The organism is Halorubrum sp. Eb13 (assembly GCF_002252895.1).
In the GTDB taxonomy this organism is placed as follows: domain Archaea; phylum Halobacteriota; class Halobacteria; order Halobacteriales; family Haloferacaceae; genus Halorubrum.
The window spans coordinates 1-55,689 of sequence record NZ_NHPE01000030.1 but is presented as its reverse complement, the minus strand read 5'-3'; the positions used below and the strand labels follow the sequence as shown (position 1 = coordinate 55,689).

Here is a 55,689-nt window from a genome sequence, read left to right as displayed (position 1 = left end):
ACCTCTTCTCGACGGCCGGCTTCATCCGGGACCGGGAGGCGCTCGCGCAGGCCGCCCAACACCTGCTGAACTTGGAGGGGATCACGACGACCGCCGTCCTCGGGATCGCCGACGACACGATTTACCTCGCCGCGCGCTCGAAGGACATCCGCCTGAACATCGGGAACGTCCTCGACGAGGCGTTCTCGGAGATGGGCGACGCCGCCGGTCACTCCACGCAGGGGTCGCTGGAGATCCCGCTCGGCATCTTCACCGGTATCGAGGCGAGCGGCGAGAACCGCGACACCCTCCTCCACCTCACCGAGGAGGCGGTCCGCCGGAAGCTGTTCGACGCGCTCGGCGTCGAAGGCGGGAGCGGGAGCGACGGCGGGAACGGGTCGTAAGCGGGAGTAAACCAGCTACCGGTTCGGCCTCCACCGCCGGATCCGTTTTACTCGTCTGACCCGTACCCGGAGCTACGCGGCTGCGCGATCACCATGCACGTTCCCGAGGACACGCCGGACGCCTGCCCCGCCTGCGGCGATCCCTACGAGTCGGTGTCTCGCCACGCCGACGGGTTCGTCGTCAACCTGCTCGACAACGAGCGGTATCAGCGTGTGTGCTTCGATCCCGCGAGCGACGGCGACGGCCCCGCGCTCGACTGTTATCACCACACCCACCGACAGGCCGGCGGCTCGGCGGGCGAGCGGTCGGAAGGCAGGTAACGTCGCACCCGACGAGCGGTTCGGTCGCCGTCGGTCAGAAGCCGTCGCCGTCGGTCAGAAGTCGTCGCCGTCGGTGATCGAGGTGTACGAGCCGATCAGCGCGCCGGAGAGGTCGACGCCCTCCAGCGTGACGCCCTCGTCGATGACGGAGTTACGGATATCGGAGTCGGTGATCGTCCCGTTCGGGAAGACGACCGAGCGGTCGAGCGTCGAGTCGGTGACGGTCGCGCCCGACATGACGTGGACCACGTCGCCGAGGTCGGACCCCTCGACGGTCGCGTCGTCGGCGACGAGCGTGCCGCCCTCGAGCGCGTACTCGACCGCGTCGAGGTAGCTGTCGGCGGTGCCGATGTCGAACCACGCGCCGTCGAAGGTGAACGCGTGAACCGGGCCGCGCCCCTGGAGCCACTGGAGGAACCAGCCCGGTTCGTCGGGGTTGTTCCCGTCCGAGAGGTACGTCGAGAGGTCGGGGAGCGTCTCCGCCGGGAACGCGTAACACGCGATGGAGACGAGCGTGCTCTTCGGGTCGTCGGGCTTCTCCTGGAAGTTCACGACCTCGTCGCCGTCGAGTTCGACGAGCCCGTACGACTTGGCGCGTTCGCGGTCCTCGACGTCGTAGGCGGCCAGCGTCGGCGCCCCCTTCGACTCGAAGAAGTCGGCGAACTCGGCGAGATCGAAGCTGATCATGTTGTCGCCGGCGACGACGACGAGGTCGTCGTCGACTCCCTCGCGGTCGACGAGCTGTTCGAGCGCCCCCACGACGCCGAACTTCTCGTCCTCCTCGACGGTCTCCTCGACCGAGAGCGTCGGCTTCTCGAACGGGCTGTCGCTGAGGTACTCGTCGAACGTGTCCGCGAACCGCTCGTTCGTGGAGACGAACACCTCGTCGACGCGGTCGTCCGCCTCGAAGTCCTCGAATATCTCGTCGATGACGGTGTTTTCCCCGACCGGGAGGAACATCTTCGGTCGGTGCTCGGTGATCGGCCAGAGTCGGGTGGCGTAACCCCCCGCGAGTACGACGGCTTTCATATCACCCCCGTCTCACCCCGGTGACATACTTCTTTTGCTCGTGTCAACCACCAAAAACGCAGGCGGCGGCTTCGTCTTAGTCGCTCAGGCGTTCGGTGTCGATGCTCACGCCCGGCGGAGTGACCACGAGGAACCCGCGGAAGTGCATCAGCTCGCCGCCCATGTCCTTCACCTCGCGGGCGAAGCCGGCGGCGAGCTCGTTGAGGTCGCCGTCGATCGACAACACCAGCGTGTTCCCGTAGTCGACGCTGCGGACCCACTCCTCGGGATCGGTGGTGCCGTCGAGGACGCCGAGGACGACGTCGCCGGCGGCCGCGAACGCCTCGTCCATCTGCTCTTCGGCGTCGCGTAAGTCGAGGTCCCAGTCGCTCATACCTCAGGGTCGCGAGGCGGCGGCAAAAACGTTCGGACCCGCCGAGTGCGTCGCACGCCGGGCGCCACCGCCCGGTCGCGGAGTCGTTAAGTGCGCTCCGGCCCCAGCGGGCAACATGGAACGCACGCGGCGGTCCCTGCTCGCGGGCGCGGCGTCGGTCGGCGTCGTCGGCGCGGCGGGATGTCTCGGCGGCGGAGGCGGCGGCACTACCCTCGACCTCAGCGGCGTCGACCTCGACACCGGCGAGTACGACTGCGACCTGGCGGAGCCGTCGGACCCGAACCTCGACCACCGGCCGACCCTCGGCGACCCCGAGTCAGACGTGGTCGTTCGGGCGTTCGAGGACTTCACCTGCGGTCACTGTGCGAGCTACACGCTCGATCACTTCCCGGCGATCCGCGAGGAGTACGTCGAGTCCGGCGAGATCCGGTACGAACACTGGGACTTCCCGATCCCCGTCAACGAGACGTGGGCGGTCCCCGTCGCCAGCGCGGCCCGCGGCGTCGGCGCCCGGAACGGCTCCGAGGCGTTCTTCGAGTTCGCCTCGGCGGCCTACGAGTCGCAGGGGAGCTACAGCGGCGAGGCGATCGGCGCCGCCGCCGAGGCCGCGGGCGCTGACCCCTGTGCGGCGATGTCGGACGCGCGGTTCGCGGCGTACGGGGAGGCGTCGGCGGACGACAGGTCGGAGGGAACGTCGATGGGCGTCGAGGGGACGCCGACGATATTCGTGAACGGCGAGCCGGTCGACACCTACGAGGCCGCGACCGTCGGGGCGGCGATCGACGAGGCGCTGTAGTCGCGACGACGACGCCCCCTCCCGTATCTCGCGCCGATGACCCTGTAGCGTCGGTCTTTTGCCCGTTCGACTCGTTTTATAAGGCAATGAGCGACGACGACCGCGGGGAGCGACGGCTGCTCGGCGCCGTCGTGCTCGCGGTGCTGATATCGCAGGTACTCCTCTACCCCGGCGTGCCGGACCTCGTGGTCGCCCTCGGCGCGCCGGCCGGCATCGACGCCGGGATGTGGTTCCTCGTCGCGGAGTTCGGCGCCTTCGTCTCCTTCGCGGTCGTCTGGGGGGCCGCCAGCGACGCGCTCGGGAAGCGGGTCCCGCTGATCGTCGCCGGCGCGCTCGGCGGGGCGACCTCCTACCTCGCGCTGGCGGCGGTTCCGGGGCTCGGACTCGGATTCCGAGCCGCCCTCGTCGTCCGCGTCGTCGGCGGTGCGCTCACGATCGGCGCGTTCTCGCTCGCGATCACGTCGCTGATGGATCTGCGCGGCGGCAACGGGCGGAACATGGGCGCCGCCGGCACGGCGATCGGACTGGGCGCGGCGGTCGGCTCCGTCGTCGGCGGCGCGCTCGCCGACCTCGACCCCTTCTACCCGGTGTACGCCGGGGCGGCCGTGCTGGCGGTCGCGGGGCTGCTCGCGTCGACCGTCGACGACTCGACGGCGACGCCCGGGCGGTCGGTCGAGGACAGCCGTGAGGACGCCGGCTTCCGTCACGTGCTCTCGCGGGCCCGGACGACGCGCGGGCTCCTGGTTCCGCTGGCGTTCGGGTTCGTCGACCGGCTCACGGCCGGCTTCTTCGCGCTGGTCGGCGTCTACTACTTCCAGGACCCGGGGACGTTCGGCCTCTCGGCGGCCGGTGCGGGGGCGACGCTCGCGCTCTTTTTCGTCCCGTTCGCGCTGCTCCAGTCCCCGTTCGGATCGCTCTCCGACAGGGTGGGGCGGTTCCTGCCAGTCGTGGTCGGCTCCGTCGCCTACGGGGTCGCCACCGTCGGCGTCGGCGTCGCGCCGGTCTACCCGCTCGCGGCCGGGCTGATGGTCCTCGTCGGCGTCTGCGGCGCGCTGATGGCGCCGGCGACGATGGCGCTCGTCACCGACCTCGTCGAGCCCGAGGCCCGCGGCGCGGCGATGGGGCTGTTCAACGTGTTCGGCTCGCTCGGGTTCCTCGCGGGCTTCCTCGTCGGTGGGAGCGCCACGGAGGCGTTCGGCTACACGCCGGCGTTCCTCGCGGTCGGCGGACTGGAGCTCGCCATCGCGCTGGCGCTGTTCCCGGCCGTGCGGGCGCTCGCGCCGGGCGAGGGCCTGCTCGGGCTCCGCGGCGACGCCGAGCGTTCGACCTCGGAGTAGGTCGCCGAGTCGAGCCTTTTTAAGCCTCGCGCGCCCTCCGTTCGGGCAACCGATGGACATACTCGTCGCGGGCGCGGGCGAGATCGGCCGGTGGATCGCCGACACGGTGTCGGCCGACGAGTCGCCGGTAGAGGCGACGCTCGCGTTCGCCGACCGCGACCCGGACGTCGCCCGCGACGCCGCCGCCTCGCGGGACGCGACGACGGTCCCGGTCGACGGCGACACGACCCACGACGCGGTGTGTCTCGCGGTGCCGATGTCGGCGGTCCCGGCCGCGGTCGAGGCGTACGCGCCCCGCGCGGATCAGGCGATCCTCGACGTCTCCGGCGAGATGACCGACGCGGTCGCGGCGATGCGCGAGCACGCGCCGGGGCTCGAACGCGCGAGCTTCCACCCCCTGTTCGCGCCGCCGCGGGTCCCGGGCAACGTCGCCTGCGTGGTCGACGAGGGCGGCCCGGTCGTCGAGGGGATCGCGGCCGCGATCGAGGCCGGCGGCAACGAGGTGTTCGAGACGACCGCCGCGGAACACGACCGGGCGATGGAGACGGTGCAGGCCGGCGCGCACGCGGCCGTCCTCGCGTGGCGGCTCGCGGGCGACGACGTGCGCGAGGAGTTCCACACGCCCGTCTCGGCCGCGCTCGACGATGTCGCCGACACCGTCACCGAGGGCGCGCCCGGCGTGTACGCCGAGATCCAGCGCGCCTTCGACGGCGCCGACGACGTGGCCGCCGCGGCCCGCGAGATCGCCGACGCCGACTCGGACGAGTTCGCCGACCTGTACGAGGCGGCGCGCGGCGACCGCGAGGGACGGGAGCGACACGAGTGACCGACCGACGACCACGAGTGAGCAGACCGACCACAACAGTGATTCCATGATAGACAGAGACGCGGTCCGGAACAACGCCAACTACCTGCGCAACGTCAGGCCGATCGACCCCGAGGAGATCGCGGAGTACGTCGAGGGGACGCCGCACCCGGCGGTCGTCCGCGAGACGCTCCGCGAGGAGGCGTTCGACCTCCGGCTCCGCGAGCGGGACGACGGGAGCTTCGAGCCGGTCCCCGAGGGGCCGATCCCCGACTCCGAGTGGTCGCCGACGGCGTTCCCCGAAAATTACGCGTTCGCCCTCGAAGACCTCCTCGTCGCCGAGTTCGGCGCGAACTGGCACCGCGGCGAGTCGGGCGCGGAGCTCCGCGAGGCGGTCCGGCGGCTGAAGACCGACTACCTCTACGAGAACGACGTCGAGTACGGTCGGATGGCGGCGCTCGGCTACGCGATATACCACCTCCCCGCCTACTACGCGACGATCGGGTACGTCCTCGACGACCTCGCGGAGAACGGGCTGCTCGACCGGACGCTCCGCGTCCTCGACGTGGGCGCCGGCGTGGGCGGGCCCGCGCTCGGCCTCCACGACTACCTCCCAGACGACGCCGTCGTCGACTACCACGCGGTCGAGCCGAGCGCCGCGGCCGACGTCCTCGACCGGCTGCTCGACGAGACCGGCCGCAACTTCCGCGCGACGATCCACGAGACGACGGCGGAGTCGTTCCTCGGAACCGGCGGGAGAGACGCGGAGTTCACGTCCGACGACCCCTTCGATCTGGTCGTCTTCGGGAACGTGCTCTCGGAGCTCGCGGACCCGGTGGCGGTGGTCGACGCCGCGCTCGACCGACTCGCCGACGACGGGAGCGTCGCCGCCTTCGCGCCCGCCGACCGCAACACCGCGATGGGGCTCCGGGAGATCGAGCGAGCGGTCGTCACGCCGACGAGCGACGTCGACACGTACTCGCCGACCGTCCGGCTGTGGCCGGATGCGATGCCCTCGGACGGCGGCTGGTCGTTCGACGTCGCCGACGACCTCGACGCGCCCCCGTTCCAGCGGCGGCTCGACGAGGGCGCCGACCGCGGCGCGACCGACGAGCCGGGCGAGTTCGTCAACGTCGACGTGCAGTTCGCGTACGCGATCCTCCGACCGGACGGGAAACGCCGGGTCGACGTCCGGGCGAACGACGGCCGCTGCGCGCGGATGGCGGACTCCGAGGAGCACGTCACCGACCGCGTGAACCTTCTCGCGGTGAAGCTCAGCCACGACCTCAGCGCGGGCGACAACGCCCTTTACCGCGTCGGCGACGGCTCGCAGACCGTGGATCACTACCTCGTCTGCACGCGCGAGACCGTGCTCAACGAGGACCTCCGGCGGGCCGACTACGGCGCGGTCGTCTTCGTCGAGAACGGCCTCGTGCTCTGGAACGACGACGAGGACGCGTACAACGTGGTCGTCGACGACGAGACGGTCGTCGACATGGTCGCGCCCTGAGGACCGGTCGGCCTCCGTCGCGACGCGACGGCGACCGAACGCCGATCGCCCTCCCCCGGGATCACGGAAAACCGTTCGCGGTCGACCCGTTCGGACCGCCGTTCACGGCCGACCCGCTCGGACCGACCTCGTCGCGGACGGCGAAGTAGAGGACCCAGACGACGACGCCGCCGAACAGCGCGGCGAGCGTCCACGCGATCGCGTGGCGGCTGTTCCGGTCCGTCGCGTCCAGATAGACGAGCAGGGACACGAGCAGCGCCGGAACGACCAGTATCCCGAGGAGGAGGGCGGCAACGAGCAGTTCCGGACCGCCGGCGACACCGATCTGCAGGGTGGAGGGCATGCTGTCCTTTCATTTGGAAAATAGGTAAAAAAGGATTACTTCCCGCCGACCGGCTCGATCAGCTCCGGCGCGTCGACTCCGGGCGAGTTCACCCGGCTCGACACCGGGTACGCCGTCAGCTCGTCGGCCGGGTACGGGTCCAGCAGCGCGGCGGCCTCGTCGGGGTCCCCGCGGAGCCACGTCTCCTCTTCGTCCGGCGCCAAGAGTACCGCCATCCGGTGGTGGAGGCCGGTGACGAGGTCGTTCGGCTCGGTCGTAACGATCGTGAACGTCTCCACGGGGCCGTCGGTCTCGCCGTCGTCGCTCTCCGCCGACCCGCCGCCGAACGCCCCGAGCCCAGTCTGCGTCGTCTCGGGCTCGGGCGGCTCCCACCGCTCGTAGAGTCCCGCCATCGCGAACGGCCGGTCGTCCTCGAACGCGACCCGGTAGGGCGTCTTTCCGGAGCCGCCCCGTCCGCCGGATCCGCTCCGCTCACTGGCTCCGTTCGGTCCGCCGCCGTCGACCCACTCGTAGAAGCCGTCCGCGGGCACGAGACACCGCCGTCGCTCGAAGGCGTCGGCGAAGCTCCGCTTCTCGCGGACCGTCTCGGCGCGGGCGTTGATGAGGCCGAACGACTCGTCCGCCCACGAGGGGGTGAGTCCCCACTCCATCCGCGTCGCGGCGGTCGGGTCCTCGTCCGTGATCACCGGGAGCTCCTGGCCCGGCGCGCAGTTGTAGCTGGGTTCGACGCCGCCGAAGTCGGCGCCGAACCGGGCCTCCAAGTCGGCGGCGGCGGTGAAAAGCGTATAGCGGCCGCACATTGATAGCGGATGTTGGCGCCGCCGATACTTAAGTAACGGTCGGCCTCGGCGTCGGTCCCCACCCGCGCCGCCTCCCGTCGGGTTTTTGCCCGCGCGCCGCCGCGGTCGGGTATGCGCATCGAGAACAGCTTCATCCCGGTCGAGGGAGTCGGCGAGACGACGGAGCGCAGGCTCTGGCGCGAGGGCGTCACCACCTGGGAGGCGTTCGACCCCGCGGTCGACGTCGCGGGCGTCGGCTCGACCACCGCCGACCGGATCGAGTCGTTCATCGCCGAGGCGCTGACGCGCCTCGACGACGGCGACGCGGCCTACTTCGACCGGACGTTCCCGAGCGGGGAGCGCTGGCGGCTCTACGAGAACTTCCGCGAGGAGACCTGCTTCTTCGACATCGAGACGACGGGGCTCGACGAGCACCGCGACCGCGTGACGACCGTGAGCTTCCACCGCGACGGGGAGACGACGACGCTCGTCGCAGGCGACGACCTCACCGCCGACAGCCTGCGCGAGCAGTTCGCCGACGCCAGCCTGCTCGCGACGTTCAACGGCGCGCGGTTCGACGTGCCCTTCTTGGAGGCCTCCTTCGGGATCGACGTCGACACGCCGCATCTCGACCTCATGTACCCCTGCAAGCGGATCGGGCTCTCCGGCGGGCTGAAACCCATCGAGAAGGAGATCGGGATCGACCGCGACCGCCCGGACCTGTCGGGCCGGGACGCGGTCCGGCTCTGGCGCGAGTACGAGCGCGGGGACGCGGACGCGCTCGACACCCTCGTCTCGTACAACCGCGAGGACACCGAGAACCTCCGAACGCTCGCCGACGTCGTCAGCGAGCGGCTCCACGAGGACGTGTTCGTCGGCGCCGCCGCGGAGCGCTAACGAGCGAGGCCCGACGGCTCGACGGCGGCTACGTCGGCTCCGCGTCGGGGTCGACCGGCGCCTCGGCCGTCTCTGAGCCCGTACCGTCCTCCTCACCGTTCCCGTCAGGAGTCGCGTCGGTCTCCTCGGAGACCGACTCGCCGTCGCTCTCCGGTTCCTCCCCCGCGGCCGCCTCCGCGCTGACGATCGGCGGGTCTTCGCGATCCGACTCCTCGTCTGGCACCGACTCCCCGTCGGGGTCCGACGCTTCGTCGGACTCGGCCGCGTCGTCGTCTCCGGCGCTCTCCTCGTCGACGGTGCTTTCTCCGTCTTCAGCACTTTCCTCGCCTCCGGCGCTCTCTTCCTCCCCGGCGCCTTCCTCGTCGCTCTCGGCGGCGTCCTCGCCGTCGTCGGCCGCTTCGACGCCCTCGTCCGACTCCTCTCCCGCCTCCTGGACCAGCTTCATTTCGCCGCGCGCCCGGAGAGAGCCGTCGATCTCGGCGCCGTCGTGGACGACGAGGTCGCCCGCCGAGACGTCGCCGAGCACCCGCGCGCCGGCCTCGATGGTGACCGTCCCGCCGCGAGTCGTGACGTCGCCGTGGATGACCGTGTCGGCGCCGACGGTCACGCCCTCGCGGGCGCGGAGGGAGCCGAACACCTCGTTGCGCTCGCCGACGTGTACCGATTCGGCCCGGAGGTTGCCGTGGAGCCGGCAGTCGTCCCCGACCGTCGCGGGCGTCGAGACGCGCCACGCGTCGTCGGAGATCTCGGCGCCGCGCGGCACCAACAGGGGGTCGCGCACGTCGTCGCCGTCGGCGAGCGCCTCCGCGAGCTCGTCGGCCGCGTCGGTCTCGCCGACCCGCAGGAGCTGGGAGAGGACGATGAAGTAGAAGACGATCGTTGGGACGGGGTTCCGGATGACGATCCAGCCGTTCGCCTCGAACCCCTCCTCGATCGACACGTCGTCGCCGATGTCGAGGTCCCCGGAGACCATCAGCCGGCCGGTGACGGTGACCCGCTCGCCGAGGTACGCGTCCTCGCCGACGAGCACGTTGCCGTCGACGGTACACCACGTGTCGAGCCGGCAGTCGCCCTCGGCCTCGATGTCGTTCCCGACGCGCACGCGCTCGCCGATGGCGACGTTGCGCCCGCGCAGGCCGAACTCCACCGTCGACTGGCCGCCGACGAGCACGTCGCCGTCGACGACGAGGTCGTGCTCCTCGACGGTCGTCCCGGACGGGACCGCGAGCTCCTCTATCGGACCGTCCCCTCGCAGCGACACACCGGGAGAACTCCCTCCGCGCGTATAAACCGTGTGGGGACGTCCGACGCGCGTCGGACGCCGGCGCGGAAGGGTCGACGCCCCGGCGGGCGCGAGCGGTCGGTCTCGCCCGAGCGGTCGGTCCCGCCCGAGCGGTCGACCCCCAGCGCCGCGCGTGCGACTCCCCCTCGGATCGTCGGCAGGTCACTACCCTTTTGAGTCCGGCGCGGATGGGTCAGGTATGGGATTCGGATCGTACGACGAGAGCGAGCAGAAGAACCAGGACGTTGACACCGACGACGACGCCGCGGTGAACGTCCACGAGCACGACCACGACGGCGAGGTGTCCATCGAGGGCGGCGCGTCCACCGACGACTTGGTCGGGCGGCTCTCGGAGATGAAAGACGACGGCGACGAGGAGTAATCGCCACCGCCCCCTCGCCGAATCGAGACCGGCGACCGGGGACCCGCGAGCGCCGGACCGAGGCCGTGTCACGCTCCTTTTATCCGGTCGACGCCTACGACGGCCCATGAGCACAGACCTGACCTTCACGGACGACGGCGTCGACGTCGTCTACGAGGGGACCGAGTTCGAGCTGGAGAAGGACCTGATCGAGGAGGCGACCGGCAAGGGGTTCCGCGACGTCACCGACCACGAGGTGTTACAGATCGTGGCCGAGGAGCCCGACTTGGACGGCGAGCCCGTCCGGATCGGCGACGTCTTGTAAGGCGGCTCCGCGAAGCGGTACGATTTTACGCGACGGTCGGTTCCGCCGCGGTATGAGTATCGGCACCGTTCTCTCCGCGCTCACGAGTTCGAAACTACGGACCGCTCTCGTCGGGCTGTTGGTCCTCGTGGGCGCCGTCGGCGGCGCGTTCGCCGTCGGGATGCTCGGCGTCCCGAGCGTCGCGACAGTCGACAACACCTTCGGCGACGTGACGAACGAGACCACCGAGGTCGAGACGGACCTGGTCGTCTCGAATCCGAACCCGATCGGCGTCGGGCTCGACGGCGTCTCGGTGAACTACACGGTGTCGATGAACGACATCGAGATGGCGCAGGGCGGTCGCGAGGGCGTCTCCGTCGACGCCGGCAACTCCACCGTCCCCCTCGAAACGGAACTGCGGAACGACGCGATCCCGCCGTGGTGGGTCAGTCACGTCCGCAACGGCGAGCGGACCGAGGTCGGCATCGACGCCAGCGTCACCTCGGACCTGCTCGGGCGGACCGTGGAGTTCAGTCGCGACCGCGAGATAACGACCGACCTGCTCGGCGCCTTCGACTCGAACGAGACCAGACCGGTGAACGCCGACAGCGCGCTGACGGACGATCCCGTCCTCTACGTCAACGAGACGCGGGGCGAGTGGGGGAGCGTCAGCGAGGCCGAGACGCCCATCGACATGGCGTTCACGGTGTACAACCCGAACCTCGAACCGTACGTCGTCACTGAGATCGGCTACGACGTCACGATGAACGGGGTCGAGATGGCCACGGGACGGACCGAGGAGGGGTACGTGATCCCCTCGCGGAGCTCCGAGACGATCGAGTTCACGACCGCGCTCCAGAACCGCCGGCTCGACGAGTGGTGGGTCACGCACCTCGACGAGGAGGTCCGCGGCCACCAGGTGAGCGGTCTCCGGATCGAATTCTACGCCGTCATCGAGTTCCCGGGCGGAGAGGAGGTCACCGTTCCGCTCGACGAGCTGACCTACGAAGAGACTATCGAGACCGACATCTTCGACGAGGGCGAGGACGTTCGGGGCTCGGGCGACACCGACGGGAGCGGGACCGAGGGCGACGGGTCCGGCACGGACGACACCGACGGCGGAAACGATACCGACGACGGAAGCGCCACCGACGACACCTCGGGAGACGGGGATTCCACCGGCGGCAACACCACTGACGACGGGAACGCAACCGACGACGACACCACCGACGACGGGTCGGACGACGGCGACGACGGCGTCCTCCCGCTGTAGGACCGCCGCCGATATCTCTGACTGATAGTCGGGAGCGACCGACGTGACGCCCGCTCGTACGCGGCGTCGAGCCATACGACGCGACCGCGGTCGACGCGATCGACCCCCTCCGAATGAAACGCTGTTTTCATCGATCGGCGAGCAGGCTCGTCTGCCGCAAACGGGCCGCCAGATATACAACACTACTTTATTTGCGGCCGCCGAACAGCCGATAATGGCCGACGCCGATGGCGGAGGATCGCCGGACGTCCTCGAGAACAAGCGGAGCGCGACGCGGTATCAGGTGCTCGTGGAGATCGCGGCCCGCCAGCCCGCCGTGAGTCAGGGCGAGATAGCCGAGACGATCGGGGTGACCTCGCAGGCGGTCAGCGATTACGTTCGCGACCTCGTCGAGGCCGGATACGTCGAGAAGGGGGGTCGCGGCCGGTACGAGGTGACCAAGGAGGGCGTCGACTGGCTCATCTCCCGGACCGACGACCTGGAGACGTACCTCGAGCGAGTGAACTCCGACGTCCTCGGGAGCGTCGAGGTCGACGCCGCCATCGCGCTCGGGAACGTGGCGGAGGGGAGCGAGGTCGGACTGGTGATGCGGGACGGCGTCCTCCACGCCGACCCCTCGGGCGGGACCGCGACCGCGGTCACTGTCACGAGCGCTAAAAAGGGCGAGGCCGTCGGCGTCGCCGACTTCGAGGGCGTCGTCGACTACGACACCGGGACCGTCTCCGTGCTTCCCGTGCCCACCGTCACCGACGAGGCCCCGCCCGATCCGGACGTGATATCGGATCACGTCCCGGAAGGCGGGCTTCTCGCGGTCGCCGGGACGGAGGCGTACGCGCTCGTTTCCCGGAGCGACGCGACCCCGGACGTCCGGTTCGGAACCGCCGATGGCGTCGCCGAGGCCGGCATGCTCGGCCTCGACGTCCTGTTGGTGGCGGTTACAGACGAGATCCCGCGTCACACGTCCAAACTCCGCGACAGGAACATCCCGCACCGGGTACTCGATTCGGACGACCGCTGATCGGGCGGTCGGCCCGCGGTCGCCGCCGAACAAGACGGCGACGGTGCGGTCTCGATGCGCCCTCTCAATCCGCCGCGTCGGTGACGCCCCGACTCTCGCCTTCCAACCTCGTCGGTAGCTTACCGTCGTACCCCTCCGGCACGTACGGACAGAGCGGGTCGCTTCCGGTCGGGTCCCCGGTCGCCGCGAACGCCCGGGAGCGGCTCCCGCCGCAGACCCGTCGGAACTCGCAGGCGCCGCACTTGCCCGCGAACTGATCCGGTTCCCGGAGCGACTCGAACAGGCCCGACTTCCGATAGATGTCCACCACGGACCGGTCCCGGACGTTGCCCGCGGACTTCGGGAGGAACCCCGACGGGTACGTCTCTCCGGTATGGCTGACGAAGGCGAACCCCCGGCCGGCCGTGATGCCGCCGCGTCGACGGACCCCGGCGTCGTCGCCGTCGCGCTGAAGACCGACCCGGCGGTAAAACGGCGCCTCCGTGGTCTTGACGCCGAACCGTTCCGCCTCGGCGACGTCGTGGAGCCACTCCATGACCGCCTCCGCGCGCTCCGGGGAGATCGGGTCGAGGATCCGCCCGCGGCCCACGGGCACGAGGAAGAAGACGCTCCAGAGCACCGCGCCGAGGTCGCGGACCCGATCGCGAATCGCCGGGAGCTCCTCGACGGTCTCGGCGCAGACGGTGGTGTTGATCTGCAGCGGGAGCCCGTCCTCCCGGGCCGCTCGGACCGCAGTCACCGTATCGCCGAAGCTCCGCTCGCCGCGGAACCGGTCGTGGCTTTCTCGGGTCGCGCCGTCGAGGCTGACCGCCATCCGCTGAACGCTGGCCTCCGCGAGCGCCTCGACGCGGTCGGGGGTCAGCGATGCCGTCCCGCTCGGCGTAAGCGTCATGCGGTGGCCGAGGTCGTCGCCGTGCGAGATCAATTCCGTGAGGTCCTCCCGGGCGAGCGGGTCGCCCCCCGACAGGACGACCAGTTGGCCGTCGCCGAACTCGGCGGCGTCGTCGAGGAGCCGCTTCCCCTCGGCGGTCGTCAGCTCGTCGGGGTGACGCTCCGGCTTCGCGTCCGCCCGACAGTGACGACAGGCGAGGCCGCACGCCTGCGTCACCTCCCAGATCAGGACGAAGGGACGCCGGTCAACGTCGAAGTCGTCGAACATGTGCTCGTCCCGCGCTACGACCTTTGCCCCCTTGGGGAATACCCCGAACGTGTTCAGGTAACGTCCCGCTTCCCCGACCGCGGCTCAGCCCTCGCTCCGCCTGCGATCGGTCATCGAGAAACGCGTACCGACGATGTGCGATCGGCGTTCCGGGGAGCGCCGCTCTTCCCGTTCTCTCTGAGGGATTCGGGGGGACAGCGTGAATTCAGACGTGGGCGAGTCTAGTTGCGAATGACACAAAACGTGCAAGGGTTGTATTCATACATTCAGTAGACGAAACTCACTCTACAGTTCCCGTCAAGTATTCGCGACAAGAAGAGGAACAACCGGAAGTTGTGTTGTTCCAATACTTGCTGAGGTTTGGCTGTTCCTCACAAGCCAAACTATGGTGCATCTGTTGTTGGAATGGCTCAAATCTACCGTTCATTCTCCTAATCCTTCTTCACGTGATTGACTAGGTTGTAGCGGTTCAAGTCCGTCTTTTCCTGAATAAATCTTACTGTGGCACTGGCGACATACAAGTATCGTGCGCTCAGGTTCGTAGCTAATGTGGTGTTCCTCTGCGCGTAAATTCAGCAACCGCGGTGTTGGGATCTCTATTGATTGACGCTCTTTCTCAGTTGCCCCTGCTAACGGCGGAACAAGCGGCCCTTGGCAGTTTGGTGAGTAGCAATACTGATCATAGATTGTCCGGATTCGAGCTGTGTTCAGACCCTCTGAGATCGTGCCGCAGATTTGTATTATTTGCAAAGAAAACGAATCACACTTCGGGCAGTCAGTTTCATATACGATTGCTTCTAGCTCGTGTTTTAGGTCATAATTGGAGTAGCAAATACGGCCACACAGACAACATTGGTCCGGGTTTACACCAGCAAGCGCCCCTCGTATTCGCTCGACATCGTTGATTACTGCATTAATAGCCGGTTCATCTAAGTGCTCAATCATTTCCTAACAGTGGGGAAGACAAGTTTGTATCACTTACTTCTCAGACGACAGTTACGCTACTCAAGTCTAAGGGCTATCATACGTCCCATCTGAATTCTCACCCACACATTCCACAGGCGCACATTCCTACACGTGTGTTTGACACATGTGTTCTATATTGCGGAAATTCCGGAAACCTGGTCCATCCTCTTAAGACGATCATCGCACACGCCACACACATGATCACCGACGCGCGGGTTCTCGACCCCGAATTCCTGCCGAGCGACGTCGTGCAACGGAACGCCGAGATCGGGCTGCTCACCAGTTCTCTCCGCCCGGCAGTCGATGGCGATCCTGCTGATGATGTGTTCCTGCATGGGCCTTCAGGCACCGGAAAGACCTGCATCGCACAGTACGCACTCAAGAAACTCCGCAAGTCCACGCTCGAACTGAACACACAGTACGTGAACTGCTGGGAAGATCACTCGCACTTCTCCGTCCTGTACCGCATCCTCGACGGCATCGACAACACGCTCGACATTCACCGTCAATCAACACCACAGGACGTGCTTCTTGACCGGCTTCACGACTACGATGGCCCGCCGTATATCGTGATTCTCGACGAAGCTGATCAGCTCGACACCACCGATGTGCTGTACGAGCTCGTGCGCACGCGCCGACTCTCCATGATTCTTATTGGGAACGACATCGATAGCATGTTCTCACGCTTCGATGAACGCCTCTCTAGTCGCCTCCGTACGACCACACGCATCAACTTCGACCTGTACTCCATCGACGCGCTCACGTCCATTCTCGAAGACCGTGTCCGATGGGGACTGCATCCGGACGCGGTAACGGACGAGCAGCTGGAGTGGATTGCGGATGCGGCGGTCGGTGACGCGCGCGTGGCGATCGGAGTGCTTCGGCAAGCCGCTCACATCGCAGACACCGAACAACGCAACACACTGACTGACGACGACCTCGAGGCAGCACTCCCGAAAGCGAAGACGGAAATCAAGCAGACGAACATCAGTCGCCTCACCCGCGACCAACGCATCCTCTACAACATCATTGCAGACACCGACTCAATCTCAATGGGTGATCTGTACGAACAATACACTGCCGAGGTTGCAAACCCGAAGACGAAGCGCATGGTGCGAAATTACCTGCAGAAACTCACTCACTACAACCTCATCGAATCTATCGGGGAAGACAGAGGACGACGCTATCAGCCACTATAGCATTTCAGAGGGTCCATAGAACTATTCTCAAGGGTTTGATTTCACCCATAATTCGATGAGCCAACCGTCAGAACTGACCTGCGCATTAATCCTTCAACCTCGGCTGAGGCGCGTGTCTACACAGAACGGCGTTCATTCTCGATGTGATCAACGTAGGTATCAACCACGTTCTGAATGATGGTTTCGCCGGCTTCAGCGGTTGCTTTAGCCGGATCGCCAAGCACACCGTTTTGGGTGATGGTTTTGAACCCTTCGCTCAGAAGGCGAGCGGTAGAGATCTCCCCTTCAGGGCCGGACTCGATGTTCTCAACCCTTACGAGATCCTCATTCACCGCCAACACCACTGCCGTCTCGGCTGCACCGGCATGAATCACGTCTTGATCGTATTCGATCCCGGCCTTGCTGAGGCCATCATTCAGTAACTGCATATGCTCATCGAGGTCAGCCAAGGGAATCACAGTGGCTTCGATTTCCCGAGCGACATCAGGTGCAACAGTCTTGACCGGCCCGAAATTCCCGCCATGCGTCGGCACTAACACGATATGTTCGAAGCCGTGGTCATCGAGCGACCGGCAGTATGCCCGGATTACATCCATCAGTGTCTCGGGCGGGATAGTGATCGTGCCTGGGAACTCCATGTGATGTCCCGAGCAGCCAGGCCGGATCGTCGGTGCAGCAAGAGCATCCCCCAATTTCTCCGCGATCCGCTGCGAGAGTTCGTCACCGTCCAGTGTGTCCATATTCAACGGGAGGTGGGGACCGTGCTGTTCGATCGAGCCGACAGAAACGATCGCCGTCCGTATCTCGTTTTCGAGCGCAGATTCGACTTCTGGCCATACCATCTCCTCAAGGAGTATTGACCTGCGAGAAGGCATGCAGTTGGTGTTCCTCCCGCATAGCTTAAAAGTCCTGTCACACAGAATGAGAGTGGCTCGGTTCGCTCCGGGGGTAGTCGATATCTGTGTCCCCTGTACTGAGCGATTAGCGGGTCGATCAATAAAGTATGTGAACCGTTCTATGACACCCTCTAGTGGTTTCCGGAAGGTTCGCCCGTATTGATTCATTAGTATCGGGCCACGCGTTCTGTGTGATTGACCGTAAGAGCGATCGTGAGCATGTTGCGTGGGACATCGAAACAACCGGCTTCGGAGTGACTGACTCACTGACTGTTGTCGGGTTCTGGTTTCCGGACGGGCACGCTGTGTTGTTGTTGAATGTGTACTCTGAGGAGTGGGCCGACGCCGAGGAACTTGAATCGCAGATTGACGACGCGACAGAAGGGGTTGATGTCACGGTTCGAGTCTGTGAAGGAGGGACGGCGATGTTACAGGGTATTCGAGAGGTGATGTACGAGCGGTTCGAGAACAACCACAATCGCCTCGTCGCGTATAATGCAGAGTCCTGGAATGGCGGTTTCGACCTTCCGTTCCTCCGCACCCACTGTATTGCATGTAGCGTGCCATGGGTGTTTGATGGTCTACAGTTCGCTGATCTGTATGACCCGTTGAAGAAACGCCTCAATACGACAGTCACCGACTACAGTACGTCAGCCGACGCCAACACCCTGACCGGCAGTCACGAACTCCTCACACCCACAAAAGCGCTCTCTGAACCACTCGCAGACACAATCCCTGAGGATCACTCCTGGTATGTGCACCAGCATTACGACCCGTTCGAGAGTTCCGCTAGCGCTGCGTACGCCTACCGGAAACAACTCTATCTCGACGTGCTCCTGCACAACCTCGCAGACATCCACCGCACATGGGAGCTCGGAGAACTCCTCCGCGAATACGTCCCCGGAAAAGACATCTCCACCAAGAAACTCTAGTCAGGCTCGTCACTCGTGGTCAGAGTAAAACAGTTCCAGTGGGTCGATTGAGAGGTCTAATCCGTTGTTGTCGATTGATGATCTGGCAGATTTGAACTGTTGTTCGAGGGGGTTGAGTCTGTGGTGAACTTCGACGAGTCCTCTCTTAGCGAGTTCTTTCCGGTAATGACCTCCAACTTGAGTGAGAGTATAGTATATGTGCGTTCCATAGCCCCTCTCGCTCATTCGAACGTCTACTTCTATGAGACCTAACTCTAGAGCCTCGTGCTTCCGTTCTGCTATTGTTGAACTGCTTCCCGAAAATGTCTCTTCGAGGTGTTTGAATCGGCTCCCGGTTATTGGGTGGATTTCGCACAACAATCGCATTCCATACATTTCTTCGAGATAATCCTCGATGGCATCTCTCCACTCGGCGATTGTAGTGATTGACGGATCACTAACAGGGAGATCATGATACTCCCGGGTCATTGCTTGTTGTTGTGAATCCAACTTCCAAATAACTCTGGGAATGCTTCGATTCGAACCGAATTTTGAATCGAACCAAGATGCCTGATTGAATCGTCCCTCCTCTGGATTTTCTACCGGAATTTCCGGCAATGTCACGACAGCCTATTCGTTCGATTTGGACGGCTATTCGCGCATGGATACGGGTCCGGGTGCGTGGTGCGAGCGAGACAGCGCGAGGGTGGATGAGCAGCGATGAGTGACGATCTCCCCGAAGTGCAGAGTGCATTGGCAGAGCAAGCCGGGGAGATCATCGACAAGGACACGGACTGGGTTGAACTCGCGAAGAACTTGGATGTTGACCGGTACCGAGGGCGCGATAATCACCCAGAATGGTGTTCGGGAGCGCCATTCCGCCCGATGTTCCTCGCATACCTCTGGGCAACTGTTGAGGATGAGTCGCTCACAGGGATTCCAGAGCGACTCGAAGGGAACCCAGAGCTCGCACGTGCGTTCGGGTTCGATCTGGAAGAGTTGCCGTCATCGAGCACCTGCAGACCAGTCCGGCTAGAAGACCGGTTCAAGGACCTCCAGGCAACCATCAATCGCGCCGCAGATGAGATTCAACAAGTCAGCGCAGAACGAGGCTCGCCAATCGGCTACCAGCTCGGGAAGCAAAACACGGATGCAGGCGACCCCGGACCACCCTCCAAACGAACCATCCAACGGTTGGTACGGAAACGAGGCAACCAGGTGTTAGGAGAGACCGAATCCATTGCAACCTCGTCTCTAACCTTACCGCGTCCAGATGGCGCGATCTACGACGAGGACGAGCTACTCCTAATGGAGGCGATTGCCGCTCTCAAGCAGGAAGCCGCAAACTGCGGTGGCCAATCATTTGGTGACTCCAAGAATCCAGACCCGGATATTGCGGCCCCGTATTCGCATGAAGGCTCCGAGGATGGCGATCCATTCTACGCGGATGGTCCCTCCGGTGAGACACTACTAGAGGCGATCCATGAGTTATCTGTCGATGAGATTGCCGATATGATGAATTACGCACTCAGGAAAACATACACCCGCGCGAAGCCGAAGCTCCGGGAACTCGAACCCGATAATGGATTCCGGTTCGGGACACGTGCGAAAGTCGCGCTCGACATCACGTACGTAGCCTACTACGGCGACCGTGAGAAGATGAAATGGGTTCAGGGCGCACCCGACGACAAGGGATACGACTGGTGCCACAAGTTCGCCACCGCGGTTATCGTCGGTGAAAACACACACTACATCGTCGGTGTGTGCCCGCTTGGCAGTACCGAGTACGCTGATACCGAGGAGTACGCTGGGCAAGACCGGTCGTACTACGTCGGTGATGTTGCACGCCGCCTCCTCTCAATTGCTGACGACTACGTGAACATTCGGATGGTGTACGGTGATCGGGAGTTCTGTGCCACCGACGTGATCCATACATTGAACGAGAAGGGTCTAGACTACATTATTCCCGCAGTACAAGACCAGCATCGGATTGGGCCGATGTGCGACAACTTCGACCAGCTGAAGCGTGGGTACGACGAGGAGAATGACACGCCGCTGTACGTGAAGAACGATCACCCGATGCATGGGCGGGTGAAACACGGTTCGTTGAACGAGAAGGTCTATACGAACGTTGTGATTCTACCACCGGATGAAGATGATGACACGCACGAGGAGGGGTCACCGCAGCCATTTCTGACGAGCTTGTCGGTCAGTGACGAGATCGCGTTAGATCGTAAGTGGGCTACCGAACAGGTTGAGGAGTACAGCGATAGAGGAGCGATTGAGAATTCGTACTCGTCAGTCAAGAAGACGTGTGCGTGGACGACATCGAGAGAGATTGAGGTTCGGTGGTTCCACTTCGCGTTCGGCTGTATTGTCTACAACATGTGGTTGCTTGTGGATTTCCTCACTCAGGAACGTATTGGCGTGATTGAGACGCGGAAGAAACCACGCATACAGTTATCTCGTTTCTTGGACTGGCTTGATGATTTGTTGGACACGTGGATCCAGGAGGGCTTGGAGGTGGTTACACTCCGCTAATTCCCGGCCTGGGTTCGCTTGCGGTGAGCGACAGCTGTAGCGTTGTTGCCTGTTTTTCACTGGATTTGCAGTGATGCTGTGTTGATGTCCGTTTTCTGAGTGGTTTACTGGGAGTGTTTCGGTAGCGATCGGAGTCTCACGCGGTCAAAACTGGGTTTACCGTGAACGTTTCCAGGGTCATTCGCAACATCACGGGCGAAAATTCGTATAGCGGCATATGATTTATACGTCCGACTCGCGACGCGATCCACGTTGCTTTCAAGCCAACAAAATACGATTCGGTCCCCGAAACTATCCCAACAGTCGGTAGACGTTCGCCTCGTACGTCTCCCGGACCTGATCGCCCCAGTTGTGCGTGTAAGTGTCGATCACGTCGTCGGCGACGTCGCCCCGCAGGTATTTGACCACGCCGCGGTCACCGGTCCTGTCGCGCAGGTGCGTCGTGAAGAAGTGCCGGAAGTAGTGGGGCGTGACGTTCTCGGCGGCGCCGCCGCCCGTCCGGTACCAGCCCGCATCGCGGGCGTACCGCTCGACGACGTGTCGCACCGCCTGCGGATCGAGCCGCTCGCCCCATCCCTCCGCCGTACCGACGAACAGGGGCTCCGCCGGCGAGGGGCTGTCGGGGCGGATCGCCAGCCAGCGCTTCAGGGTTCGGGCGAGTTCCTCGTCGACGGGGATCACCGTCCCGCGCTTCCGCTTGTTAGACGCCGTCCGCACCTCGCCGTTCAGCTCTTCGCCGACGGTCGCGTCCGGCGTCACGTACAGCGAATTCGGGCGGTCCGCGAGGACGTGACGCGTTCCGAGGTCGTACTCGCCTCGGATCTCGGCGTCGTCGACGGCGAGATCGCGGAGATCGAGGTTACAGCACTCTCCGACCCGCATCCCGGTCTTGAGAAGCGTCACGACGAGGGCCCGATGGAGCGGATGGCGGATCTCGGCGACGAACTCCCGCATCACCGGCACGGGAATGTCTCGGCGAGCGGGGTCCTTATCGACCGTCTCGTCCATTTCCTCCATCACGAGCGTCATCGGGTTCCCCTCGAAGACGCCGACCTCGGTCATGTATCCGTAAAACCGGTGCAGGTAGGCGGCGTACGTCGCCACCGTGCTGTCCGCCACGTCGCCGCGCAGCGAATGGACGAACGACATGCAGTCGCGGTGCGTCGCCGCCGCGGGCGTCGTCTCCGGGCCGAGGAACGACTCGAATCGACGGAGGACGCGCTCGTAAGACTCGCGGGTGCGCTCCGTCTTCCCGTGATACGTGAGGTCCTCGATGAAGTACCCTACCGGGTCCGAGACCTCGTCCGGCGCGCGGGCACTACTCATCGGTGAGAGTGTACCCGCCCTTCCGGCCGTTGTACCGAACGCGGTTGCGATCCTGTAACTCGTCGAGCGCGCCCTCCAACCGGTCCTCGAAATCGCCGACCACCGCCTCGGTGAGTTCCTCCCACGAGAGCGGCCCGTCGGCGAGGGCCGCTTCCACCCGTGTTTCGAGGCCGTCACCCCTGGGGTCAGACCCGGAAGGATCGGGTTCGGCCGGCTTCCCGGAATCGTCCGTCGAGAACCCGCGGCGTCCGGCCTGTACCATCGTCCTGACGAACTCGCTCTGTGACATCCTGAGCTCGTCCGCGTGGTCTCGCCACCGATCCTTTTGCTCGGCGGGAACGTACGTCTTCACCGAGCGGCGATCGTCGCTCATCGTTCGGATTCGGCTTCTCCGGCCGCCGACTTCAATCTATCCCACAATTCCGGATAAGGTCACTTATACTGAGTTATAGGTCTCTCGATGCGGCGCCAAGATGTGTCTATCTTGGTTTCTAGGACTTACTGATCGTATATTAGTCCTAGAATATGGGATATATTATAGGGGCCGTTCTCAAAACCGCCGGATACTGCGGAACATAACTCGAGTAGAACCTCTCGCTCAGGAGGCCGCGCTCTCGCTTTTCGGTTTGGCCTACGCGTCGAGACGCGTCCCTTCGAGTTTTCATTCCCACTGCGACCACCGCGCCGCTGAGAAGCGCACAGCGCCGCGTCGACCGGCCCTGGTCGGCTCCCGGAGCGAGTGCCCGTCCCTCACACTGAGGGGTCCTCTCGTCGTCTCACCCGGCATGAGAGTTGGCGCCTCCTCACTGAAGAAGCAGAGGGCCCCGTCTCACGGGTCGTCCGCAACAGATGTATCGTATGTTGCTATAGAAACAGTGGAGATCAGATTCGGATCTCGGAGGCGGCGTCCTCGACGTCGAGGGCAGCTATCGCGCGCTCGACCCGCGGGTCGCTTTCAACCGCGTTCCGCATCAGGACGGTCTCACTCGGGAAGAGGTGTTCCCCGACGACGAGGCCGTGATCGCGGGCGGTCGACCCGGTGACGGTGAGATAGACGCCGACGCCAGCCCGGGCGATGCCCGCCTCTTCCTCCTCGTCGGGGTCCGGGTAGACGAACTCGACGCCGTCGAGCGCGTCCGTCCCCAGCACCGCGGTAACGAGCCGCTCGTACCGAGGCGAGATACAGAGCGGCCCCTCGTAGCCGGCGAGGAACGCGCGGTCGAGGTCGGTCCCCGGCTGGATCCGCTCCGGTCGGGCCATCAGGGTGTGGTACACGGTGTCACCGAGCCCGTTGACGACGCGGACGTCGGTGTCGACCGGGTCGATCCGCTCGTTGATGTCGGCGATCTCGCCGAGCCCCTCCGGGCGGATCCCGACGACCTCCTCCAGCACGAGGTCCGCCGAATCGAATCCGAGCGCGAACTCATGGGTCCGGAGGGCGCGGAACGGCTCCTCGCGGCCGACGAGCTTCAGCCTGACATCGCCGAGGTCGACGGTCGCCGCGTCGAAGACGATGCGGCGGGGCTTCCCGTCCCGGTCGTCGCGGAGCAGCGTGAACTCCGGCTCGGACGCGGCGTGCGGGTCCGAGTACTCGGCCAGCCGCTCGTAGGGGCCGTCGTCCGCCTCGACGCGGCCTTTCGTGATCGCCTTCTCGTAGCGGAGCGTGTTGCTCACGCCGTCCGCGAGCCCTTCCAGCCGGTCCTCGCGGCCGACGGCCGCGATCCGTTCGAGGACCGCTTCGAGGGGCCGGCCCTTCCGCGGGACGGCGACCGGTACCGGTTCGCTCATTACCCGAGTTGCGTCACCGCGGCTAAAACGGGTTGCGCTTTCGGTCGGGGGAGAACGGCGATCCGACGGGAACAGCGGTCGGGATCGGAACGAACGAATAGAGCGAATTCGGTCGAGAGGGCGCCGTTACGGTCCGAACGCCTCGTTGAGCCGCTTGCGGAACGCCTCGAGCTCCTCCAGGTGGTCGTTGATGGATTCGAGCTCCGTCTCGACGTCGTCGATGTCCTCGCCGAGCCGGTCTTCGATCTCCGTCAGCCGGGTGTCGACCTCCGCGAGGTCGTCCCACAGGTCGTCGAACTCCTCGTCGAAGCGGCCCAGCCGGGACTCCACGTCTTCGACGCGGTCCGCCGTCGCCTCTGCCGCGGCGGCGGCGTCGTCGACCTCTTCGTACAGCGTCTCCACGTCGTCGCCGACGTCGTCGAGCGCCTCGTCGAGCGCGTCCGTCTCCGCGTCGATCCGCGAGACGTCGTCGGTGACCTCCTCGACCGTCGCCTCCACGTCGCCGACGCTGGCTTCGACGCCCTCGACGGTCGATTCGACCCCGTCGACGCGTTCGGTCACGCCGTCAACGCGTTCGGAAACGCCGTCCACGCGCTCGGTCACGCCGTCGACCTCCGTCGAGACCGTCTCGACGGAGTCGTCCACCCGACCGACCGTCTCGCGCAGGTCATCGCGGTCCGCGTCGGCCGCGTCGACCCTGTCGTCGAGCGCCGCCATCTCCGACTCGACGGTCTCCACCTTTCGGTCGAGCTCGTCGAGGATCTCACGGGCCGTCCCCTCGCCGTCGATGAACTCCGCGAGCGCGTCCGCGTACGCCTCGATGTCGGCGACGCTCGACTGGAGCCGCGAGATGCGGACGTCGACGCTCCGCGGGACGCCGACGTCGAGCTCCTCGCCGATGGTCTCGAGGTCTTCGTCCGCGACGTCGCCGGCGCGGATCTCGGCCGCCAGCGCGGCCGCGAGACCGCTCTCGGGCGACGGATCGGGGGCGGAGTCGGAGGCGGACTCGTCCGATTCCAGAGACTCTTCGGTCGCTTTGTCGGCGTCGGTCGCGTCGTCGGCGTCTGTCGAGTCTGTCGCTGCGGCCGCTTCGGCCGCCTCGTCAGCGTCGCTCGCCTCTGTCGTGTCATCCGCTCTCGACTCCGCCGCCTGCTCCGTGTCGTCGACTCCGTCGTCGCCCGTCTCGTCGTGCATCGTCACCGCCGCGCTGCCGCCCGCGGTGACGGTCCGGGGTTCCGGGGCGTCCGCCTCGGCGGCGGTCTCCGCTTCCGGATCCGCCTCGGCGACGGTCTCCGCTTCCGCGTCCGCCTCCGCGTCGGAATCGGCCGCTTCCGCGCCCTCCCCCTCCGCGACCGACCCCTCCATGCCGGGCAGGGTCGCGCGGTCGCCCGAGAGGACTTCCCTGACGGCGTCGGTGTCGCCGGTGCCGAGGACGTCCTCGATCTCCTCGCCGACCGGGACGTGTTCGATCACCGGCGTGCCGAGGAAGCCGTCGAGGTCCGGATCGTCGTCGCGGATGCCGAACACGGTCTCGATCTCGTCTCCCGGGTCGAGCACGCGCTCGAACTCGACGCGGTGGTCCTTGTACGCCGTCCAGTTCTCGCTTTCGTACTCCGGGTGAAACCCGATGCGGTCCATCGGGAACGACTCCGGGATCCGGTCGACGATGCGCACGCGCACGGGCTCTTCGCGGGTCGAAGAGAGCTCGTACATCACCGCGGGTACGGGGAACGCGTCGTCGGTGAAGGATTTCTCGACGCGAATACCGTCCTCGTCGACGGTCGTCGTCGCTTCTGCCGTCCGTTCGCTCATAATCAGTTCCTCCCGGAGCAGGGGCTTAAATTCCACGGGCCGGGTTTCGGGGTTGATAACCCCGGGTGGGGGAGGCGTTTCGCCCGTCTCGGCCGGTCCGCCTACAGGTCGATCCGGTCGCCGATCTCGACTATCTCCAGCCGGTTCGGGTGTTCGAAGCTCCGCACGTGGTCGTGGAGCGCGGTCGGGTCCGCGGTCAGCCCCTTCCACATGTCCCAGTGCGTCGGGACGAGCCGGTCCAGTTCGAGGTCGCTCGCTGCCTTCGCGATCTCGTTCTCGTCGCTGTACCACTTCGTACGGACGGGCTCGCCGGTCTCCTTGTCGGCGATGTTACCGACGGAACCGAACGCGAGGATCCCGAGGTCGATGTCGAACTCGTCGGCGAGGGCAGGAAACGACGCCGAGGGCTTGCTGTCCCCGGCGTGGAAGACGGTGCCGGCGTCGTGCTCGATCACGTAGCCGACGGGGTGCGTGGCGTCCGAGTCGTGCGTTTCCACGACGTGGACCGTGAACTCGCCGATCCGCAGTTCGTCGCCCTCAGTCACTTCCAGGAACGCCTCCCCGACGACGTCCCAGTGTGCGGTCCACTCTTCGTCCTCTCGCGCGACCGCGAGCGAGTCGTCGGGGGCGACGAAGTCCGCGTCCGTGTTCGCGAGGATCGGCGCCTGCGAGGGGCCGTGGACGTGGTCGGTGTGTTCGTGGGTCGCGAGCACCGCGTCCGCCACGTCGACCTCGGCGGGGTCGAAGGGCACCGGGATCATCCGGACCGTGCGCGGCGGGTCGCCCGTCCCGACGTAGGGGTCGATCCAGAGGACGGTGCCCTCGCTGCCCTTGATCGCGAAGCCGTTACAGCCCAAGTACCACAGCGCAACCGTGTCGGGGTCGGCGTCCGCGACCGCGCGCGGCAGCCAGTCGCCCCAGTCGGAGTCGGCCATGTCCCACGCTGTGCGGGCGCGCGGGGTAATGATTCCGGAGTGCGCCAAAATTCCGACTCGCACACGGGGTCAGAAACGTGTCCGAGGCCAGTCCCATAAACCGTATGTCGCTATATAAAATAGTGCCCGAATCCGAAGCGGACTGGGACGCGAACGCACGGAACGAGAATCGACGAAAAACGGTGGTGTGAGCGCGTCTCTCAGCCGCCGAACTCCCACTCGGCGTCGAGCTCGCGGTGCGAGAACGGGAGCGCGTCCTCGCCGCTGTAGCTCGCGACGAGGTGCCCGTCGCCCTCCAGGTAGTACTTGTAGGTGGTGAGCCCCTCCAGCCCGACCGGGCCGCGCGCGTGGACCTTGCCGGTCGAGATGCCGACCTCGGCGCCGAGCCCGTAGCGGTAGCCGTCGGCGAAGCGCGTCGAGGCGTTGTGGAAGACGCTCGCGGCGTCGATGCCGGTCATGAACGCGTCGGCTGCCGACCGGTCCTCGGTGACGATGGACTCCGTGTGTTTCGAGCCGTGCGCGTTGACGTGGTCGACCGCCTCGAACACGTCGCCGACGAGCTTGATCGAGAGTTCGAGGTCGCCGTACTCCGCGTCCCAGTCGTCGTCGGTCGCCGCGCCGACGTCGACGATCTCGCGGGTGGCGGCGTCACCGCGGAGCTCGACGTTCGCGGCCTCGTAGCGGTCGACCAGTTCCGGGAGTAGGTCGGGCGCGACCGCCTCGTTCACGAGCAGCGTCTCGACCGCGTTACACACCGCCGGGTACTGGACCTTCGCGTCGAACGCGACGTCGGCGGCCATCTCCAGGTCGGCGTCGTCGTCGACGTAGACGTGACAGACGCCCTCCGTGTGGCCGAGCACGGGGATCTGGGTGTTGTCTTGGATGTACGAGACGAACTCCGAGGACCCCCGCGGCATCACCAAGTCGACCGCGTCGTCGCGTTCGAGGAGGCGGTCGACCTCCTCGTGGGCCTCGACGAGCCCCGCCCACCCGTCGGGGAGGTCGGCGGTCGCCTCGCGGATCACCCGGTGGAGGACGCGGTTCGACTCGCTCGCCTCGCTGCCGCCCTTGAGGATGACGGCGTTGCCGGACTTCAGCGCGAGGGCCGCGATCTGGACGAGCGCGTCCGGCCGCGACTCGAAGACGGTCGCGACCACGCCGATCGGCACGGACACCCTGTACAGCTCCAGCCCCTCGTCGAGCTCGCGGGCCGCGAGCGTCCGACCGAGGGGGTCGGTCTGCTCGGCGACGGACTCGACCATCCCGGCGATGTCGTCGAGCTTCGCGGCGTCGAGCTTCAGGCGGTCGACGAGCGCCTGCGTGTACTCGCCGCGCTCCAACATCGCCGCGGCCGCCTCGACGTCCCGCGCGTTCGCGTCGAGGATCTCGGCCTCGTTCGCGCGGAGCGCGTCGGCGATCGCCCGGAGCGCGTCGTCCCGGGTCGCCTCGTCGGCGTTGGCGAGCCGCAGGGCGGCCCGCTGGCTCCGCTCGACCAACTCGTCCGTGTCGCGCTCGATCTCCGTCGTCTCACTCATTCGTCTCACCCGCTGTCGGGACGAATAGCGTGCCCGTCGGTTTACCGGCTGCGATCCGCTCTAAGACGTCCCGGGTCGCCGAGCCGGCGATCACTCCGGGGGTGCCGCTCTCCGCCACGTCGCGGGCGCCCTCGACCTTCGTCTGTATCCCGCCGAAGTCGGTGGCCGTGCTGTCGCCGACCAGCTCCCGGACCGCGTCGTAGTTCGCTCCGACCGCCTCGATGACGGTCGCGTCCGGATCGCGCTTCGGGTTCCCGGTGTACACCCCCTCGACGTCGGTGAGCGTGACCAGCAGGTCGACGTCGAGCGCGATCGCGGCCGACGCCGACAGCATGTCGTTGTCACCGATCCGCAGCTCGTCGGTCGCGACCGCGTCGTTCTCGTTGATGACGGGGACGACGCCCCACTCGAGCAGGGTCTCGACGGTGTTGGTGAAGTTGTCGAACCGCTCGGGCGCGTCGAGGTCGGCCCCGGTCACGAGGATCTGCGCGACCGGCTGGTCGTAGCGGTCGAAGCTCTGCGTGTAGTGGCGCATCAGGAGGCTCTGACCGACCGTCGACAGCGCCTGGCGCTCGTCGATCACGTCGCTTCCCCGGTCGATGTCGACGTCGACCGCGGCGGTCCCGCCGCCGTTACCGAGCCGACCGATGCCGGCGCCGACGGCGCCCGAGGAGACGAGGACGACCTCCTTTCCGCGCCGGCGAAGGTCCATCACGTCGGCGACGAGCTTGTCGAGCTTCACGCGGTCGAGCCGCGAGTCATCGTCGGTGAGGGAGTTGGTCCCCGCCTTCACGACCACGCGGTCGGCCTCGGCGGCCGCGGTCCGCGCGCGGTCGACGGCGTCCGGGTCCACCGCCCCGACCGCGACGCCGTCACTCGTCATCGAACGCCTCGGCCAGTTCCCGCGAGCGCTCCTCGGCCGCCGCGACGGCGTCGACCACTGCCTCGTCGGCGTCGCTGTCCCAGAGGACCTCCATCCCCTCGATCGTCGTCCCGTTCGGCGAGCAGACGGCGTCGATCAGCTCGTCGACGCTCCGGTCGTCCCGGAGGACGGTCTCGGCGGCGCCCTTGAACGTCTGCGCGGCGAGCGTCTCCGCCTGCTCGGGCTCGAGGCCGCCGTCGATCCCGGCCCGCTTCACCGCGTCGATGAGGTAGAAAGCGAAGGCGGGACCGCTCCCGTTGACCGCGGTCGAGACGTCCATCAGCGACTCGTCGACCTCGACGAACTCCCCGGCGTCGTCGAGCATCGCGCGGACCTCGTCGGTGAGGCCCTCGTTCGTCGCCGCCGCGGCCATGTCGCCGGTCTCCGCCGCGAGGTTGGGCATGATCCGGACCACGCTCGCCGCGGTCCGCTCCGCGACGAACTCGCGGGGGAGCCCCGCGGCCAGCGTCACGAGCTGCTGGTCGGCGCCCAGGTCGAGGTCCGCGAGGACGTGCTCGGCGACGTCCGGTTTCACGGCGAGGACCACGACGTCGGCCTCTTTCGCCGCCGCCACGTCGTCGGTCGTCTCGTCCGCGGCGTCCGCGACGGCCGCGAGCGCGTCCGGGTCGAGGTCGATCGCCGTCAGGTGATACGAGTCGGTTCTCGCGAGGCCGCGCAACAGGGCACCCCCCATGTTCCCGCAGCCGATGACGCTCACGCGTGTCATGTTACCTGCACGGAGAACGCTCAGGGTCAAACCAACTGCGGTTTGGACAACACTGCCGGCGAGTGACCGAAACCCCCGAGGGCGGGCGATCGGCCCTCAGATCAGCCCGTCGTAGAGCGACCGGTACCGCTCCGCGATGGCGTCGAGCGAGAACGCCTCGCTGCGGGCGGCCGCGCTCGCCCCGAGTCGCTCGCGGAGCGCGGGGTCCGAGAGCCGACGTATCGCGTCCGCGAACGCCTCGGTCTCGGAGTCGGCGTCGACGGGGCCGACCTTGAGGCAGTCCTCGCCGTCGTCGAGCCACGAGAACGTCTCGATGTCACGGACGACGACGGCCTTGCCGGCGGTCATCGCCTCCAGCAGCGCGATCCCCTCGTTCTCCTCGTGGGTCGGGAACAGGAACACGTCGCCCGCGGCGAACGCGCCCCGGACGTCGTCGACGAACCCCGTGAACCTGCAGTTGTCGGGCGACTCCTCGATGAGCCGGGTCGTCTCGCGGCCCTTCAGCGACAGGTCGAGCGGCCCGAACCACGCGAAGTCGACGTCGGGGAGCGCGCGGGCGACATCGACGAACGTCTCTAACCCCTTCCGCTTGATCACGTGGCCGACGAGGAAGACGGTCGGCGGCTCTAGGTCGTACCGCTCGCGGTACTCCGCTTCGAGCGACTCGAAGCCCGCCAGCTTCTCGCGGTCGACGCCGTTCGAGATAACGGTCGTCGGGGCGTCCGCGTACCCCTCGATCACGCCGCGGTTGTACTCCGAGGGGCAGACGAGCGCGTCGGCGAGCCCGTACGCCCGGCGCAGGTAGGGCCGGAGCGGCTTCGCGAGCGCGTTCGTGAACCGGAAGCTGTCGCCGAAGTCCTCCGCGGTGACGTGAGTGTGCGCCACGACCGGAACGCCGCGGTCGCTCGCGCGCTTCGCGTACCACGCCGAGCGCGGTCCCATCAGGTTGCAGTGGAGCACGTCGGCGTCGAGGGTCGGGGCCGTGGTGTACTCGATGCCGACCCGGTCGAGCATCTTCCGCTGGTGGACGACCGACTCGCGGATCCCGCCCGTGACGTGGTCTTCGAACTCGAAGTAGTGGCTGACCTTCATCGGGGAATCGAGGACGGGACGGGGGTCGAGTCCGCGGCGGTCGAGTCGGCGACGGTCGCGGACGCGACCGCGAGGGGCGACGCCGGCGTCGGCTCCGTAGCGTTCAGTTCACTTCCAGCCACGGGACCTCCATCAGCGGCGGGATGTGCGTCTCGATGTGGTGTTCCCAGACGCCCTCCTCGCCGAAGGCCTCGCCGTGGTCGGCGGTGACGACGACGGTCCCGTCGAGCTCCTCGACCAGCTCCGCGACGGATTCGAGGGCGATCCGGAGGTTCTCCTCGTAGAGGCGGAGCGCGGTGACGCGCGTGCCGTCCGTGACGAGGTCGGCCGGGTCGAGCTCCAGCCACAGCCCCGCCTTCTGCGCGAACTCGCTGTCGTCGAGCCGGCTCTCGATCTTGGGCCGGACCGTGTCGCTGAGCGAGGAGAGGAGTCCGCCGCCGTCGTCGTCGTCGCCGGCCGCCTCCTCAGCTTCCTGCTCTCTGATACCCTTTTGGATCTGCTTGAGCTTCTGGCCCTTCCCGCGGGAAAGGTAGGGGGCGTGCGGCTGCATGTAGTGGAGCACCGTGCGGTCGGCCCGCTCGACCGCCTCGGCGTTGTTCCGGAACGCCTCCGCGATCCCCTCAGGGGGGACCGTGCCGAGGTCGTCGTCCCACCCGGTCTTCCAGACGTCGTGGATGTCGCTGATGTGCTCGGAGGCGGTCCACTCGTAGTCGCAGCTCGCGCCCCACTTCAGCTCGTTCAGCGGGATTCCCAGGTCGTTGATGAAGGGATTGCCGGAGAAGTAGGCGATGTCGTGGTCGCCGGTGAACGTCCGGTAAGCCCACTCCGGCGTCGACGAGCCGACGCTCCAGCGCTTCTCGAGGTCGCCGTCGAGGTACTCGTCGTACACGTCCTCGAACACGTCGTAGCGGCACGCGTCGAGGACCAGACAGTAGTCCCACTCTGACTCGAGGAACCGCTGGTCTTCCATAGGTTGCGCGACGCTTCTCCACCGACGGTTGTATTCTTGTTGGTGCTCGGTCGGCCGCCGTCCCGGAATCGCCGGACGGCCGCGATCAGACGTTTCAAGTTCGCCACCGACGCACCGCACCGTATGGACGGAAACCGCCGGCGCGGACTGGTCATCGGCGGGACCGCGGCGGTCGCGATTCTCGCGGTGCTGTTCGCGGTCGTCGGCGCCGGCCGCGTGGTCGACGCGCTGCTGGCGTCCGACCCTTGGCTGGTCGCGGCGACGTTCGGGCTCGCGCTCTGCTGGCTGATCGCGTGGAGCCTCATGCTCAGGACGGTGCTCGGCTCGCTTGACGTCGACCTCCCGGTCGCGACGTCGTTCCTCGTGTACGCGGGGGCCGTCTTCGCGAACAACGTCACGCCCTTCGGACAGGCGGGCGGCGAGCCGGTCACCGCGGCGCTCATCGCGAAGGTGTCCGGCTCGCGATACGAGACGGGGCTCGTCGGCATCGCGAGCGTCGACGTGCTCAACGTCGTTCCCTCGATCTCCTTAGTCTTCCTCGGGGTCGGCGCCTACGCCGCCACCGCCGCCATCGGCGAGCGCCTGGAGGTCGCCGTCGCCGTCGCCGTCGCGCTGATCGCGTCGATCGCGACCGCGATCGCGCTCGGCTGGCGCTACCGTCGGGAGCTCGTCGACCGCCTCCCGGCCGCCGTCGGCGGGCTCCTCGGTCGGCTGCGGCGGTTCGACGCCGCCGCGGTCGAGACGGCGCTCGCGACGCGCCTGCGGAACTTCTTCGAGGACATCGAGCGCGTCGGCACGAGACCCCGGCGCCTCGCGGCCGCGGTCGGGCTCTCCCTCGCGGGGTGGACGCTCCAGGCGACCGCGCTCGCGGTCGCGTTCGCCGCCGTCGGCAGTCCCATCGCACCGGAGGTCGCCCTGTTCGCGGTCCCGCTGGCGTACGTCGCGGGCGCCACGCCGCTGCCCGGCGGACTGGGCGGGATCGAGGCGGCGTTCGTCGCGCTGCTCGTCCCGACCACGGGCGTCGCCGCGGCGACCGTCACCGCCGCCGTGCTCGTGTTCCGCGGCGCCGTCTACTGGCTCCCGACGCTGATCGGCGGGATCTCCGTCTCGGCGATCGGGATCGACGCGATGCGGTGAGCGAGGCGCGCGACGACCCGGACCAGCGTCCCGTCGGTGGGAGAGGAGAGGGGGTCCCTGCGCTCGCCCTCAGCGACCGTCGGCCTCCACGACGCCGGTCAGCTCGTCGGCTTGGAGCCGCACGAGCGCGAACACCGCGTCCGCCGGCGCGTCGAACACGTGATAAAACGGGATCTCCATCTCGCGCTCAGCCTGACTGACCGAGCGGTCGCTCGGGCGGTGAGTGTCTAAGTCGTCGACGGTGCTGCGGTGTTCCGGCTCGCCGCGCGCGAGGACGCTTTTCCAGCCCGCCTCGGTCTCGGCGGCGACGACGAACGTCGCGCGCTCCGTCGCGTCGATGAACTCCCGCTTGCGGCTTCCCGGGGCGTATCCGAGCCTGAAGTAGACGTCTCGGTCGTCCGGGTCGAAGGTGAACGACACCGGGATAGCGTAGGACTCGTTCCCCTTCGCCAACGAGAGGGTCCCCACCGATTGCGTTTCGAGAAACGACTCGATCGCCGCGTCGTCGAGCGCCTCGCCCGTCAGTCGTGTCATGCGCGCACATGTGTCAGAGACAACCTAAATCCATCGCGGCCGTCGTCGGGTCTCTCCGGACCCGTGGCCTCGGTTCCGTCCACGGCGGCGACGCGTACCGTATTCCGAACGATCGCCCGCGGTCTAGCTCGTTCAGAAGAACAGCCACAGCACGAGCAGCGCGTACAGCGTCAGCAGCGCGATCACCGTCAGCCGGATGAGGATGTTGACGCTGAACACGAGCCCGTTGTAGTCGTTCTTGAGGAGCTTGAGGGGGTCCGTCTTCCGGCTCTCCAGCCCGACCGTCGCCGGCGAGACGTCGTCGAGTGCGCGCTCGATCGCCGCTTCGAGGGCGTCGACGTTGGACTGTTTCATGTTCGCGAGCTCGTAGATCGAGGCGTGGGTGTCCGTCGAGAACACGAGGACCTCGTCGAACGCCTCCCCGTAGCGGTCCTCCATCTCGCGGATGTCCGGCGTGACGCCGTTCGTGTCGATCCCGATCGTCAGCACGTCCTGGCCGTCGACGGTCTCGACCACCGCGATCATGTCCTGATCGGTGCGCTCGACCGCGAACCCGGCGGCGTAGCCGTGGAGCGACTCCTCGGCGAGCCGTTCGCGGAAGTCGTCGAAGCGGTCTTTCAGTCGGTCGGCCTCGCTGGAGCCGTACTGCACCTCCTTCGTCGGTCCGTCCTGGATGTCGTGCTTGTGGAGGTCGACCAAGAGCACCTCGGACTCGTCGACGTCCCGCATGAACACCCCGGTGTCGTAGTCGTCGATCCCCTCGCTGTGGAGGTAGACGACCTGCTTGTCGCCGATCCGTCGCCCGTAGAACTCGATCTCGCCGTAGTCCTCGTGGACGAGCCTGGAGGCGCGACCGACGCCGTCGGGATCGGCGACGGCGTCGAGGATCTTCCGGGCGTCGGTCGGGTTCGAGAGGTCCTCCTTGTGCGTGCACGGGACGTGGAGGAAGAAGCCGTGGCTCTCGCCCTCGTTCAGCGCCTCGATGACGTTCCCGCTGAGCTGACCGCCCCCGAACCCGCCCAGCGGCCCGGGGTGGACCCACGGGGCGGCGAGCGTCAGCCGTCGCCCGTTGTCGATCGCGAGGGTCTCCACGACGGGCTCGGCCTCGACGCCGAGGTCCAACGACTCCCGGTCGTTGCGGAGGATCCCGGACGTTAGCGCGAACGCGGAGACGTCCGTGTTGCTCCGGATGAGGTAGTCGACGAGGGCGAGCACCGACACGAGGAACGCGGCCGCGATCAAAAGCGACGCGAACGCGAACACGTGACGGTACGTCGAGAAGCCGAGGTCGCCGCCCGCGAACGCGTAGAAGGCCGCGATCAGCGCCGCCGGCTCCGCGAGCGACACGAGGAGGATCCGCTTGTAGCGGTCGATCCCCGTCGAGACGACGAGCGCGAGGATGTTGATCAGGTAGATTGTGATGAAGAGGAGCCAGACGATACTCCAGACGTTCCCGACGTCGTTGGCGCCGGAGAGCACCAGCGAGTAGACGAACAGGACGAACTGGTTGACGGCGGCGAGAAAGAAGCTCCACGACCGGGGGTAGCTAGGCAGCAGCCGGTGGAACAGCTCCCCGGCGAACAGGAAGGGGAGCAGGAAGAGGAGGACCGCGACCGGCAGGACGCTGGACGGCGCCGGGGAGAGCGGCGTGAACGTCGAGAACGCGACGAAGGCGAGGAGGCTGTACACGCCGCTGAGCCCGACGAGCGCCGGTATCTGTACCTTCAGCGGCGGAACGCTGAACACCAGGCGCTGGAAGACGTCGACGTTGTCCGCCCCCATCTACGAGGACACCCCGTAGATGGACTCGAGCTCGTCTATCGTGCGCGTCACGGAGAACCCCTCGACCGCCTCCCGAGTCCGCCGATCGCCGTCGAGACAGTCCCTGACCGCGCGCTCCATGTCGTCGCGGTCGCCGTACGCGAAGCGGGCGCCGTTGGCCTCGCCGATGGTCTCGTCGAACGGGGAGACGTCGGCCGCGGCGACCGGCGTCCCGCAGGCGTTCGCCTCCAGCGTCGAGAGACCGAGAGTGTCGCAGGTCGAGGCGGTGGCGAAGACGTCGAGCGCGGAGTAGAACGCCGGCAGATCCTCCCGCGGGAGGAAGTCTCGGAACCGGGCGTTGTCCGGGGCGTCGCGTTCGAGGGCGTCACGCGCGGGCCCCTCTCCGACGAGTTCGAAGCGCACGTCCGGCATCCGCTCGGCCAGTCGCAGTATCTCGTCGACGTTCTTGTTGCGGGTCATCCGGCCGCTGTAGCCGACGGTCGGCCCGTCGCGCTCGAACCGCGAGTCCTCGACGGGGCGGAACGTCTCCATCTCGATACCGACGGGGAGCTTTCGCGGGGCCACGTCCCGCCGGATCCGCGACGTCGACGCGGTGACGCAGTCGAACGAGCTGAGAAACCGGTTCTCGTAGGCGACGTACAGGCGCCCGGCGACGTCGGAGAGCGACTCCAGCTTCAGCCCCTGAACGAAGTAGTCCTCGACCGGCGTGTGGTGGGTGTACACCGACTTCACGCCGCGCTTCTTCGCGTACCGGCGTCCCATCAGTCCGGTCGACGCGGGACCGTGGCAGTGGACCACGTCGAGGTCGGGAAGCGTGGAGAGCCGGCGGTAGACGGGAACCCGGTACTGGCGGTAGAAGGGGTTCGGCAGCGACCGCACGGGGATCTCCCGCTCGTCCGGCTCGTGGCTGCTCGCCGGGTAGACGACGAACACGTCGTGGCCCCGGTCCTCCAGGCGATCCCGCCACGCGCGGATCGTGTAGGTGACGCCGTCGACGCCGGGAAAGTAGCTGTCTGTGAAGAATCCGATGTTCATACGAGGGTCCGTCGTTCGCGTGTCGTCCGCCGGAGACCGCTCTGCGGAGGGGTGCGGACGACGTTCTGACGAGCCGATCCGCCGACCGCCGCGTCCGCGGCGGACGGGAGCCGGTCGGGCCGCGTCGGCGCGTCTGGATGTGCAGCGGGTCGCACGGGTTCTGTCTCCCGGATTCCCCACCGAAAAGCTTCAACATTTTCATTCCGAGCGCGACCGAGTCGCCGGGGCCGGCCTGCGGCCGTCCCTTGCCACCCCCCTCGCCGCCCGCTCGCCGCTACCTCGCCGCGACCCCACGCTTAATCCGACGGGGCGCGGATCCAGAGGCATGATATCGACGGAACGCATGGCCGCGGTCGACGCCAACGCCGCCGCCCTCGGCGTGCCGCGCAAGCAGCTGATGGAGTCGTCGGGCAACGCGGTCGCTCGCGAGGTCCGGGCCGTCGCCGACTCGGGCGCCGAGGTCGCGCTGCTGTGCGGGCGCGGGAACAACGGGGGCGACGCGTTCGTCGCCGCGCGGTTCCTCTCCGCGTACGACGCGACGGTGCACCTGCTCGGCCGGCCGGAATCGATCCGCAGCGACATCGCGCGGGAGAACTGGGCGGCGCTCGACGCGGCCGAGATCCCGACCGAGACCGTCACCGACTCGGCGGACCTGTCGCTCGGCGACCCCGACGTCGTCGTCGACGCGATGCTCGGAACGGGGGTCACGGGCGCGCTCCGGGAGCCCGAGCGGACGGCGGCGCGGCTGGCGAACGAGAGCGACGCGACGGTCGTCGCCGTCGACGTCCCCTCCGGGATCGACGCCGACACGGGCGAACCGACGGGAGCCGGTGGCGGTTCGGACGGCCGGGCCGACGCCGGCCGTCGCGTCGAGGCCGACCGCGTCGTCACCTTCCACGACGAGAAGCCGGGGCTCGGCGCGCTCGACGCCGCGGTGACGGTCGCGGACATCGGGATCCCGGCGGCCGCGGAGCGGTACACCGGGCCCGGCGACCTGCTCGCGCTCGGTCGCGACCCGGACTCGCACAAAGGGGAGAACGGCGAGGTGCTCGTCGTCGGCGGCGGCCCCTACACCGGCGCGCCGTCGCTGGCCGCGCGGGCCGCGCTCCGGGCCGGCGCCGACCTCGTGCGCGTCGCCTGCCCGGAGACCGTCGCGCGGGAGGTGCAGGGGTACTCGGCCGACCTGATCGTCCGCGGGCTCCCGGGCGGCCGGCTCGGCCCGGCCCACGTCGACCGCGTCGCGGAGTTGGCGGCCGACAACGACGTCGTCGTGTTCGGGCCGGGACTGGGCGACGACGACGCCACGCTGGAGTTCGTCCGCGAGTTCCTCGCCGGCTACGACGGCCGGGCCGTGGTCGACGCCGACGCGCTCCGCGCGGTCCCCGAGGTCGACACCGACGCGACGCTGGTCTGTACGCCCCATCAGGGCGAACTCGTCGGGATGGGCGGCGAGACCGCGGCCGACCCCGACGAGCGCGCGGCGCTCGTTCGGGCGTTCGCCGCCGACCTCGGTCACACCTTGCTCGTGAAGGGCGCGGTCGACGTGATCAGCGACGGCGACGGCGACGCCGTGCGACTGAACCGGACGGGGAACCCGGGCATGACGGTCGGCGGAACGGGCGACGTGCTCGCCGGGACCGTCGGCGCGCTGGCGGCCGTCACCGACCCGTTCCGGGCGGCCGCGATCGGGGCGTACGTCAACGGGCGGGCCGGCGACGCCGCGGCCACCGCCCGCGGGAACGGCCTCGTGGCGACGGACTTACCCGACCGGCTTCCCGAGGCAATGCGTGATGAGTGACGAGCGCGAGCCCGCCGACGGAGCCACCGACGAGCTGACCCACACCGACGACTCCGGCGAGGTCCGGATGGTCGACGTCGGCGCGAAGCCGGACACGAGCCGCCTCGCGGTCGCGCGCGGCGAGATCCGACTGACGCCCTCGACGATCGCGGCCGTCGAGGCCGACGAGGTCGGGAAGGGAGACGTGCTCGCGACAGCTCGGATCGGCGCCGTGCAGGCCGTCAAACACACGTGGGAGACGATCCCGATGTGTCACCAGATCCCGATCACGAACGTCGACACCGACTTCGCGGTCGGCGACGACCGGATCGAGCTGACCGTCGCGGTGGAGACGACCGGCAAGACCGGCTGTGAGATGGAGGCGCTAGAGGGCGTCACCACCGGGCTCAACACGGTCTGGGACATGGTGAAGGCCGCCGAGAAGGACGCGGACGGCGGCTACCCCGACACGCGGATCGCGGACGTCGAGGTCGTCGAGAAGACGAAGCGGGCGATCGACGGGTAACCGCTCCGGGCGAGGCGACGGCGGGCCGGAAGCGACGGTCCCGGTGCGGACGGGAGCGGTCCGTCCCGTCAGTCGTCCGCGGGCTCCGCGTCGTCCGCGGACTCCCCGCCGTCTGTCACGGTAACCGCGATGTCCGCCGCCGCGGCCTTGTACTCCGGAATCTTCGCGCGGTCGTCCAGCACGTCGTTCGTGAGGCGGTTCGCCGAGGCGGCGGCGAAGTGCGGCGTCGTCCAGACGACGCCCTCCTTGATGTCCTCGGTCACCTGCGCCTTCACCTCGATCTCGCCGCGACGGGAGCGGAGCGTGACCACGTCGCCGTCCTCGATGCCGTACTCCGCGGCGTCGTTCGGGTGGACGTCGACGAAGTTCTCCGGGTGCTGACGCGACAGCGTCGGCGAGCGCCGGCTCATCGTCCCCGTGTTGTAGTGTTCCTCGAGTCGCGCGGTGGTGAGGATCAGCGGGTACTCCTCGTCCGGCACCTCGGCCGGCGGCTGGTGGCGGACGCCCTCGATCTGACCGAGGCCGTTCTCCGTGTCGAAGGAGTCCTCGTAGAGGTACTGATCGCCCTCGTCGCCCTCCTCGTAGCAGGGCCACTGGATCCCTTCCTCGCCGAGCGCGTCGTAGGTCATCCCGTGGTAGCTCGGACACACCCGGCGGAGCTCCTCGAAGACGGCCTCGGCGTCCTCGAAGCGGAACTCGTCCTCGCTGAAGAGGCGGCTCCCGACCTCCATCAGGATGTCGAGGTCGTGCTTCGTGTTCTCGTGGACCGTGTCGACGCCGCGCATCCGTTGGACGCGGCGGTCGGTGTTGGTGACTGTGCCACCGCGCTCTGCCCACGTCGTCGCCGGCAGGACGACGTCGGCGAACTTCGCGGTCTCGGTCATGAAGATGTCTTGGGCCACCATGAACTCCAGCGACTTCAGCCGCTCTTCGACCTCGTTGCCGTCGGGTTCGCTCATGACGGGGTTCTCGCCCATGACGTACAGGCCGTGGACGGAGTGGCCCGCCTCGTGGGAGATCTCGACGTTCGTGAGCCCGGGTTCGTCGGGCACCTCGAAGCCCCAAACGTCCTCGACGCTCTTCCGGGCCTCGTCGTCGTCGACGAGCTGGTAGCCCGGTAGGACGTTCGGCATCGCACCGACGTCACACGTGCCCTGGACGTTGTTCTGGCCGCGGAGCGGGTTGACGCCGGTGCCGGGCCGGCCGAGGTTCCCCGTGATCAGCGCGAGGTTGATCTCGTTCTGCACGTTGTCGACGCCGCAGGTGTGCTGGCTCATCCCCATCCCGGTGAAGATGGCGGCGTTGTTCGCCATCGCGTACTTCTCCGCGGCGAGCTCGATGTCCTCGAGGGGGACGCCCGCCTCCTCGGCGGCCGCCTCCTTGTCGAAGTCCGCGAGCGTCTCTTTCAAGTGCTCGAACCCCTCGGTGCGCTCCTCGACGAACTCCTCGTCGATCCAGCCCGCGTCGGGCTCTTCCTCGTGGCGTTCGAGGATCGTCTTCAGAACGACGTTGAGCAGAGGAATGTCGGCTCCCGGGTTCAACTGGAGGTGCATGTGCCGGTCGGTCTCGTCGATCTCGAACGACCGGGTCGTCTTGTTCGCGTGGGGGTCGACCTGGATGACGGTCGCGCCCTCCAGGACGGCCTGCCGGAAGTACTGGCTGTTGGCGATCGGGTGCTGCTCGCCCGGGTTCGCCCCCTGGATCCAGAACACGTCGGCCGCCTCCTCGAGGTCCTCCATGCTGTTCGTCATCGCACCCGCGCCGAGGCTGGTCCGGAGCGCCCACACCGTCGAGGCGTGGCACATCCGCGTGCAGTTGTCGACGTTGTTGGTGCCGTACCGGCGCGCGAGCTTCTGGAGGAGGTAGTTCTCCTCGTTCATCGTCTTCGAGGACCCGAAGAAGCCCATCGCGTCGGGGTCGTAGTCGTCCCGGATACGCTCCATCTCCGAGACGATCCGGTCGTACGCCTCCTCCCACGTCGCCTCGCGGAACTCGCCGTCCTCCTTTATGAGCGGCTCCGTGAGACGGTCCTCGTGGTCGACGACCTGCGTCGCCGCGCCGCCCTTGATGCAGACGCGCCCCTCGTTGACCGGGGCCTCGCCCCACGGCATGAAGTTTACGTCGCCGGGGTCGTCGCCCTGGTTCACCTTGATCCCGCACCCGACGCCGCAGTACGGGCAGATCGTTTTCACCGCCTCGTCTCCCTCAGTCGACATGGTACTCACCCTGACGTGCAGTCATATATCACGATTTGTGATGCCTCCTGCATCAGTGTATCGGTCGTTTCAACAGTGTGATGCGTCGTGAGCGGGGGCGGCGCGCCCGCGAAGGCCGACTCGGACTCCGGACGCCCGCTCCCAACGCCCCCTCGCTGCACGCTCGCACTCCGGACGCTCGCCGCCAACGCCCGCCGAACCGTTTTGTCGACGGCCGGCGTTCGGCCGGTATGGACACGACACTCGCCGACGTCGAGGCGCGCGTGGACGAGCACGTCGAGACGTACCGCGAGACCGCCCCCTTCCACCCGGTCGAGGCGGAGTCGATCGAGACGCTCCCGGACGCGTTCCGCGCCGGCGACTACGGCAGGCGGGACGTCGAGTGGGTCGTCCGCTGGTACTTCCGGCGCCGCGTCGACGCGATCGACCAGGAAGAGCGTCGGGCGGTCGAGGGGGCCGTCGAGGACGCGGACCCGAGCGAGCTCCGCGGGGCGATGTGGGACGCGATCGACGCGCTCGACGAGGCGGCCCCCGAGGAGGGCGGCGACGGCGACCCGCGAGCGCCCGCCCACCACCGCGCCCTCGACGCGCTCGCGGACCTGCCCGGCGTCGACGTCGCGATCGCTTCCGCGCTGCTCTGGTTCCTCGACCCGGACCGGTTCCTCGTCGTCGGCGACCGCGAGTGGCGAGTCGTCGCGGCGCTCACCGACCTCGACCCGGCGTATCCGGACCCGATGACGCCGGCGGCGTACGACCGCTACCTCGACGCGGCCCGGACGCTGGCGGACCGGCTCGGCGTCGACCACTGGCGACTCTACATGGTGATACAGCGGGTGTACGCGGAGGAGTTCGGCGGCGAGGGCGGCGACGCCGACGGGTGACCGCGAGTAGCCGGACGGCTACCGGTCGAGGAACGGCGGGATCACGATCTCGGCGCGCTTCTCGTCGCCGCGCACGACGACGCTCACCTCGGCCCCCGGCTCGACGTAGCTCTCGTGGAGGTAGCCGAGGCCGATCGGCTCGTCGAGCGTCGGGCTCATGGTCCCGGAGGTGAGGTGTCCAATCCGAGTGAGGTCGCCGTCGGTCACCGCGTAGCCCCCGCGGGGGACGCCGCGCTCCAGGAGGCGGACGCCGACGAACCGCTCGTCGACCCCCTCCGCCTTCTGTCGCTCGAGCGCGTCGCGGCCGACGAACTCCGTGTCCAGCTTCACGACGAACCCGATCCGCGCCTCGTAGGGGGTTCGGGGCTCGTCGTCGGGGTCGAAGTCCTGCCCGGAGAGGAGGTAGCCCATCTCCGTCCGGAGGGTGTCTCGCGCGCCGAGCCCGCACGGCTGTGCGGCCGGCTCGGCTCCGCCCTCGCCGGCGAACGCCGACCAGACGTCTTCGACCGCGTCGGTCGGACACAGTATTTCGAACCCGTCCTCCCCGGTGTATCCGGTTCGGGCGACCCAGCTGTCGGCGCCCGCGACCGCGGCGACCGTCGCCTCGAACTTCGGGAGGCCGACCACGCGGTCGGCGGGGGTCGCGTCGTCGACCGCGTCGGCCGCGTCCGGGCCCTGCACCGCGAGCATCGCCCAGTCGTCGGTGACGTTCGCGACGGTCGCGTCGAGCCCCGCCTCGTCGCGGTACTCCGTCCACCGGTCGGTCATCTGGTCGTCGTGGCCCGCGTTCGGGACGAAGAGGTACGCGGGGTCGCCGGCGGCGGCGTCGAGGTCGCGGTCCATGCCGGCCAGCGCGTCGGCGCCCGTCCCGGCCTCGATCCCGTCAGGGAGCCGGTAGACGACGGTGTCGTCGAGCATGACCCCCTCCTCGTCCGTGATCGCCGCGTACTGCGAGTCGCCCGGATCGAGCGCCGCCGCGTCGTTTGTCGTCAGGCGGTTCATCAGCGCCGTCGCGTCCGGGCCGGACACCTCGACCTCGCTCATGTGCGAGACGTCGAAGACGCCGACGGACTCTCGGACCGCGGCGTGCTCCTCGCGGATCGACCCGAACTCGACCGGCATCTGCCAGCCGCCGAAGTCGGTGAACTTCGCGCCGCGCGCCTCGTGGGTCTCGTGGAGGGGTGGAAGCCGATCGGTCATGGCCGAACGGTCGCCGGGACGCGCCTAAGGTCTTGCCATCGGGGCGGTCTCGGCGCCCGGAGTCGCAGGGTCTCGGCGCCCGACCGCCGCCGGAAGGGGCGGGGGCGCCGACAGGCTCAAGCCGCTTCCCCACTCCCTGACTCGCGTGAAGCGGAACGTCTCCGAACTCCTCGCGCCCGCCGCGGCGGTCCTGCTCGTGGCGCTCGTCGTCGCGGCGGCCGCGGGCGTGTGGCCCCCGTTCGTCGCCGTCGAGAGCGGGAGCATGGAGCCGACCGTCGAACGCGGCGACCTCGTGGTCGTCACCGCGACGGAGCGGTTCCCCTGGCGCGGGCTGGTCGGACACGCCGAGCCCGGCGCGCCCGCGCGGCTCGGGGGCGCGGGAGACGTGGTGGTGTTCGACCCCCCGGACGGGGAGACGCGGCCGATCCTCCACCGGCTCGCGTTCCGGGTCAGCGCGGGCGAGGACTGGACCGACCGCGCGGACCCCGCGCTGCTCGACGGCGACTGCGCAGACCTAGCGAGCTGTCCCGCGCCCTACGACGGCTACATCACCTTCGGCGACGCGAACGGCGAGTACGACCAGAGCGCGGGGATCGCCCCGGTCGTCCGGGAGGAGTGGATCTCCGCCAAGGCGCTGGTGTCGGTCCCGAACCTCGGCTGGTTCCGGGTCGGCGTCGACGCCGCGATCGCCCGCCTCGGGCTCCTCCCGACCGCCGTCGGTATCGGCGGCGCCGCGGCGATCGCGGGCGGCTTCGGCGCGGTGCTGATCGGGTGGGCGGGTCGCGGACGCGGCGGCGGGCGGAGGTAGCTCGGTGCCGGACGTTACTCGGGTTGGGAGTCCGCGGCCGCGTCCGACCCGATCGCCGCGTCCCCCTCGACCGCGTTCGGTTCGCCGGGCTCGCCGCCGTCCGAGCCGGCCTCCCCGTCGTCCGCGCCGACCTCGTCGAGCGTCACGGACCCGGTCGCGGCGTTCCGCAGGGCGTCGGACCGCCCGAACTCGCCGGGCGCGATGGCGAGGGTCCGGATCCCGTAGCCGTTCGCCGTCTCGACGACGGGCTTGAAGTCGGTGTCGCGGGAGGCGATCGCGAGGACGGACATCCGGTTCTCGGCCGCGAACTGGGCGGCGTCGACCGCGAGCTTCACGTCGACGTCGCCGCTCGTGATCACGACCTCGAACCCGCGCGCCTCCGCGGCCTGTATCAGCCCCGGGGTCGCGTGCTCGTCGAGGTAGAGCCGCGTCGTCACGAGCGGCCCCTCGGCCTCGGCCGCCCGTCGGACGTCGTCGAGGTCGACGTCGAACTCCTCGCGCAACACGTTCGGCCCGTCGACGAACAGCGCCACGCCGACCGGCTCCTCGTCCTCCCGACTGGATTCCATGCGTCGGGGTCGGCGGCGGGCGGAAATATGCGTGCTGGTCCGAGACGACCGCCGACCGCTCCGTTCCCCGCGTCGCCAGCGGCGTTATACACCTTATATCCGTTTTACCACCTGATTGACGACCGTAGTGAATATACGGAGAATTAAAGTAGTATGTCCAAGAATAACGGGTTAAGATGTCGAACTACGACACCTTCACTGTAATTTCCGAACAGAACGATCACGAATGCACCACGGTTCGTGCACATCCGCGCAACGAGACGTACCACGTCGTCGACTACGCCGACGACGACGCCCGCGAGGAGGTGGCCGACCTGCCGGTCGGCTCGGTCGTCAAGATGGAGCTGTCGCGCGCCGGTCGCCGCAGCAACGTCTGGCGCGCCGAGTCGGTCCGGACCGCGCACACTGACGGGGGAAAACGGGAGTAGACGGCGGCGAATCGTCCGGTCTCGCCGCTCTCACGGCCGCGCGCCTCAGGTCTTTCCTCGCCCTCTATCTCAAACGAACTCCGGTTACCTAACGGTCCCGCGTCAGCCGCGGGTTCGTCACCGCGCCGTCGGCCGCCGAGGCGAAGTCGCGAGCGTACTTCGCGAGGATACCGCCCTCGTACTGCGGCGCGGGCGCCTCCCACGCCTCGCGGCGCTCCTCGAACTCCTCGTCGGAGAGGTCGACGCTGAGGTCGCGCTCGGGGATGTCGACGGTGACGTGGTCGCCGTCCTCGATGAGGCCGATCGGGCCGCCGTCGGCCGCCTCGGGGGCGACGTGGCCGATCATCGGGCCCCGCGTCGCGCCGGAGAAGCGCCCGTCGGTGAGGAGGGCCACGTCGTCCTCGTGGCCCGCGCCGACGACGGCGGCGGTGACGCCGAGCATCTCGCGCATCCCCGGCCCGCCGGTCGGCCCCTCGTTGCGGATCACGATCACGTCGCCGGAGTCGACCGCGCCCGACTGGACGTACTCCATCGCGTCCTCCTCGTGCTCGAACACGCGGGCGGGCCCCTCGTGGTAGAACTCGTCGTCGCCGGTCACCTTCAGCACGGAGCCCTCGGGCGCGAGGTTCCCCTTGAGGATCTTGATCGCGCCCTCCTCCTCCTTCGGCTCGTCCACGGTGTAGAGGAAGTCGGCCTCGATCTCCGAGTCGTCGGGGAGCGCGCCGCTCTCCTCCAGTTCCGCGATCTCCTCGGCGAGGGTGCGGCCGGTGACGGTCATCGCGTCGCCGTGGAGCAGGTCGGCCTCAAGGAGGCGACGGAGCACGACCGGCACGCCGCCGACCTCGTGGAGGTCGTTCATCACGCGGCTCCCGCCGGGCTGGAGGTCGGCGATCTTCGGCGTGCGCCGCGAGATCTCGTTGAAGTCCTCGATCGAGAGGTCGACGTCGGCCTCGGCGGCCAGCGCGAGCAGGTGGAGGACGCCGTTCGTCGAACCGCCGATGGCGGTCTGGAGAGCGATCGCGTTCTCGAACGACTCCCGCGAGAGGACGTCGGAGGGGCGGCGGTCGTTCTCGATGCAGTCCAAGACCAGCTCGCCGGCCCGCTCCGCGACCTCGTAGCGCTCTTTGTCCTCGGCGGGCGCGGAGGCCGAGCCGAGCGGCGCCATCCCGAGCGCCTCGGAGATGGAGGCCATCGTGTTGGCGGTGAACATCCCGCCGCACGAGCCCGCGCCGGGGCAGGCGTGGCGCTCCAGCTCGTCGAGCTCCTCGCCGCTCATGTCGCCCTCGGCGTAGGCGCCGACGCCCTCGAACACCTGGACGATGGTGACGTCGCGCCCCTCGTGTTCGCCGGGCATGATCGAGCCGCCGTAGAGGAACACGGAGGGGAGGTCCGTGCGGATCGACGCCATCAGCATGCCGGGGAGGTTCTTGTCGCAGCCGGCGACGGTCACCAGCGCGTCCACGCGCTCGCCGAACGAGACGAGCTCGACCGAGTCGGCGATGACCTCGCGGGAGATCAGGCTCGCCTTCATCCCCTCCGTCCCCATCGAGATGGCGTCCGAGATGGTGATCGTTCCGAACTCGATCGGCATCCCGCCCGCCGCGTCGATCCCGTCGATCGCCGCGTCGGCGACGTCGTCGAGGTGGACGTTACACGGCGTGATGTCGGCGGCGGGGTTCGGCACGCCGACGAGCGGCGAGGAGAGGTCCTCGTCGTCGAACCCCATCGCCCGGAACATCGAGCGGTGGGGGGCGCGCTCGGCGCCCTCCGTCACGTCTCTGCTCCGCAGGTCCTCGTCCTTCTCCCCCGCGAACCGGTCCGCGTCGCCTCCGCGTCGCCGAGGGGCCTCTCCCTCGTCGGATCGTGGCTGCTGTTCGCTCATACCTCACCCTGTCGCTCGGGGGTCTTAAACGACCGCAAGGGGGCGAGGGTTGCTCGCGGAGACGAACGGGTTCGGGTCCGGGCGGACTACCACTCGCCGTCGAAAGAGATGTCGACACCGCACGGGTCAGCGAAGTCGATGAGGTGTCGTTTCTTGTCTCCCTTGTTCAGCGATGTATACACGTAATAGCCGCCGCCGACCGCACGATACAACCGCATCTCTTCGCCCGACGGATGAGTCGGCTCGTCGTTCAGGATCGCGATTTTCTTTCCCGGAACGTACGGAAGCGGGGCATACGCGTCGATCAGTCCGTGTTCCCTAATGAGATGGTCCACGACCGTTCCCATGAGGTCGGCCTGACTGTCGTCGCTGAACGAGGTAGATTCCGTTTGATCAGCGATTTTGACCACGTATGTATCGGACGGATCGTCGGTCTCGGTCTCTTCACCGTCGCCTGACGCAGTTTCCGATTGCGTGGAATTCCCACCGGAGTTTCGACCGTCGTTTTGATCACTTTCCAGCTCCGAGATTAGGTCATCGACAAAGGTCTTCGAGAGGGACTCCGCCGGCTGTGAAACAACTTCGCCGACGCGGTCGATAACGGTTTTACGGATCGCCTCGGCGATTTCCGATTTTCCGTCGGAGAGTGCATTAATCGCCTGTCGACGGCGTTCGACACGCTCGTATATCTCCGTCGATGCGCCCGACTGGATCGATTCTTTAGATAATGCCGCAAGCAGCCAGTCGTTTGCAGTGAGATCGGCCAGTTCGATGCGCCTAAGCAGTTCCACGTCGGGCTTGTCCCCGTCCTTTTTGAGTCGGAAGACAAGGAATGACTTTCCGTTCGTGAGAAGCCCCCAGTCGACCCACTCTTGGCGCATGTAGCTCCGGAGCTGATCAGCGTGCGACTCGGAAATAGTCGTGTCACAGCCTTTCGCTTCGACGAACACCGCCGGAGATCCGTCGGCGAATAGCGCGTAGTCGACCTTCTTTTTAGTCGACCCCATCTGGACCGAGTACTCCATCTCGATCGATGTCGAATAGAAGTCCCAACCGAGTACGTCTTTTATAAACGGATCTATCAGCCGCGCCCGGGTGTTCTGCTCGTCCATCTGCGGGGACTCCTCTACGAGCGACCGCGAGCGTTCAATATATCTCGTCACCGTCTCCTCGTCCATCCTCCTGATACGTCGCGTGCGTGTCCTCTTAAAAGTACAAGCGTCGATACTGTCGGTTTTACACCCGCGCCTTCAGTTCGACCCGGTAGCCGAACGGGTCTCTGACGTACACCGCCGGCGCCTCCCCGGTCGCGCCGAGCGGCTCGTCGAGCGTCTTCTCGATCTCGACGCCGGCCGCGTCCAGTTCGGCCTCGATCTCGTCGATCGACTCCTCGACGACGACGGCGACGTGGTCGTAGTTCGTCGCCGTCGTCGGCTCGAACTCGTCGGTCGGCCAGAGGTGGACGACCGCCGTCGCCGACAGCCGCACGTCGAAGAACGGCTTCTCGTCGGCCGCGTACAGCGCGTCCTCGATGCCGAACCCGAGCCGCTCGCCGTAGAACTCCCGCGCGTCGTCGACGCCGTCCGCGGGGATCCGGAGGTTGACGTGGTCGATGTGACGTGCCTGCATGGGACGCGGTTGGTCGCCGACCGCAAAAAAGTGAGCCGGTCGCGACGGGACTCGTCAGGCGAACGCCTTCAGGATCCCCGCCCCGTCCGTGCTCCGGCCGAGGTCCGGGAGCGTGGCGCGCTCGGGATGCGGCATGAGGACGGCGACCGTCTCCCGCTCGCCGATGACGCCGGCGACGTTGTCGGTCGAGCCGTTCGGGTTGGCCGCGTCGGTGACGTTCCCGTCGACGTCGCAGTAGCGGAAGAGGACGCGGTCGTCGGCGACGAGGTCGGCGTGGGCGTCCTCGCCGATCTCGAATCTCCCCTCGCCGTGCGCGATCGGGACCTCGATGACGTCGCCCTCGTCGTAGGCGGCGGTCCACGGCGTGTCCGCGCGCTCGACGCGCAGATGGACCGGTTCGCACTGGAAGCGCGCGGAGGCGTTGGTGGTGAACGCGCCGGGGACGAGCCCGGACTCCGCGCCGATCTGCGCGCCGTTACAGACGCCGATCACGGGGACGCCGTCGGCGGCGGCCTCCCGCACCTCGGTCATGACCGGGGCGCGGGCGGCCATCGCGCCGGCGCGGAGGTAGTCGCCGTACGAGAAGCCGCCGGGGAGGACGATGCCCTCGGTGTCGGCCGGGAGGCCGTCCTCGTGCCAGACGCGCTCGGCCTCGACTCCGAGGTGCTCCAGCGCGCGGACCGCGTCGCGGTCGCAGTTGGAGCCGCCGAACTGGACGACGGCGACCGTCACGCCGACCACCCCGCGTGGGCGGCCGCGACGACCGCGCCGGTGACGAGCGGCGTCGTCTCGACGACGGCGACCGTCATCGCTCCGCGACCGCGACGTCGTAGTCGTGGATGGTCGGGTTCGCGAGGAGCCGCTCTGCCATCTCATCGGCGCGGTCGGCGGCCTCGTCGGCGTCGGCCGCATCCAGGTCCACCTCGAAGCGGTCGGCCGACCGGAGGTCAGACAGCTCGAACCCGAGGCGTTCCAACGCCTGCTGGGTGGTCTCGGCCTCCGGGTCGAGGACGCCCCGCTTCAGCCGGACCGTCACCGTCGCGGTGTATGCCGTCATGCCCGATACTGCGAAGTCGTGTGTAAAAACCGTTTTGGAACGCCTCTTATATCCATGTTCGTGGGTATATATTGGTCGATCATGCCGGTGGCAGACCCCGCGCGGAACGAAAGGGAAAAACCCCTCCGCGCTCTGGCCGGAGTGTATGCAGCCGCTCGAACCCGCGGAGGTGATCGTCGCATGACCCGCGAACTGACCGAGATCACGGTCGTCGGAGGAGACAAGACCGGACTCATCGCGCGGGTCACCTCCCTGCTGTTCGAGCGGGGAGTCAACATCGAGGACTTGGACCAGGCGGTCCGCGAGGGCGTCTTCCAGATGACGACCCGCGTGGACGCCTCGGAGATGGAGACCTCGCGCGGCGAGCTCCGCCGCGCCCTCGCGGAGCTCGGTCGCGAGCTCGGCGTCGACATCCAGGTGCGCTTCCCGAGCGACCGGGACGCGCGCCGGATCGCGCTGCTCGTCACGAAGGAGACGCACGCGCCCGAGGCGCTGCTGGAGGCGGAGGCCAACGGCGACCTCGCCGAAGACGGCGAGGAGGCCGAGATCCCGGTCGTCATCGGCAACCGCGGCGACCTCCGCTCGCTCGCGGAGCGCTACGACAAGCCCTTCTACGACGTTGGCGACGGCAACGGCAACACCGACGAGGGGCGGCTGCTCGACCTGCTGGCCGAGTATAACGTCGACCTGATCGCGCTGGCCCGCTACATGCGCATCCTCTCGCCCGAGGTCGTCTTCCGCTACGAGGGGCGGATCATCAACGTCCACCCCTCGCTGCTCCCGGCGTTCCCCGGCGCCGAGGCGTACCGGCAGGCGAACGACGCCGGCGTCCGCATCGCGGGCGTCACCGCCCACTACGTGACCACGGACCTCGATCAGGGGCCCGTGATCTCCCAGCGCGCCTTCGATGTCCCCGCGGGCGCGGGCGTCGACGAGATCAAGCGCCGCGGGCAACCGCTCGAGGCCGACGTGCTGCTCGACGCCGTCCGGCTCCACCTCGCCGACGCGATCGCGATCCACCGCGGCACGGTCCACGTGCGCGAGGACGCCGACGTCGACGCCCAGCTCGGGCTCAGCGAGGCGGCGATCAACGCCAACCCCGACGAGCCGGTCGACGGCGAGCCGCTGTCGCGCTCGGGGACGCCGCCGGTCGAGAGCGACTGACCGGCGGCAGTCGGCGGCGACCGCCGACCGACTCGCTCCGTGTAACGCGGTTCCGACTCGCGCCGTGCGACCCTTTTACCGTACCGGGCGCGTACGAGCGGGCGATGCCGATCGGCGGATCTCTCTCGGAAATCGCCGGCGACGCCCGCGCCGTCGTCCGGAGCGACGAGCGACTGATCCTGCTGTTCCTCCTGCTTCTTTCGGTGGTCGCCCTCGCCGTGTTCCTCCACTACACCACGCTGATCCTCGACGGGCTTCCGGAGGTGATCCCCTCGGAGCCCCCGCGACCGTGAGCGGGCGCGCTCCGACGTCGACGCTCACTCGCCGTCGCCGTCCTCGATCGACTCCGTGACGCGGGCGTGGAACTCCCGGAGGACCGCCGACTCGTCGTCGGCGAGCACCGTGTCGGAGTCGACGAGCGTCGCGAGCCCGAACGAGAGCGGGGCCGGCGAGTCGACGGTGTGGTGCACGACGTCGACGTCGCCGTCGGCGACCCCGACGAGCACCTCGCGGATGCCGGCGAGGTCGAGCCGGTCCTCCAACAGCTCCCGGTACGTCTCCTCGGTGACGGCGAACTCGTCGAGCTCCTCCGCGAACGAGAGCAGCATCTCCGCCGACACCTGCTGTTCGGCCGCCGTCTTCTCGTACCCCTTGTAGCGCTTCAGGATGAGCAGCGAGCGGGCCGCGTCGATGCGGAAGTAGCGCTGGAGGAGGTCGGTCCCCTGCACCGCCTCCCGGAGGTCCTCGCGGACGGTGTCGGGGGACAGCTCCCGGAGGATCCCGGCGACGTCTACTTTGCGGTTCAGCGGGAGCGCGAGCGAGAAGCCGCGGTCGGCGACCGCGACCGCGACGTTCGCGTCCGTGCGGTTCGCGACCCGGGCCCCGACGAGCCGCGAGAGGCCGTCGTTGAACCGCCGGCCGTAGTTCGAGTGGACGTAGAACCGGCGCTTGTACTCGGCGCGGTCGAGCTCCTCCTCGACGACGAGCCGCCCGGGGGTGGGCACGCTCTCGGCGCCGGCGTACGCGACCTGTTCGTCGTACATCCGGGTGATCGCGCGGACCGCGCTCCCGTCGAGAGGGAACTCCCGGAGCCACGCGCGGACCGCGGGCGGCCCCCCGTCCCGGAGCCGGTCGAGCAGCTCGCCTTGGAACGCGAGCACCTCGCGCGCGAGGTCGTAGGAGAGCGGGAGCCGCTCGGAGTACCACGAGGGGACGGTCGGGCGCTCGCTCGTCCGGTCGACGTACACCTTCGAGCCGCGGCGGTACCGGAAGGCGAACCGCTCGCCGCCCAGCGCGAACACGTCGCCCGGATCGAGCGTGTCGAGGTAGCTCTCGTCGAGCGTCCCGACCGGCTCCCCGTCGCGCGTGAGCACCTGACAGCTGAACGAGTCCGGGATCGTCCCCACGTTCGTCATGTAGATCACCCGCGCCAGCCGGCCGCGCTTCCCCACGAGGAGTTCGCCTACGGGATGTTCTTCGTGGTGGTGCTCCCCGCCCGGCGGGTCGTTCTCGTCGCGCCACACCTTCGGGTAGACGTTGCGGTCCGCGAGCCCCTCGTAGTCCGCTGTGAGGTACCGCATCAGCCGCTCGTAGTCGGCCTCGCCGAAGTCGCGGTACGGGTGGGCGCGCCGGAGGATCTCGCGGACCTCGCGGTCGGGACGGATCCGGTTTATCGCCATCCCGTACACGTGCTGGGCGGCCACGTCGTAGGCGCCCTCGGGGAGGAAGACGCGGTCGACGAAGCCGTCCTCGGCGCGGGCGAGCATCGCCGCGCACTCGACCAGCTCGTCGCGGTCCAGTGCGAACACCCGCCCCTCGACCGTCTCGCCGGGGCTGTGGCCCGCGCGGCCGACGCGCTGGAGCAGCGCCGCGACCGACTTCGGCGAGCCCACCTGCACGACCAGGTCGAGGTGGGGCATGTCGATCCCGAGCTCCAGGCTCGTCGACGTGGTGACCACGTCCAGGTCACCCGCCTTCAGCCCCTCCTCGATCCGAGTGCGTTGCCCCTCGCCGAGGCTCCCGTGGTGACAGCCCGAGTCCGACTCGTCGTAACCGTACCGCTCGCGGAGCTCCTGCAGGGTGCGTTCCGCGCCGGAGCGGGAGTTCGTGAACACCAGCGTGTTCTCGTGGTCGGCGATAAGCTCGTGGAGCGCGTCGTAGAAGCGGTCGGTGACGGCCGACCGGGGGGTGTGTATCAGGTCGGCCGCCGGGGTGCGAAGCTCCAGGTCGAACTCCCGGACGAACCGCGCGTCCACCAGCTCGTACGGTCGGGGTTCGAGGCCGGACTCGTCGCCGACCCCGCCGGCGACGCGCTCGCGGCCGACGAGGAACTCGGCGACCTCGTCGAGCGGCTCGACCGTCGCGGAACAGCCGATGCGGGTCGGCGACCCGTCGGCCAGCTCCGTCAGCCGCTCCAGCGAGACGGAGAGGTGGGTGCCGCGCTTGTTCGCCGCCAGCGAGTGGATCTCGTCGACGATGACGTACTCGACGGTCCGGAGCTTCTCCTTGAACTTCGGGGAGTTGAGCAGGATCGCCAGCGTCTCCGGCGTGGTGTTGAGCACGTGCGGCGTCTCTTCCAACATGGCTTGCCGGTCGGCCTTGCTCGTGTCGCCGTGGCGGATCGCCTGCCGGACGCCGGGGTCGTGTGCGTCCCCGTCCCCGTCTCCCTCTCCGTCCCAGTCTCCGGAGCACGTCTCCGCCGCGATCCCCTCGATCGGGACCTCCAGGTTCCGCTTGATGTCGTTCGCGAGCGACTTCAGCGGCGAGACGTACAGGCAGTAGACCGAGTTCTCCAGCTCTCCGGCTCGCTCCCGGGCGAAGAGGTCGTCGAGCACAGCCGTGAAGGAGGCGAGCGTCTTGCCGCTGCCGGTCGGCGCGGCGACGAGGCAGTTCCGGTCGGCGTCGACGTGGGGGATCGCCTCGCGCTGCGGCGGGGTGAAGAAGCCGCCGTTCTCCCCGACGTACGCGCCGAACTCCGACACCCACCAGCGGCGGACCGGGGGCGAGAGCCGGTCGAGCACGTCGGCGTCCGGGAGCGGCACCGTCTCCGGGTCGAACTCGACGGAGGGGGAGTCGTTACCGGCGAGGGTCTCGCAGAGGAGCGCCCGCGCCGAGGGGCGTTCCGCGCCGCGTTCCGTGAGTTCGCTCACTGTCACGTACGTGGGCGCGCGGAGGCATATCGGTTGTGTCGGTTCTGTGGAACTCTTCGGTCGCTGATGGTTTGGAGAGGCTACGCTGACTACAGGGCGCGAGTCGAGCACCCAGACGACTATCTCGACCAGAGCGGAACAGCACACCGATGAACCCTCGCTGGACGACCACGCGGCAGCTCCAGTCCAATGCCGAGACAGCGAGGAAACCGATGAGTCTGATGAGAAGACAGGCCCGCGACGCGCCCTTCGTCTTCGATAACCTGAGTCGGTTCTGGTCTCACGCACACGAAAACGACTGGCCCCCTGACCGATGTCCTGCTCGGACCCGGTCCATCGCTCGCTGGCCGAGTTGGTGTTGCGGTCGCTTTCAGCTTTGTAGCTGAAGTCGGTATACAACGCCGCTTCGGGGAGCACGAACTGCGTGCTCCGGTGTCCCCCGTACGGCTCATACTCATATATAATATATTTTGTTCACATATACAGATTGAAACTTCTGGCGCGAGCAGTAGGAATTGCTATGGCAGAAACCGCATCCGTCCGCGTTGGTCACTGTTGTCCGGACGCACCGAACGTCGATGTCCACGTCGACGGCGAAATCGCCTTCGAAGACGTGGCATTCGAAACCATCAGCGAGTACGCCGAGCTGCCAGCTGAAAGCCACGAGATCGCTGTCACGCCGCATGGCGACGACGAGGCAGTCCTCGATCTGACAGTCGAACTTGAGGCAGACCGCGCGTACTCGGCGCTTGCGACTGGTATGCTCGCTGAAGCCGAGTGTACAGTACTTTCCGACGCCCCCGGTGATGTCGCAGCCGACCAAACTCACGTCCGGTTTGTCCACGCCTCACCGGACGCTCCCGCCGTCGACGTGCGAGTCGCTAACGGTGGTCCGACCCTGTGTGAAAATATCGAATTCCGAAGCGCCAGCGAGTACGTTCCTGTTGACGCTGGCTCCTACGATCTTGAGGTCCTCCCGCACGGAAGCGACGACATCGCGCTCTCGCTGCCTGACACCGAACTTGACGGCGGCGCCGCAGTCTCAGCAATCGCGGTTGGGCAGGCAGGTGACGACTCGCTCGGCGCAGTGTTCGCGGACGACACCCAGTAGTCTCCCGACCTCGATTTTTCACGCTACTGGTCGCTAGAGCTGGCCGCTTAGTCGGCTTCGCACGATGTCTCCATGCGTTACACACCAATATGAACGAGCAGCACTCACCGAGTTTGAAATGCCTCGCTACGGCTCCGTTGAAATTCTCAACAAGTGATATGTTCTCGGTGTCCTGCTGAATACAGCGCGCGAATGTGGTACGAACCGAGGCCGAGTTACGGGAGAGAGTAATTGCTCAGTACAGACGCTCTATTGTTCCTCACCGGTGTCTTCTGTAGCTGTTTGTTTGACTGGAAAAATCTCCGTGTCAGGTGCGTCAAATGGACTATCCGGCCCAGTCAGCCATGCGGAGAGATAGACAGCGCAGGCGGCGATGATGGCGAGAGGAAGTTGTAGTGAGACAGCGCCGTAGACGATTGTGACACCGATTGTGACACGGGTGAGTGTCTTGCGGTCAGTACCTCCATAATATACGAACACAGCAATAACGAGGAACGAGAGTGCGATGCTCACGCCAAGGAGGAGTTCCTGTGTGACGACTATCGAATATAGAAGCGCAACGACGCCGGCTACGATTAGCGCTGCTCCTATCTGAATACGACGTTTGGGGGAGGGCATTCGATTAGTATATTTTTAATCACATGTTTAAATAAGGTATGTTCTCATCGTCCGACCTTGTTTAGACGTAGATCAACAACTCATTCTTCTCGGTAGTGAAGCCACGAGTCTACTGCTCAGTGTGTAAGCGAATTCTATCGGCTAATTCAGGATTCAGATGGAGAAAATAACGCAATCCCCGCGCTGACTGTACGCTCTGAGTCTTGCACGCTTATTCTGACAGCTTCCGAAAACGTTGAATCGGACGTGCAAGATACAAGGCGCGTATCTCGCACAGAATATCTGCCGATTCAATCAGATTGGTCGGTTTGGCGGGCGCATTTATTGGTGCAGGCTGTGTACTCTCTCTTGTATGCCTGAAGAAGTTCTGTTCAAATCAGAGAGCGACCAGAGTCGAGAAGAGATCGCATCGTACCTTCGGAAAGTCGCAGATACTCTCGACAGCGGAGATGCTATCAACCTGAAAGCAGGCTCCGAGTCTGTAACGCTGAATCCCCCGGCCCGACCGACCTTCGAAGTCAAAGCTGAACGCGAAGGCCCGGCTGGCAACATGACTGAACGAAGTATCGAGTTCGAACTGCTTTGTTGAATCCGAT

General features: G+C 67.2%; 54 protein-coding genes and 1 pseudogene (1 of these 55 only partly in view). 24 read left to right on the top strand and 31 right to left on the bottom strand.

Annotated elements, in window-relative coordinates:
- Positions 1-383 carry the end of a DHH family phosphoesterase gene (locus tag DJ75_RS02870; protein WP_094522368.1) on the top strand. Its footprint begins 1,087 nt before the window's first position, so only the last 383 of its 1,470 coding nucleotides appear in the window; the start codon falls outside the window, past its left edge; it ends in the stop codon at positions 381-383.
- Positions 384-476: 93 nt separating this feature from the next.
- On the top strand, positions 477-704 hold the full coding sequence (locus DJ75_RS02865; protein ID WP_094522367.1) for a hypothetical protein: 228 nt from the start codon (positions 477-479) through the stop codon (positions 702-704).
- 54 nt (positions 705-758) lie between these two features.
- On the opposite strand, the gene DJ75_RS02860 is transcribed toward DJ75_RS02865, so the two are convergent.
- Both DJ75_RS02860 and DJ75_RS02855 read right to left on the bottom strand, forming a co-directional pair.
- Positions 759-1,733: a sugar phosphate nucleotidyltransferase gene (locus tag DJ75_RS02860; protein WP_094522366.1), complete on the bottom strand. Its 975-nt coding sequence runs from the start codon at positions 1,731-1,733 to the stop codon at positions 759-761.
- A 79-nt stretch (positions 1,734-1,812) separates the two neighbouring features.
- Positions 1,813-2,106, bottom strand: a pseudogene (locus DJ75_RS02855) (DUF5779 family protein); the annotation flags it as partial.
- A 115-nt stretch (positions 2,107-2,221) separates the two neighbouring features.
- On the opposite strand from DJ75_RS02855, the gene DJ75_RS02850 reads away from it, so the two are divergent.
- The 4 genes from DJ75_RS02850 to DJ75_RS02835 all read left to right on the top strand — a co-directional run bounded on the left by DJ75_RS02850 (position 2,222) and on the right by DJ75_RS02835 (position 6,554).
- The gene (locus DJ75_RS02850; protein WP_094522364.1) at positions 2,222-2,902 is read left to right on the top strand and encodes a thioredoxin domain-containing protein; all 681 of its coding nucleotides are present in this window, start codon (positions 2,222-2,224) and stop codon (positions 2,900-2,902) included.
- An 86-nt stretch (positions 2,903-2,988) separates the two neighbouring features.
- Positions 2,989-4,239 carry an MFS transporter gene (locus tag DJ75_RS02845; protein WP_094522363.1) on the top strand — a complete coding sequence of 417 codons (1,251 nt, stop codon included), beginning with the start codon at positions 2,989-2,991 and terminating at the stop codon, positions 4,237-4,239.
- Between the two features lie 52 nt (positions 4,240-4,291).
- Entirely contained in the window at positions 4,292-5,065 is a 774-nt protein-coding gene (locus DJ75_RS02840) for a prephenate dehydrogenase (RefSeq protein ID WP_094522362.1), read from the top strand.
- 46 nt (positions 5,066-5,111) lie between these two features.
- The gene (locus tag DJ75_RS02835; RefSeq protein ID WP_094522361.1) at positions 5,112-6,554 is read left to right on the top strand and encodes a small ribosomal subunit Rsm22 family protein; all 1,443 of its coding nucleotides are present in this window, start codon (positions 5,112-5,114) and stop codon (positions 6,552-6,554) included.
- Between the two features lie 61 nt (positions 6,555-6,615).
- Here DJ75_RS02835 and DJ75_RS02830 read toward each other — a convergent pair whose 3' ends face one another.
- Both DJ75_RS02830 and DJ75_RS02825 read right to left on the bottom strand, forming a co-directional pair.
- Positions 6,616-6,897, bottom strand: coding sequence for a hypothetical protein (locus DJ75_RS02830; RefSeq protein ID WP_094522360.1), 282 nt, complete (start codon positions 6,895-6,897; stop codon positions 6,616-6,618).
- A 35-nt stretch (positions 6,898-6,932) separates the two neighbouring features.
- Entirely contained in the window at positions 6,933-7,697 is a 765-nt protein-coding gene (locus tag DJ75_RS02825) for an SOS response-associated peptidase (protein ID WP_094522359.1), read from the bottom strand.
- 111 nt (positions 7,698-7,808) lie between these two features.
- Between DJ75_RS02825 and DJ75_RS02820 the strand changes: the two genes are divergently transcribed.
- The gene (locus DJ75_RS02820; protein WP_094522358.1) at positions 7,809-8,573 is read left to right on the top strand and encodes a ribonuclease H-like domain-containing protein; all 765 of its coding nucleotides are present in this window, start codon (positions 7,809-7,811) and stop codon (positions 8,571-8,573) included.
- A 28-nt stretch (positions 8,574-8,601) separates the two neighbouring features.
- Here the strand turns inward: DJ75_RS02820 and DJ75_RS02815 are convergent, their stop codons facing one another.
- On the bottom strand, positions 8,602-9,834 hold the full coding sequence (locus DJ75_RS02815; RefSeq protein ID WP_094522357.1) for a polymer-forming cytoskeletal protein: 1,233 nt from the start codon (positions 9,832-9,834) through the stop codon (positions 8,602-8,604).
- A 220-nt stretch (positions 9,835-10,054) separates the two neighbouring features.
- Between DJ75_RS02815 and DJ75_RS02810 the strand changes: the two genes are divergently transcribed.
- The 4 genes from DJ75_RS02810 to DJ75_RS02795 all read left to right on the top strand — a co-directional run bounded on the left by DJ75_RS02810 (position 10,055) and on the right by DJ75_RS02795 (position 12,811).
- A complete protein-coding gene (locus DJ75_RS02810; protein WP_094522356.1) occupies positions 10,055-10,237 on the top strand; it encodes a DUF5786 family protein in 183 nt (60 codons plus the stop codon).
- Between the two features lie 106 nt (positions 10,238-10,343).
- Positions 10,344-10,541: a DUF5800 family protein gene (locus DJ75_RS02805; protein ID WP_094522355.1), complete on the top strand. Its 198-nt coding sequence runs from the start codon at positions 10,344-10,346 to the stop codon at positions 10,539-10,541.
- A 52-nt stretch (positions 10,542-10,593) separates the two neighbouring features.
- Entirely contained in the window at positions 10,594-11,793 is a 1,200-nt protein-coding gene (locus DJ75_RS02800) for an LEA type 2 family protein (RefSeq protein WP_094522354.1), read from the top strand.
- Between the two features lie 214 nt (positions 11,794-12,007).
- On the top strand, positions 12,008-12,811 hold the full coding sequence (locus DJ75_RS02795; protein ID WP_094522353.1) for a MarR family transcriptional regulator: 804 nt from the start codon (positions 12,008-12,010) through the stop codon (positions 12,809-12,811).
- Between the two features lie 64 nt (positions 12,812-12,875).
- Here DJ75_RS02795 and DJ75_RS02790 read toward each other — a convergent pair whose 3' ends face one another.
- The gene (locus DJ75_RS02790; RefSeq protein ID WP_094522352.1) at positions 12,876-13,970 is read right to left on the bottom strand and encodes a radical SAM protein; all 1,095 of its coding nucleotides are present in this window, start codon (positions 13,968-13,970) and stop codon (positions 12,876-12,878) included.
- Between the two features lie 1,163 nt (positions 13,971-15,133).
- Here DJ75_RS02790 and DJ75_RS02785 point away from each other — a divergent pair.
- Positions 15,134-16,135, top strand: coding sequence for a Cdc6/Cdc18 family protein (locus DJ75_RS02785; RefSeq protein WP_094522351.1), 1,002 nt, complete (start codon positions 15,134-15,136; stop codon positions 16,133-16,135).
- 116 nt (positions 16,136-16,251) lie between these two features.
- Here the strand turns inward: DJ75_RS02785 and DJ75_RS02780 are convergent, their stop codons facing one another.
- Complete coding sequence (locus tag DJ75_RS02780) at positions 16,252-17,010, bottom strand: creatininase family protein (RefSeq protein ID WP_094522350.1); 759 nt, start codon at positions 17,008-17,010, stop codon at positions 16,252-16,254.
- A 212-nt stretch (positions 17,011-17,222) separates the two neighbouring features.
- On the opposite strand from DJ75_RS02780, the gene DJ75_RS02775 reads away from it, so the two are divergent.
- Positions 17,223-17,963: a hypothetical protein gene (locus DJ75_RS02775; RefSeq protein WP_094522349.1), complete on the top strand. Its 741-nt coding sequence runs from the start codon at positions 17,223-17,225 to the stop codon at positions 17,961-17,963.
- A 9-nt stretch (positions 17,964-17,972) separates the two neighbouring features.
- Here the strand turns inward: DJ75_RS02775 and DJ75_RS18025 are convergent, their stop codons facing one another.
- Entirely contained in the window at positions 17,973-18,431 is a 459-nt protein-coding gene (locus DJ75_RS18025; protein WP_141211953.1) for a hypothetical protein, read from the bottom strand.
- Positions 18,432-18,662: 231 nt separating this feature from the next.
- Between DJ75_RS18025 and DJ75_RS02770 the strand changes: the two genes are divergently transcribed.
- A complete protein-coding gene (locus DJ75_RS02770; protein ID WP_094522348.1) occupies positions 18,663-20,483 on the top strand; it encodes a transposase in 1,821 nt (606 codons plus the stop codon).
- Positions 20,484-20,774: 291 nt separating this feature from the next.
- Here the strand turns inward: DJ75_RS02770 and DJ75_RS02765 are convergent, their stop codons facing one another.
- The 10 genes from DJ75_RS02765 to DJ75_RS02720 form a co-directional block, all read right to left on the bottom strand.
- Positions 20,775-21,809 carry a tyrosine-type recombinase/integrase gene (locus DJ75_RS02765; RefSeq protein ID WP_094522347.1) on the bottom strand — a complete coding sequence of 345 codons (1,035 nt, stop codon included), beginning with the start codon at positions 21,807-21,809 and terminating at the stop codon, positions 20,775-20,777.
- Positions 21,802-22,182, bottom strand: coding sequence for a DUF5805 domain-containing protein (locus DJ75_RS02760; protein WP_094522346.1), 381 nt, complete (start codon positions 22,180-22,182; stop codon positions 21,802-21,804). The genes DJ75_RS02765 and DJ75_RS02760 overlap by 8 nt, the downstream gene beginning before the upstream one ends.
- A gap of 509 nt (positions 22,183-22,691) precedes the next feature.
- Positions 22,692-23,597 carry a hypothetical protein gene (locus DJ75_RS02755; protein WP_094522345.1) on the bottom strand — a complete coding sequence of 302 codons (906 nt, stop codon included), beginning with the start codon at positions 23,595-23,597 and terminating at the stop codon, positions 22,692-22,694.
- A 126-nt stretch (positions 23,598-23,723) separates the two neighbouring features.
- The gene (locus tag DJ75_RS02750; protein ID WP_094522344.1) at positions 23,724-25,409 is read right to left on the bottom strand and encodes a hypothetical protein; all 1,686 of its coding nucleotides are present in this window, start codon (positions 25,407-25,409) and stop codon (positions 23,724-23,726) included.
- 101 nt (positions 25,410-25,510) lie between these two features.
- Entirely contained in the window at positions 25,511-26,344 is an 834-nt protein-coding gene (locus DJ75_RS02745; protein ID WP_094522343.1) for an MBL fold metallo-hydrolase, read from the bottom strand.
- A 200-nt stretch (positions 26,345-26,544) separates the two neighbouring features.
- The gene (locus DJ75_RS02740; protein WP_094522342.1) at positions 26,545-27,879 is read right to left on the bottom strand and encodes a glutamate-5-semialdehyde dehydrogenase; all 1,335 of its coding nucleotides are present in this window, start codon (positions 27,877-27,879) and stop codon (positions 26,545-26,547) included.
- Positions 27,872-28,762, bottom strand: a complete 891-nt coding sequence (proB, locus tag DJ75_RS02735) for a glutamate 5-kinase (RefSeq protein WP_094522341.1) — start codon at positions 28,760-28,762, stop codon at positions 27,872-27,874. Before proB ends, DJ75_RS02740 begins: the two co-directional genes overlap by 8 nt.
- Positions 28,752-29,528: a pyrroline-5-carboxylate reductase gene (gene proC, locus DJ75_RS02730; protein ID WP_094522340.1), complete on the bottom strand. Its 777-nt coding sequence runs from the start codon at positions 29,526-29,528 to the stop codon at positions 28,752-28,754. Before proC ends, proB begins: the two co-directional genes overlap by 11 nt.
- A gap of 96 nt (positions 29,529-29,624) precedes the next feature.
- The gene (locus DJ75_RS02725; RefSeq protein ID WP_094522339.1) at positions 29,625-30,620 is read right to left on the bottom strand and encodes a glycosyltransferase family 4 protein; all 996 of its coding nucleotides are present in this window, start codon (positions 30,618-30,620) and stop codon (positions 29,625-29,627) included.
- A 103-nt stretch (positions 30,621-30,723) separates the two neighbouring features.
- Positions 30,724-31,590 (bottom strand): hypothetical protein, encoded by an 867-nt coding sequence (locus tag DJ75_RS02720; RefSeq protein WP_094522338.1) that lies wholly within the window; start codon positions 31,588-31,590, stop codon positions 30,724-30,726.
- A 123-nt stretch (positions 31,591-31,713) separates the two neighbouring features.
- Between DJ75_RS02720 and DJ75_RS02715 the strand changes: the two genes are divergently transcribed.
- Entirely contained in the window at positions 31,714-32,727 is a 1,014-nt protein-coding gene (locus tag DJ75_RS02715) for a lysylphosphatidylglycerol synthase transmembrane domain-containing protein (RefSeq protein WP_094522337.1), read from the top strand.
- Positions 32,728-32,796: 69 nt separating this feature from the next.
- Here DJ75_RS02715 and DJ75_RS02710 read toward each other — a convergent pair whose 3' ends face one another.
- From DJ75_RS02710 to DJ75_RS02700, 3 genes are all read right to left on the bottom strand, one after another.
- Positions 32,797-33,261 carry a pyridoxamine 5'-phosphate oxidase family protein gene (locus DJ75_RS02710; protein WP_094522336.1) on the bottom strand — a complete coding sequence of 155 codons (465 nt, stop codon included), beginning with the start codon at positions 33,259-33,261 and terminating at the stop codon, positions 32,797-32,799.
- 132 nt (positions 33,262-33,393) lie between these two features.
- Entirely contained in the window at positions 33,394-35,043 is a 1,650-nt protein-coding gene (locus tag DJ75_RS02705) for a DUF2070 family protein (RefSeq protein ID WP_094522335.1), read from the bottom strand.
- Positions 35,044-36,078, bottom strand: a complete 1,035-nt coding sequence (locus tag DJ75_RS02700) for a glycosyltransferase (protein WP_094522334.1) — start codon at positions 36,076-36,078, stop codon at positions 35,044-35,046.
- A gap of 325 nt (positions 36,079-36,403) precedes the next feature.
- On the opposite strand from DJ75_RS02700, the gene DJ75_RS02695 reads away from it, so the two are divergent.
- Both DJ75_RS02695 and moaC read left to right on the top strand, forming a co-directional pair.
- Positions 36,404-37,876 (top strand): NAD(P)H-hydrate dehydratase, encoded by a 1,473-nt coding sequence (locus DJ75_RS02695; RefSeq protein WP_094522333.1) that lies wholly within the window; start codon positions 36,404-36,406, stop codon positions 37,874-37,876.
- Positions 37,869-38,381: a cyclic pyranopterin monophosphate synthase MoaC gene (gene moaC / locus DJ75_RS02690; RefSeq protein ID WP_094522332.1), complete on the top strand. Its 513-nt coding sequence runs from the start codon at positions 37,869-37,871 to the stop codon at positions 38,379-38,381. Before DJ75_RS02695 ends, moaC begins: the two co-directional genes overlap by 8 nt.
- A 68-nt stretch (positions 38,382-38,449) precedes the next feature.
- Here the strand turns inward: moaC and fdhF are convergent, their stop codons facing one another.
- Entirely contained in the window at positions 38,450-40,597 is a 2,148-nt protein-coding gene (fdhF, locus tag DJ75_RS02685) for a formate dehydrogenase subunit alpha (protein ID WP_094522331.1), read from the bottom strand.
- Between the two features lie 230 nt (positions 40,598-40,827).
- Between fdhF and DJ75_RS02680 the strand changes: the two genes are divergently transcribed.
- The gene (locus DJ75_RS02680) at positions 40,828-41,478 is read left to right on the top strand and encodes a hypothetical protein (protein WP_094522330.1); all 651 of its coding nucleotides are present in this window, start codon (positions 40,828-40,830) and stop codon (positions 41,476-41,478) included.
- Positions 41,479-41,496: 18 nt separating this feature from the next.
- Here DJ75_RS02680 and gcvT read toward each other — a convergent pair whose 3' ends face one another.
- Positions 41,497-42,678 carry a glycine cleavage system aminomethyltransferase GcvT gene (gcvT, locus tag DJ75_RS02675; protein ID WP_094522329.1) on the bottom strand — a complete coding sequence of 394 codons (1,182 nt, stop codon included), beginning with the start codon at positions 42,676-42,678 and terminating at the stop codon, positions 41,497-41,499.
- A 145-nt stretch (positions 42,679-42,823) separates the two neighbouring features.
- Here gcvT and DJ75_RS02670 point away from each other — a divergent pair, with 145 nt between their 5' ends.
- The gene (locus DJ75_RS02670) at positions 42,824-43,486 is read left to right on the top strand and encodes a S26 family signal peptidase (protein ID WP_094522328.1); all 663 of its coding nucleotides are present in this window, start codon (positions 42,824-42,826) and stop codon (positions 43,484-43,486) included.
- 14 nt (positions 43,487-43,500) lie between these two features.
- Here the strand turns inward: DJ75_RS02670 and DJ75_RS02665 are convergent, their stop codons facing one another.
- Positions 43,501-44,055, bottom strand: coding sequence for an NYN domain-containing protein (locus DJ75_RS02665; RefSeq protein ID WP_241881434.1), 555 nt, complete (start codon positions 44,053-44,055; stop codon positions 43,501-43,503).
- Between the two features lie 176 nt (positions 44,056-44,231).
- On the opposite strand from DJ75_RS02665, the gene DJ75_RS02660 reads away from it, so the two are divergent.
- A complete protein-coding gene (locus DJ75_RS02660; protein WP_094522327.1) occupies positions 44,232-44,483 on the top strand; it encodes a hypothetical protein in 252 nt (83 codons plus the stop codon).
- Between the two features lie 88 nt (positions 44,484-44,571).
- On the opposite strand, the gene ilvD is transcribed toward DJ75_RS02660, so the two are convergent.
- The 5 genes from ilvD to purS all read right to left on the bottom strand — a co-directional run bounded on the left by ilvD (position 44,572) and on the right by purS (position 49,051).
- A complete protein-coding gene (gene ilvD, locus DJ75_RS02655; RefSeq protein WP_094522326.1) occupies positions 44,572-46,365 on the bottom strand; it encodes a dihydroxy-acid dehydratase in 1,794 nt (597 codons plus the stop codon).
- Positions 46,366-46,451: 86 nt separating this feature from the next.
- A complete protein-coding gene (locus DJ75_RS02650) occupies positions 46,452-47,543 on the bottom strand; it encodes a type I restriction enzyme HsdR N-terminal domain-containing protein (protein ID WP_094522325.1) in 1,092 nt (363 codons plus the stop codon).
- Between the two features lie 58 nt (positions 47,544-47,601).
- The gene (locus DJ75_RS02645) at positions 47,602-47,994 is read right to left on the bottom strand and encodes a VOC family protein (RefSeq protein ID WP_094522324.1); all 393 of its coding nucleotides are present in this window, start codon (positions 47,992-47,994) and stop codon (positions 47,602-47,604) included.
- Between the two features lie 54 nt (positions 47,995-48,048).
- Entirely contained in the window at positions 48,049-48,726 is a 678-nt protein-coding gene (gene purQ / locus DJ75_RS02640) for a phosphoribosylformylglycinamidine synthase I (protein WP_094522370.1), read from the bottom strand.
- Positions 48,727-48,799: 73 nt separating this feature from the next.
- Positions 48,800-49,051, bottom strand: coding sequence for a phosphoribosylformylglycinamidine synthase subunit PurS (purS, locus tag DJ75_RS02635; RefSeq protein WP_004595793.1), 252 nt, complete (start codon positions 49,049-49,051; stop codon positions 48,800-48,802).
- Positions 49,052-49,231: 180 nt separating this feature from the next.
- Here purS and DJ75_RS02630 point away from each other — a divergent pair, with 180 nt between their 5' ends.
- Together DJ75_RS02630 and DJ75_RS02625 are read left to right on the top strand one after the other, a co-directional pair.
- On the top strand, positions 49,232-50,215 hold the full coding sequence (locus tag DJ75_RS02630) for a formyltransferase family protein (protein ID WP_094522323.1): 984 nt from the start codon (positions 49,232-49,234) through the stop codon (positions 50,213-50,215).
- A gap of 104 nt (positions 50,216-50,319) precedes the next feature.
- Complete coding sequence (locus DJ75_RS02625) at positions 50,320-50,508, top strand: hypothetical protein (RefSeq protein ID WP_094522322.1); 189 nt, start codon at positions 50,320-50,322, stop codon at positions 50,506-50,508.
- A gap of 24 nt (positions 50,509-50,532) precedes the next feature.
- Here DJ75_RS02625 and DJ75_RS02620 read toward each other — a convergent pair whose 3' ends face one another.
- Entirely contained in the window at positions 50,533-53,364 is a 2,832-nt protein-coding gene (locus tag DJ75_RS02620; RefSeq protein WP_094522321.1) for an ATP-dependent helicase, read from the bottom strand.
- A gap of 520 nt (positions 53,365-53,884) precedes the next feature.
- Between DJ75_RS02620 and DJ75_RS02615 the strand changes: the two genes are divergently transcribed.
- Positions 53,885-54,475: a DUF4397 domain-containing protein gene (locus DJ75_RS02615; protein WP_094522320.1), complete on the top strand. Its 591-nt coding sequence runs from the start codon at positions 53,885-53,887 to the stop codon at positions 54,473-54,475.
- Positions 54,476-54,724: 249 nt separating this feature from the next.
- On the opposite strand, the gene DJ75_RS02610 is transcribed toward DJ75_RS02615, so the two are convergent.
- Positions 54,725-55,093 carry a hypothetical protein gene (locus DJ75_RS02610; RefSeq protein ID WP_094522319.1) on the bottom strand — a complete coding sequence of 123 codons (369 nt, stop codon included), beginning with the start codon at positions 55,091-55,093 and terminating at the stop codon, positions 54,725-54,727.
- A 352-nt stretch (positions 55,094-55,445) separates the two neighbouring features.
- Between DJ75_RS02610 and DJ75_RS02605 the strand changes: the two genes are divergently transcribed.
- On the top strand, positions 55,446-55,682 hold the full coding sequence (locus DJ75_RS02605; RefSeq protein ID WP_094522318.1) for an amphi-Trp domain-containing protein: 237 nt from the start codon (positions 55,446-55,448) through the stop codon (positions 55,680-55,682).
- The last annotated feature ends 7 nt before the right edge of the window (positions 55,683-55,689 follow it).

Coding starts and splice junctions, on each gene's coding strand:
- DJ75_RS02840 (WP_094522362.1), top strand. CDS start 4,292: ATGGACATACTCGTCGCGGGCGCGGGCGAGATCGGCCGGTGGATCGCC.
- DJ75_RS02850 (WP_094522364.1), top strand. CDS start 2,222: ATGGAACGCACGCGGCGGTCCCTGCTCGCGGGCGCGGCGTCGGTCGGC.
- DJ75_RS02725 (WP_094522339.1), bottom strand. CDS start 30,620: ATGAAGGTCAGCCACTACTTCGAGTTCGAAGACCACGTCACGGGCGGG.
- DJ75_RS18025 (WP_141211953.1), bottom strand. CDS start 18,431: ATGACCCGGGAGTATCATGATCTCCCTGTTAGTGATCCGTCAATCACT.
- proC (WP_094522340.1), bottom strand. CDS start 29,528: ATGACACGCGTGAGCGTCATCGGCTGCGGGAACATGGGGGGTGCCCTG.
- DJ75_RS02695 (WP_094522333.1), top strand. CDS start 36,404: ATGATATCGACGGAACGCATGGCCGCGGTCGACGCCAACGCCGCCGCC.
- DJ75_RS02645 (WP_094522324.1), bottom strand. CDS start 47,994: ATGCAGGCACGTCACATCGACCACGTCAACCTCCGGATCCCCGCGGAC.
- DJ75_RS02780 (WP_094522350.1), bottom strand. CDS start 17,010: ATGCCTTCTCGCAGGTCAATACTCCTTGAGGAGATGGTATGGCCAGAA.
- DJ75_RS02820 (WP_094522358.1), top strand. CDS start 7,809: ATGCGCATCGAGAACAGCTTCATCCCGGTCGAGGGAGTCGGCGAGACG.
- DJ75_RS02615 (WP_094522320.1), top strand. CDS start 53,885: ATGGCAGAAACCGCATCCGTCCGCGTTGGTCACTGTTGTCCGGACGCA.
- DJ75_RS02745 (WP_094522343.1), bottom strand. CDS start 26,344: ATGGCCGACTCCGACTGGGGCGACTGGCTGCCGCGCGCGGTCGCGGAC.
- gcvT (WP_094522329.1), bottom strand. CDS start 42,678: ATGACCGATCGGCTTCCACCCCTCCACGAGACCCACGAGGCGCGCGGC.
- DJ75_RS02710 (WP_094522336.1), bottom strand. CDS start 33,261: ATGACACGACTGACGGGCGAGGCGCTCGACGACGCGGCGATCGAGTCG.
- DJ75_RS02800 (WP_094522354.1), top strand. CDS start 10,594: ATGAGTATCGGCACCGTTCTCTCCGCGCTCACGAGTTCGAAACTACGG.
- DJ75_RS02805 (WP_094522355.1), top strand. CDS start 10,344: ATGAGCACAGACCTGACCTTCACGGACGACGGCGTCGACGTCGTCTAC.
- DJ75_RS02810 (WP_094522356.1), top strand. CDS start 10,055: ATGGGATTCGGATCGTACGACGAGAGCGAGCAGAAGAACCAGGACGTT.
- DJ75_RS02665 (WP_241881434.1), bottom strand. CDS start 44,055: ATGGAATCCAGTCGGGAGGACGAGGAGCCGGTCGGCGTGGCGCTGTTC.
- DJ75_RS02835 (WP_094522361.1), top strand. CDS start 5,112: ATGATAGACAGAGACGCGGTCCGGAACAACGCCAACTACCTGCGCAAC.
- DJ75_RS02720 (WP_094522338.1), bottom strand. CDS start 31,590: ATGGAAGACCAGCGGTTCCTCGAGTCAGAGTGGGACTACTGTCTGGTC.
- DJ75_RS02650 (WP_094522325.1), bottom strand. CDS start 47,543: ATGGACGAGGAGACGGTGACGAGATATATTGAACGCTCGCGGTCGCTC.
- DJ75_RS02715 (WP_094522337.1), top strand. CDS start 31,714: ATGGACGGAAACCGCCGGCGCGGACTGGTCATCGGCGGGACCGCGGCG.
- DJ75_RS02845 (WP_094522363.1), top strand. CDS start 2,989: ATGAGCGACGACGACCGCGGGGAGCGACGGCTGCTCGGCGCCGTCGTG.
- DJ75_RS02795 (WP_094522353.1), top strand. CDS start 12,008: ATGGCCGACGCCGATGGCGGAGGATCGCCGGACGTCCTCGAGAACAAG.
- moaC (WP_094522332.1), top strand. CDS start 37,869: ATGAGTGACGAGCGCGAGCCCGCCGACGGAGCCACCGACGAGCTGACC.
- DJ75_RS02860 (WP_094522366.1), bottom strand. CDS start 1,733: ATGAAAGCCGTCGTACTCGCGGGGGGTTACGCCACCCGACTCTGGCCG.
- DJ75_RS02705 (WP_094522335.1), bottom strand. CDS start 35,043: ATGGGGGCGGACAACGTCGACGTCTTCCAGCGCCTGGTGTTCAGCGTT.
- DJ75_RS02625 (WP_094522322.1), top strand. CDS start 50,320: ATGCCGATCGGCGGATCTCTCTCGGAAATCGCCGGCGACGCCCGCGCC.
- purS (WP_004595793.1), bottom strand. CDS start 49,051: ATGACGGCATACACCGCGACGGTGACGGTCCGGCTGAAGCGGGGCGTC.
- DJ75_RS02660 (WP_094522327.1), top strand. CDS start 44,232: ATGTCGAACTACGACACCTTCACTGTAATTTCCGAACAGAACGATCAC.
- DJ75_RS02680 (WP_094522330.1), top strand. CDS start 40,828: ATGGACACGACACTCGCCGACGTCGAGGCGCGCGTGGACGAGCACGTC.
- DJ75_RS02785 (WP_094522351.1), top strand. CDS start 15,134: ATGATCACCGACGCGCGGGTTCTCGACCCCGAATTCCTGCCGAGCGAC.
- DJ75_RS02765 (WP_094522347.1), bottom strand. CDS start 21,809: ATGAGTAGTGCCCGCGCGCCGGACGAGGTCTCGGACCCGGTAGGGTAC.
- fdhF (WP_094522331.1), bottom strand. CDS start 40,597: ATGTCGACTGAGGGAGACGAGGCGGTGAAAACGATCTGCCCGTACTGC.
- DJ75_RS02605 (WP_094522318.1), top strand. CDS start 55,446: ATGCCTGAAGAAGTTCTGTTCAAATCAGAGAGCGACCAGAGTCGAGAA.
- DJ75_RS02755 (WP_094522345.1), bottom strand. CDS start 23,597: ATGAGCGAACCGGTACCGGTCGCCGTCCCGCGGAAGGGCCGGCCCCTC.
- DJ75_RS02760 (WP_094522346.1), bottom strand. CDS start 22,182: ATGAGCGACGATCGCCGCTCGGTGAAGACGTACGTTCCCGCCGAGCAA.
- DJ75_RS02750 (WP_094522344.1), bottom strand. CDS start 25,409: ATGAGCGAACGGACGGCAGAAGCGACGACGACCGTCGACGAGGACGGT.
- DJ75_RS02700 (WP_094522334.1), bottom strand. CDS start 36,078: ATGAACATCGGATTCTTCACAGACAGCTACTTTCCCGGCGTCGACGGC.
- ilvD (WP_094522326.1), bottom strand. CDS start 46,365: ATGAGCGAACAGCAGCCACGATCCGACGAGGGAGAGGCCCCTCGGCGA.
- proB (WP_094522341.1), bottom strand. CDS start 28,762: ATGACGAGTGACGGCGTCGCGGTCGGGGCGGTGGACCCGGACGCCGTC.
- DJ75_RS02630 (WP_094522323.1), top strand. CDS start 49,232: ATGACCCGCGAACTGACCGAGATCACGGTCGTCGGAGGAGACAAGACC.
- DJ75_RS02830 (WP_094522360.1), bottom strand. CDS start 6,897: ATGCCCTCCACCCTGCAGATCGGTGTCGCCGGCGGTCCGGAACTGCTC.
- DJ75_RS02790 (WP_094522352.1), bottom strand. CDS start 13,970: ATGTTCGACGACTTCGACGTTGACCGGCGTCCCTTCGTCCTGATCTGG.
- DJ75_RS02770 (WP_094522348.1), top strand. CDS start 18,663: ATGAGTGACGATCTCCCCGAAGTGCAGAGTGCATTGGCAGAGCAAGCC.
- DJ75_RS02740 (WP_094522342.1), bottom strand. CDS start 27,879: ATGAGTGAGACGACGGAGATCGAGCGCGACACGGACGAGTTGGTCGAG.
- DJ75_RS02825 (WP_094522359.1), bottom strand. CDS start 7,697: ATGTGCGGCCGCTATACGCTTTTCACCGCCGCCGCCGACTTGGAGGCC.
- DJ75_RS02610 (WP_094522319.1), bottom strand. CDS start 55,093: ATGCCCTCCCCCAAACGTCGTATTCAGATAGGAGCAGCGCTAATCGTA.
- DJ75_RS02865 (WP_094522367.1), top strand. CDS start 477: ATGCACGTTCCCGAGGACACGCCGGACGCCTGCCCCGCCTGCGGCGAT.